At 47.8% G+C, this 57,671-nt stretch carries 45 protein-coding genes (2 of these 45 cut by a window edge); 14 read left to right on the top strand and 31 right to left on the bottom strand.

Annotated features, from left to right (window positions below; all coding sequences use genetic code 11):
• Window positions 1-694 carry the 5' portion of an iron-containing alcohol dehydrogenase gene (locus ABD744_RS10305; RefSeq protein WP_344798187.1) on the bottom strand. It extends 518 nt beyond the left edge of the window, so only the first 694 of its 1,212 coding nucleotides appear in the window; the start codon lies at window positions 692-694; its stop codon lies beyond the left edge, outside the window.
• A 329-nt stretch (window positions 695-1,023) separates the two neighbouring features.
• Here ABD744_RS10305 and ABD744_RS10300 point away from each other — a divergent pair, with 329 nt between their 5' ends.
• The gene (locus ABD744_RS10300) at window positions 1,024-1,779 is read left to right on the top strand and encodes a substrate-binding periplasmic protein (RefSeq protein ID WP_344798185.1); all 756 of its coding nucleotides are present in this window, start codon (window positions 1,024-1,026) and stop codon (window positions 1,777-1,779) included.
• A gap of 91 nt (window positions 1,780-1,870) precedes the next feature.
• On the opposite strand, the gene aceF is transcribed toward ABD744_RS10300, so the two are convergent.
• From aceF to cuyB, 5 genes are all read right to left on the bottom strand, one after another.
• Window positions 1,871-3,541, bottom strand: coding sequence for a dihydrolipoyllysine-residue acetyltransferase (gene aceF, locus ABD744_RS10295; protein ID WP_344798183.1), 1,671 nt, complete (start codon window positions 3,539-3,541; stop codon window positions 1,871-1,873).
• A gap of 30 nt (window positions 3,542-3,571) precedes the next feature.
• The gene (aceE, locus tag ABD744_RS10290; protein WP_344798181.1) at window positions 3,572-6,241 is read right to left on the bottom strand and encodes a pyruvate dehydrogenase (acetyl-transferring), homodimeric type; all 2,670 of its coding nucleotides are present in this window, start codon (window positions 6,239-6,241) and stop codon (window positions 3,572-3,574) included.
• Window positions 6,242-6,464: 223 nt separating this feature from the next.
• Window positions 6,465-7,784 (bottom strand): dicarboxylate/amino acid:cation symporter, encoded by a 1,320-nt coding sequence (locus ABD744_RS10285; RefSeq protein ID WP_344798179.1) that lies wholly within the window; start codon window positions 7,782-7,784, stop codon window positions 6,465-6,467.
• 146 nt (window positions 7,785-7,930) lie between these two features.
• Window positions 7,931-9,364, bottom strand: coding sequence for an aspartate ammonia-lyase (locus ABD744_RS10280; protein ID WP_344798177.1), 1,434 nt, complete (start codon window positions 9,362-9,364; stop codon window positions 7,931-7,933).
• 469 nt (window positions 9,365-9,833) lie between these two features.
• Complete coding sequence (gene cuyB, locus ABD744_RS10275; protein WP_344798175.1) at window positions 9,834-10,547, bottom strand: cysteate racemase; 714 nt, start codon at window positions 10,545-10,547, stop codon at window positions 9,834-9,836.
• A gap of 289 nt (window positions 10,548-10,836) precedes the next feature.
• On the opposite strand from cuyB, the gene ABD744_RS10270 reads away from it, so the two are divergent.
• From ABD744_RS10270 to ABD744_RS10260, 3 genes are read left to right on the top strand one after another with little or no spacing between them, the layout of a single operon-like run.
• Window positions 10,837-11,784, top strand: coding sequence for a LysR substrate-binding domain-containing protein (locus ABD744_RS10270; RefSeq protein WP_344798173.1), 948 nt, complete (start codon window positions 10,837-10,839; stop codon window positions 11,782-11,784).
• Window positions 11,771-13,444, top strand: coding sequence for a transporter substrate-binding domain-containing protein (locus tag ABD744_RS10265; protein ID WP_344798171.1), 1,674 nt, complete (start codon window positions 11,771-11,773; stop codon window positions 13,442-13,444). Before ABD744_RS10270 ends, ABD744_RS10265 begins: the two co-directional genes overlap by 14 nt.
• A 43-nt stretch (window positions 13,445-13,487) precedes the next feature.
• Window positions 13,488-14,921: a sigma-54-dependent transcriptional regulator gene (locus ABD744_RS10260; RefSeq protein WP_344798169.1), complete on the top strand. Its 1,434-nt coding sequence runs from the start codon at window positions 13,488-13,490 to the stop codon at window positions 14,919-14,921.
• Between the two features lie 25 nt (window positions 14,922-14,946).
• Here ABD744_RS10260 and ABD744_RS10255 read toward each other — a convergent pair whose 3' ends face one another.
• The 15 genes from ABD744_RS10255 to ABD744_RS10185 form a co-directional block, all read right to left on the bottom strand.
• Window positions 14,947-15,108, bottom strand: a complete 162-nt coding sequence (locus ABD744_RS10255; protein ID WP_344798167.1) for a hypothetical protein — start codon at window positions 15,106-15,108, stop codon at window positions 14,947-14,949.
• A 71-nt stretch (window positions 15,109-15,179) separates the two neighbouring features.
• Window positions 15,180-15,875 carry a hypothetical protein gene (locus ABD744_RS10250; protein WP_344798165.1) on the bottom strand — a complete coding sequence of 232 codons (696 nt, stop codon included), beginning with the start codon at window positions 15,873-15,875 and terminating at the stop codon, window positions 15,180-15,182.
• Window positions 15,872-16,801 carry a hypothetical protein gene (locus tag ABD744_RS10245; protein WP_344798163.1) on the bottom strand — a complete coding sequence of 310 codons (930 nt, stop codon included), beginning with the start codon at window positions 16,799-16,801 and terminating at the stop codon, window positions 15,872-15,874. The genes ABD744_RS10250 and ABD744_RS10245 overlap by 4 nt, the downstream gene beginning before the upstream one ends.
• 136 nt (window positions 16,802-16,937) lie before the next feature.
• A complete protein-coding gene (gene speB, locus ABD744_RS10240; protein WP_344798161.1) occupies window positions 16,938-17,810 on the bottom strand; it encodes an agmatinase in 873 nt (290 codons plus the stop codon).
• 33 nt (window positions 17,811-17,843) lie between these two features.
• Complete coding sequence (locus ABD744_RS10235; RefSeq protein ID WP_344798159.1) at window positions 17,844-18,218, bottom strand: DUF4440 domain-containing protein; 375 nt, start codon at window positions 18,216-18,218, stop codon at window positions 17,844-17,846.
• A 29-nt stretch (window positions 18,219-18,247) separates the two neighbouring features.
• Window positions 18,248-19,438 carry a carboxynorspermidine decarboxylase gene (gene nspC / locus ABD744_RS10230; RefSeq protein WP_344798157.1) on the bottom strand — a complete coding sequence of 397 codons (1,191 nt, stop codon included), beginning with the start codon at window positions 19,436-19,438 and terminating at the stop codon, window positions 18,248-18,250.
• Window positions 19,439-19,649: 211 nt separating this feature from the next.
• A complete protein-coding gene (locus tag ABD744_RS10225) occupies window positions 19,650-20,861 on the bottom strand; it encodes a saccharopine dehydrogenase family protein (RefSeq protein WP_344798155.1) in 1,212 nt (403 codons plus the stop codon).
• Window positions 20,862-20,945: 84 nt separating this feature from the next.
• The gene (gene speA / locus ABD744_RS10220) at window positions 20,946-22,856 is read right to left on the bottom strand and encodes a biosynthetic arginine decarboxylase (protein ID WP_344798153.1); all 1,911 of its coding nucleotides are present in this window, start codon (window positions 22,854-22,856) and stop codon (window positions 20,946-20,948) included.
• 181 nt (window positions 22,857-23,037) lie between these two features.
• A complete protein-coding gene (locus ABD744_RS10215; RefSeq protein ID WP_344798151.1) occupies window positions 23,038-23,421 on the bottom strand; it encodes a DUF2218 domain-containing protein in 384 nt (127 codons plus the stop codon).
• A gap of 50 nt (window positions 23,422-23,471) precedes the next feature.
• Entirely contained in the window at window positions 23,472-24,245 is a 774-nt protein-coding gene (locus ABD744_RS10210; protein WP_344798149.1) for an ABC transporter ATP-binding protein, read from the bottom strand.
• Complete coding sequence (locus tag ABD744_RS10205) at window positions 24,245-25,345, bottom strand: FecCD family ABC transporter permease (protein WP_344798147.1); 1,101 nt, start codon at window positions 25,343-25,345, stop codon at window positions 24,245-24,247. The genes ABD744_RS10210 and ABD744_RS10205 overlap by 1 nt, the downstream gene beginning before the upstream one ends.
• Before the next feature lie 19 nt (window positions 25,346-25,364).
• On the bottom strand, window positions 25,365-26,546 hold the full coding sequence (locus ABD744_RS10200) for an ABC transporter substrate-binding protein (RefSeq protein WP_344798145.1): 1,182 nt from the start codon (window positions 26,544-26,546) through the stop codon (window positions 25,365-25,367).
• A 256-nt stretch (window positions 26,547-26,802) separates the two neighbouring features.
• Window positions 26,803-28,833: a TonB-dependent receptor domain-containing protein gene (locus tag ABD744_RS10195; protein ID WP_344798143.1), complete on the bottom strand. Its 2,031-nt coding sequence runs from the start codon at window positions 28,831-28,833 to the stop codon at window positions 26,803-26,805.
• Window positions 28,834-28,955: 122 nt separating this feature from the next.
• A complete protein-coding gene (locus tag ABD744_RS10190) occupies window positions 28,956-30,359 on the bottom strand; it encodes a histidine kinase sensor domain-containing protein (protein ID WP_344798141.1) in 1,404 nt (467 codons plus the stop codon).
• Entirely contained in the window at window positions 30,356-31,054 is a 699-nt protein-coding gene (locus ABD744_RS10185) for a response regulator transcription factor (protein WP_344798139.1), read from the bottom strand. Before ABD744_RS10185 ends, ABD744_RS10190 begins: the two co-directional genes overlap by 4 nt.
• A gap of 245 nt (window positions 31,055-31,299) precedes the next feature.
• On the opposite strand from ABD744_RS10185, the gene ABD744_RS10180 reads away from it, so the two are divergent.
• From ABD744_RS10180 to ABD744_RS10155, 6 genes are all read left to right on the top strand, one after another.
• Window positions 31,300-32,661: an MATE family efflux transporter gene (locus ABD744_RS10180; protein ID WP_344798137.1), complete on the top strand. Its 1,362-nt coding sequence runs from the start codon at window positions 31,300-31,302 to the stop codon at window positions 32,659-32,661.
• Between the two features lie 305 nt (window positions 32,662-32,966).
• Window positions 32,967-34,832 carry an IucA/IucC family protein gene (locus tag ABD744_RS10175; protein WP_344798135.1) on the top strand — a complete coding sequence of 622 codons (1,866 nt, stop codon included), beginning with the start codon at window positions 32,967-32,969 and terminating at the stop codon, window positions 34,830-34,832.
• Window positions 34,819-36,678 carry an IucA/IucC family protein gene (locus ABD744_RS10170; protein WP_344798133.1) on the top strand — a complete coding sequence of 620 codons (1,860 nt, stop codon included), beginning with the start codon at window positions 34,819-34,821 and terminating at the stop codon, window positions 36,676-36,678. Before ABD744_RS10175 ends, ABD744_RS10170 begins: the two co-directional genes overlap by 14 nt.
• 110 nt (window positions 36,679-36,788) lie before the next feature.
• Complete coding sequence (locus tag ABD744_RS10165) at window positions 36,789-38,189, top strand: AMP-binding protein (RefSeq protein WP_344798131.1); 1,401 nt, start codon at window positions 36,789-36,791, stop codon at window positions 38,187-38,189.
• Window positions 38,190-38,204: 15 nt separating this feature from the next.
• Window positions 38,205-39,548 (top strand): DUF6005 family protein, encoded by a 1,344-nt coding sequence (locus ABD744_RS10160; protein ID WP_344798129.1) that lies wholly within the window; start codon window positions 38,205-38,207, stop codon window positions 39,546-39,548.
• A complete protein-coding gene (locus tag ABD744_RS10155; protein WP_344798127.1) occupies window positions 39,545-40,414 on the top strand; it encodes a sugar phosphate isomerase/epimerase family protein in 870 nt (289 codons plus the stop codon). Before ABD744_RS10160 ends, ABD744_RS10155 begins: the two co-directional genes overlap by 4 nt.
• Window positions 40,415-40,635: 221 nt before the next feature.
• On the opposite strand, the gene ABD744_RS10150 is transcribed toward ABD744_RS10155, so the two are convergent.
• Genes ABD744_RS10150 through ABD744_RS10140 form a run of 3 tightly spaced genes read right to left on the bottom strand, consistent with a single transcriptional unit; the run spans window position 40,636 to window position 42,063 of the window.
• Window positions 40,636-41,127 carry an exonuclease domain-containing protein gene (locus ABD744_RS10150; protein WP_344798125.1) on the bottom strand — a complete coding sequence of 164 codons (492 nt, stop codon included), beginning with the start codon at window positions 41,125-41,127 and terminating at the stop codon, window positions 40,636-40,638.
• Window positions 41,124-41,501 carry a hypothetical protein gene (locus ABD744_RS10145; protein WP_344798123.1) on the bottom strand — a complete coding sequence of 126 codons (378 nt, stop codon included), beginning with the start codon at window positions 41,499-41,501 and terminating at the stop codon, window positions 41,124-41,126. The genes ABD744_RS10150 and ABD744_RS10145 overlap by 4 nt, the downstream gene beginning before the upstream one ends.
• On the bottom strand, window positions 41,488-42,063 hold the full coding sequence (locus ABD744_RS10140; protein WP_344798121.1) for a hypothetical protein: 576 nt from the start codon (window positions 42,061-42,063) through the stop codon (window positions 41,488-41,490). The genes ABD744_RS10145 and ABD744_RS10140 overlap by 14 nt, the downstream gene beginning before the upstream one ends.
• Before the next feature lie 375 nt (window positions 42,064-42,438).
• Between ABD744_RS10140 and ABD744_RS10135 the strand changes: the two genes are divergently transcribed.
• From ABD744_RS10135 to ABD744_RS10120, 4 genes are all read left to right on the top strand, one after another.
• Window positions 42,439-43,518, top strand: a complete 1,080-nt coding sequence (locus tag ABD744_RS10135) for a sensor domain-containing diguanylate cyclase (RefSeq protein ID WP_344798119.1) — start codon at window positions 42,439-42,441, stop codon at window positions 43,516-43,518.
• Between the two features lie 139 nt (window positions 43,519-43,657).
• Window positions 43,658-45,700 (top strand): type VI secretion system Vgr family protein, encoded by a 2,043-nt coding sequence (locus tag ABD744_RS10130; RefSeq protein WP_344798116.1) that lies wholly within the window; start codon window positions 43,658-43,660, stop codon window positions 45,698-45,700.
• Window positions 45,701-45,771: 71 nt separating this feature from the next.
• Window positions 45,772-46,341 (top strand): DUF6931 family protein, encoded by a 570-nt coding sequence (locus ABD744_RS10125; RefSeq protein ID WP_344798114.1) that lies wholly within the window; start codon window positions 45,772-45,774, stop codon window positions 46,339-46,341.
• 34 nt (window positions 46,342-46,375) lie between these two features.
• The gene (locus ABD744_RS10120; RefSeq protein ID WP_344798112.1) at window positions 46,376-46,678 is read left to right on the top strand and encodes a PAAR domain-containing protein; all 303 of its coding nucleotides are present in this window, start codon (window positions 46,376-46,378) and stop codon (window positions 46,676-46,678) included.
• 88 nt (window positions 46,679-46,766) lie between these two features.
• Here ABD744_RS10120 and ABD744_RS10115 read toward each other — a convergent pair whose 3' ends face one another.
• From ABD744_RS10115 to tssK, 7 genes are all read right to left on the bottom strand, one after another.
• Complete coding sequence (locus ABD744_RS10115; RefSeq protein ID WP_344798110.1) at window positions 46,767-48,041, bottom strand: hypothetical protein; 1,275 nt, start codon at window positions 48,039-48,041, stop codon at window positions 46,767-46,769.
• Between the two features lie 105 nt (window positions 48,042-48,146).
• Window positions 48,147-50,690 (bottom strand): MFS transporter, encoded by a 2,544-nt coding sequence (locus ABD744_RS10110; protein ID WP_344798108.1) that lies wholly within the window; start codon window positions 50,688-50,690, stop codon window positions 48,147-48,149.
• A gap of 79 nt (window positions 50,691-50,769) precedes the next feature.
• Window positions 50,770-51,981 carry an ABC transporter substrate binding protein gene (locus ABD744_RS10105; protein ID WP_344798106.1) on the bottom strand — a complete coding sequence of 404 codons (1,212 nt, stop codon included), beginning with the start codon at window positions 51,979-51,981 and terminating at the stop codon, window positions 50,770-50,772.
• Window positions 51,982-51,985: 4 nt separating this feature from the next.
• On the bottom strand, window positions 51,986-52,801 hold the full coding sequence (locus ABD744_RS10100; RefSeq protein ID WP_344798104.1) for a protein kinase family protein: 816 nt from the start codon (window positions 52,799-52,801) through the stop codon (window positions 51,986-51,988).
• A 1-nt stretch (window position 52,802) separates the two neighbouring features.
• Window positions 52,803-56,273: a type VI secretion system membrane subunit TssM gene (gene tssM, locus ABD744_RS10095; protein WP_344798102.1), complete on the bottom strand. Its 3,471-nt coding sequence runs from the start codon at window positions 56,271-56,273 to the stop codon at window positions 52,803-52,805.
• Between the two features lie 43 nt (window positions 56,274-56,316).
• Window positions 56,317-57,414, bottom strand: a complete 1,098-nt coding sequence (gene icmH, locus ABD744_RS10090; RefSeq protein ID WP_344798099.1) for a type IVB secretion system protein IcmH/DotU — start codon at window positions 57,412-57,414, stop codon at window positions 56,317-56,319.
• 4 nt (window positions 57,415-57,418) lie between these two features.
• Window positions 57,419-57,671 carry the final stretch of a type VI secretion system baseplate subunit TssK gene (tssK, locus tag ABD744_RS10085; protein WP_344798097.1) on the bottom strand. It continues 1,073 nt past the right edge of the window, so only the last 253 of its 1,326 coding nucleotides appear in the window; its start codon lies off the right edge, out of view; the stop codon is at window positions 57,419-57,421.

The following is a 57,671-nucleotide window of genomic DNA, read 5'->3' as shown; positions in this document are numbered from 1 at the left end:
CGGTATCTGCGCTGGCATTTTTCGAAATAAAGGCTTCTACCGCATGAGTTAATGCATCCATACCGGTTGCAGAAGTCACATGAGCAGGAAGGCCTGTCATCAGCGATGCATCCAGCGCGGCCATCATAGGCACCAACTTAGGGTCCATCAACGGTGTTTTCTGGTGTGTCACCGGATCAGAGACCACCGCAGCGATGGTCACTTCGGAACCCGTGCCCGCCGTCGTTGGAATAGCAAAGAATGGCGCTGGTGCTTTCCACACTTTAAAGAAACCGGAAAGCTTTTTAATTGGACGATTATTGGTGACACGTGCGGCAATGACTTTTGCAGCATCTATCGGTGAACCACCACCTACGGCCAAGATCGCTTCACAGCCATTTTCTTTGTACATCGCCAGACCCGCTTCCACCTGGTCGTAAGTAGGGTCAGGCAAAACGCCATCATAAATCACATAACGAATGCCATTTTCTTCCAAAGATTTTTTGATGTTATCCAGGATGCCCAGCTTGTTCAGCACTTCGTCCGTTACGATCAGGACGTTCTGAGTCCCCATTTGAGCAATGGCTTCGCACATTTCTATCGAAGAACCAGGACCACTGAACAAAGTTGGCTTTGGCATCGGAATAACCTTCGCAGCCACCTTAAGTGCGTTCATAACGCCTTTGTAACCTTTTACCTGAAGAGAAAATAGCATGTTTTTAAACCCTTTTAGCATTCCTGAAAACCTGTGAAACTGCGCTAGCATTGATGTTTTGTTAAATTAGAGCAATTACTCTAACATGAGTTTCACATGATGAAAAGTAACCAATTATACTTGAGTAAATAATTAGGCGTTTCACCCTAATTTTGTGTCCGTTATAAACAAAAACACGTTAATACTCCAACCAAGAATCCAATGCTTAGTCAGGTTCAGTCCTGAACTCATGCTAAAAATAAAAACCAAGCATCCACATCAACCCTCATCCAGCGTCTAAACTAAAAGTGATCTCTATACCATTTTCAACAAGGACGTAAACAAACCGAATGAACATACTGAATCAAATCTTATTGTGCAGTGCCCTGATAACAGCGACTTTATCCGTCCAGGCAACCGAGTTCACCGTCCACACCGAAGAATTCCCTCCCTTCAACTACACCGAAAACAGAACCTTCAAAGGCGTATCCACCGAGGTGGTTGAAGCCGTTCTAAAACAAGCAGGCATTGACTACAAAATCGAAAGCTACCCTTGGGCACGAACACTCAGTAACACCAGAAACAATAAACACTCACTTGTTTATTCCATCAGTCGAAATGAAAAACGTGAAAAGGATTACCGCTGGATTGGGGTCATAGTGCCAGCAGTGCATTCGGTGTTCACGCTTCAAAATAAAGACATATACCTAGGTTCTTTGAAAGACATGAAGAACTATCAGATCGGCACCATCATTGACGATTCCCGAGAGTCCTACCTACTGAGTAAAGGCTTTGCGCTTTCTGATTTTCAACGCACCAGCGGCGACACCGCAGCCCTCAAAAATTACCGAAAATTAAAGGCGGGTCGAATTCAACTCTGGCCAATGCCTGATGCCGTCGCTGCCCACATCGTGAAACAGGCAGGTGACAATCCCTTCTATACCATCAAAAAAGTCTACGAGTTCAGTGAAATATCGAAAGGAGGCTATTATCTGGCAGCCAATGTGGACGCGCCAGAAGCAGAAATCCAAAAAATCAGTGCGGCCTTAGAAGCTTTCAAGAAAACCGAGGAGTATAAAAATATTCTGAAGAATTGGGGATTATGAAACGATGAGCGAACAAGAAATGCACTATGAGCCAGAGCTTTGTTCTCTGACTCATAAGTTTACAACGTTAAAGAGTTACAACCTCAAAGTGTTACAAAACCAAGTTTCGAATGTCCCCCAGCAGCTCACTCAAGAGCGAGGTGAACCTGGCGCCATCGGCACCGTTTACGGCTCGGTGGTCGTAAGACAGTGACAACGGCAACATTAAGCGAGGAACAAAACCTTCGCCATCGTAAACCGGCTTCATCGCGGCTTTAGATACCCCTAAAATTGCGACTTCAGGTGCGTTTACGATGGGGGTGAAGGCTGTTCCTCCAACACTGCCCAAACTGGAAATGGTAAAACAACCGCCTTGCATATCAGACGGTAGCAGTTTCTTATCTTTGGCTTTCTTGGCTAACGCCATGCACTCTTCCGCTAACTGCCAGATGCCCTTTTGATCCACATCCCGGATCACTGGCACCACCAGTCCGTCTGGCGTATCCACTGCAAAACCAATATGGATGTAGGATTTCTGAATCAGTTCCTCTTTGTCCATATCGAGCGAGACATTGAACTGAGGGTATTGCGCCAAAGCATACGCACAGGCTTTCAGAATGAACGGCAACGGCGTCAGTTTGACGTTGCGTAATTCCGCCACTTTCTTCTGTTGTTTTCTAAAGGCTTCCAATTCGGTGATGTCCGCCTCATCAAACTGAGTGACATGCGGAATGTTCAACCAATTGGCAGACATGTTCGCAGCGGTGATCTTATGGATACGGCTCATGGGTTGACGTTCGACCGCACCGAACTGACTAAAGTCTGGTAACTTGATCGCAGGGATGCCGGAACCAGAAACCACATTCGAAGCGCCGCTTTGCACTTTCTGCATCTGAGATTTAACAAACGCCTGAACGTCGTCTTTGACAATTCGCTGTTTTGGCCCGGAGCCTTTCACTTGCGTCAGATCCACACCCAGCTCACGCGCGATTTTACGCACCGCAGGTCCTGCATGAGCTTTTCCTGAGGTCTGATTCAGTTCATTTGCGGCTCTCTCGGCAATCGACTGGTCTAATTGCCCGGCTTGGTTTTGAGCTAGAGACGCACGCTTGGCCGTCTCTGATTTTTCAGAAACCACCTCCGTGTTCAGTGATCTAGCATCTGGCTTTGGCGACACCGAAGGGGTTACTGAAGCAATGGTAATGCTTAACTCCGCAATCGGATCGCCTTCTTTCAGCTCATCGCCAACCTTGGTCAACAGTTTGGAAACCATGCCTGCCGATGGCGAGGGAATTTCCATCGAAGCCTTGTCGGTTTCCACTACAATCAAGTAATCGTCTTCGCTAACCGAATCCCCTTCTGAAACAGGCACTTCAATGACACTGACCTGAGTCGCACCGCCCAAATCAGGTACACGAACGGTGGTGATCGAAACGGGTAATGGTTCCTCCTCCGCTGTCGACACCAGGCCTTTATTGTCCTCAGGCTCTTCAATATCCGCCTTTGCATCCTTCGGTTCTTCAGACACAGCAGCAACACCGCCCGCTTCCGCTTCCAGCGTTAGAATCAGATCGCCTTCCGAAACCTTATCGCCAACCGCGACCATCATGTTTATCACAACGCCTGCGTCCGTCGCAGGTATTTCCATCGTGGCCTTATCGGTTTCCAGAACAATCACCGAGTCTTCAATTTCAACTCGATCACCCACCGCCACACTAATCTCAATGACCTCAACATCGGTTCCGCCACCAATGTCAGGGACCCTGATTTCAACAACACTCATATCAAGCTCCTTTTATTGATCACAAAACCTTTAACGACTCACCGGATTAGGCAAGTTACGGTCAATGTCGTATTTACGCATGGCATCAAGTACCCGCGACATCTCAATTTCATTACGATTAGCCAACGCTTCAAGCGCTGCAACGGCCACATAATGACGATCCACTTCAAAAAAGCGTCGTAGTTTTTGTCGAGTGTCGCTTCGTCCAAAGCCATCCGTGCCCAACACGGTATAGTCTGTGGGGACATAAGCTCGAATCTGCTCACCGTACAACTTGATGTAATCGCTCGACGCAATCACAGGCCCTTGCTGATCTTTCAGACAAGCAGTGACGTACGCTTCTTTGGAAGGCTCGTCCGGGTGCAACATGTTCCAACGTCGAACATGCTGACCGTCACGCGCCAATTCATTAAAACTGGTTGCGCTCCATACATCGGAGCTGATGCCAAAATCGTCTTTTAATAACTGTGCAGCCGCACGTACTTCATTGAGAATCGCGCCAGACCCCAGCAATTGCACTCTTAAACCAGATTCACCTTTGTCTCCGGCGTCCGCTTCCACAGACTCAAACAGATACATGCCTTTGATAATGCCTTCTTCTGCACCCTCTGGCATTTCAGGTTGGCGATAGTTCTCATTCATGATGGTGAGGTAATAAAACACGTTTTCATTCTCGCCGTACATGCGTCGCAAACCGTCCTGAATAATCACCGCCAGCTCATACGCATACGCAGGATCATAAGCCACGCAATTCGGAACCGTTCCGGCCAGAATGTGACTGTGGCCGTCCTGATGCTGTAACCCTTCACCATTCAGCGTGGTTCGACCAGCCGTTCCCCCCATTAGGAAGCCACGCGCCTGCATGTCACCGGCCGCCCAGGCCAAGTCGCCCACGCGTTGGAAACCAAACATGGAGTAGAAAATGTAAAACGGCACCAGCGGATAATCGTGAGTGCTGTATGAAGTCGCACACGCCGCCCAAGCCGACATGGCTCCGGCTTCGTTGATGCCTTCTTCCAGAATCTGCCCTTGTTTGTCCTCCCGGTAATACATCATCTGATCGCGGTCGTGGGGCACGTACTTTTGGCCTTCTGCGGTATAAATACCCAACTGGCGGAACATGCCTTCCATCCCAAAGGTACGTGCTTCATCCGGCACAATCGGCACAACACGTTTACCAATGCGCTTGTCTTTGGTTAACGACGACAGCAATCGAACGAATGCCATGGTGGTGGAAATTTCACGATCGCCCGAGCCCTTCAGTTGGCCTTCAAACGCACTCAGCTCAGGAACGGTCAACGGCTGACTTTGCGCCCGTCGATTCGGATAAAAGCCGCCCAACTGTTGGCGACGTTTATTCATGTACAACATTTCCGGGCTGTCTTCCGCCGGACGATAATACGGCACCTCTTTTAACTCTTCGTCGCTTAACGGAATACCGAAGCGATTACGGAACGACTTCAACGTGTCCTGATCCAGTTTTTTCAAAGAGTGGGTGGTATTTTGAGCTTCACCGGCCGAGCCAAAGCCATAACCTTTAATGGTGTGCGCCAGAATAACCGTTGGCTGGCCTTTGTGTTTGGTCGCCGCCTGATACGCCGCATACACCTTGTAAGGGTCATGACCGCCACGATTCAATTGCGCGATGTCTTCATCCGTCAGGCCTTCAGTCAACTTGGCCAAATCCGGATCACTGCCAAAGAATTGTTTACGAATGTATTCCGGGCCATTGCTCTTCAGGTTCTGAAGCTCACCATCCACCACGGCGTCCATCGCTTTTTGCATGGCACCGTTTTTGTCTTGTTCGAACAACGGGTCCCAACGACGACCCCAAACCACTTTAATGACGTTCCAGCCCGCGCCACGGAAGACGCCTTCCAGTTCCTGAATGATCTTGCCATTGCCTCGTACCGGGCCATCCAGACGCTGCAAGTTACAGTTCACCACGAAAATCAGGTTGTCGAGTTTTTCCCGGCCGGCCAACGCAATCGAGCCCAGTGTTTCCGGTTCATCGGTTTCGCCATCGCCCACAAAACACCAGACCTTACGGTCCGAGGTATTGGTCAGTTCGCGACTCTCCATGTATTTCATCACGTGCGCCTGATAAATGGCCTGTAACGGCCCCAACCCCATGGAAACCGTCGGGAACTGCCAGTAATCCGGCATCAACCAAGGGTGTGGATAAGACGACAAGCCATTGCCATCCACTTCGCTACGGAAGTTATCCATCTGTTCTTCACTGATGCGGCCTTCAAGGAACGAACGCGCATAGATACCCGGCGCCGTGTGACCCTGGATATAAACCAGGTCGGCATCACGGGTTTCATCCCCCGCATGGAAAAAATAATTGAATCCCACGTCATACAATGTCGCGATCGAAGAAAAAGTAGAGATGTGACCACCCAGATCGCCCGGTCGTTGATTGGCACGAATCACCATCGCCAAGGCATTCCAGCGAATCAAAGAACGAATCCGGCGCTCCATGAACAAGTCGCCCGGCATGGGGGCTTCTTTGCTGACAGGAATGGTATTGCGATACGGGGTAGTAATCGAATAAGGCAACTGAGTGCCTTCGCGCGTTGCGCGTTCGGATAACCGGGTTAACAGATAGCTAGAGCGATTGATGCCCTGGGTTTCCATTACCGACTCTAAGGAATCTAACCACTCGCGTGTTTCGACCGGATCTGAATCATCTAGCATCTACTTCTCCTAATGGATCGTACTTATTGAAATCGTTGCGTATTATTTTTGGACGTAATTTCTTACACGTTCTTAGGTATTGCTGCTTATAGGTGTTATTTAAAAGTACTGCTTGCAGACAGTACTTTTAAATAACACCGCACCCATTGCAGGCGCGGCAGGCGGTGACTTAACTGAATCCAAGCCACCTCAACTTCAAACTCAAGCCAACTTCAAACTCAAATTAACCTGCGTCTGCGTTTGAATAAGACGCCTGACTGCTCTGAGTGCCAAACGCCGTCGTTGCAGGTGCTTCCTTGTTATAAATCGCGGTATCCAGCTCGTTTTCACTCTTGCCAACCAGAACAGACACCATCAAGTCACCACACACGTTGACACTGGTGCGCGCCATATCCAGAATTCGGTCAATACCAGCGATGATCGCCAAACCTTCCATCGGCAAACCAACGGTGGTTAAGACCAAAGACAACATGATCAGACCTGCGCCAGGCACGCCCGCCGTACCAATCGACGCCAAAGTCGCGGTAAGAATGATGGTCACATATTCCGCCATGCCCAAATCCACACCAAACGCCTGAGCCACAAACAATGCCGTCACACCCTGGTACAAAGCCGTGCCATCCATATTGATGGTTGCACCTAAAGGAAGCACAAAACTGGAAATGCCTTTTGAAACGCCCATTTCTTCACGAGCGCATTTGATGGTTGCCGGTAACGTGCCAGAACTGCTTGTTGTAGTGAATGCAACAGCGGCAGGATTAACCAAGGCTTTTAAGTAACGGATTGGATTCAACTGAGCAAACACACTGATGATGCCACTGTAAACCACCACCACATGAATGATGCTGCCGATGTAAGCCACGGCAATCACTTTGATCAACGGCATTAGGATGTCCAGACCGTACTTGCCGGATACCCAGGCCATCAAACCGAAAATACCGTACGGTGCAAATTTCATAACAAGCTCTGTCAGCTTGTACATGGCTTCCGCCAGGCTTTCAAACACAGCCACGGCAGGCCTGGCTTTTTCACCCACCAGATTGAATGAAATACCCAAACCTAAAGCAAATACGATGATTTGCAGAATATTACCTGCAGCCAAAGCATCCACCGGATTCTTAGGCACAAGATTGATGATGGTATCCACCAGCGATGGCGCGCTCTTGCCTTCATCGGCTGCGGCACTGGCCACCATGTTCAAGCCATCGCCCGGCGTTAATAGCGTCGCCAGCACCATACCGATGGTGATTGCCACAGCCGTGGTACCGAGGTAAATGAAGACCGATTTTAAACCGATACGGCCCATTTTCCGGGTGTCCTGCATGGAGGTCACACCCACAATCAACGAACAGAAAACCAAAGGAACAATCAGCATCTTAATCGCGTGAATAAACAAAGTACCAATCGGTTTTAACACTTCCGCATCGGGGCCAAGAATCGCACCGGCAATGATACCGAGCGTCATACCAATCAGGATTTTCTTCCATAAGGCCAGTCGGCCCCAAATTCCCTTGTTACTTTCATTCGTCAATGATGGTTGCATAACATCACCCTATAGTTGTTGTAGTGGGTTGGTGTAATTCATTGAACAAGTTCAAATACTCTCTGAGTTTGCATTGGTCTGAGCCATCTCATCCCGAAGAGCGATTTGAATTTGTTCAACCGTTCTGGTTTCAGAAATAATCAGCCTCAACGCAGCCAGCGCTGAGGTCTGATCATGTTTTCAGGTTTTAAAATTTGATCGAGCACTTCCGGTTTTAATAGTGCTTCTTCACGGATCAGTTCCAGCACGCCCCGACCACTGGCCAAAGCTTCTTTTGCAATACGGGTAGCGTTTTCATAGCCGATGTAAGGACTCACTGCGGTAATACTGCCAATGCTCTGGTCGACCATGTGCTGACAATGTTCCTCATTGGCGGTAATGCCGGTAATACAGCGCGTTTCAAGCATGTGCATTGCTCGGGATAACATGCGGATGGATTCCAGCACGTTGTAGGCAATCAATGGCTCCATGGCATTTAACTGCAACTGACCCGCTTCGGCCGCCATGGTCACCGCCATATCGTTACCAATCACCTGATACGCCACCTGATTGACCGCTTCCGGAATCACCGGATTAATCTTGCCCGGCATGATTGAACTGCCCGGCTGCTGCGCAGGTAAATTAATTTCACTCAGGCCACAACGAGGGCCCATGCTCAGCAAACGTAAATCGTTGGAAATTTTGGAAAGTTTGACCGCTAACCGCTTCAGCATGGAAGAGAACAACACAAACGCGCCCATATCCGAGCTGGCTTCCACCAAGTCAGACGCCGATTTAAATTGAATGCCACTGATTTCAGACAATTGTTCAACGGCCAATTTGGCGTATTCCGGGTCAGTATTGATCCCAGTGCCAATGGCGGTGCCACCCAAATTCACTTCTTTAAGCAACTCTGAAAGACCGGCTACCCGATCAATGTCCTCACCCAACGTGGTCGCAAACGAATTAAATTCCTGCCCTAAGGTCATTGGCACCGCATCCTGCAACTGAGTCCGGCCCATTTTCAAAATATGTTTAAATTCATCCGCTTTTTTCAGGAAGGCTTGCTGCAAAGAAGCCAGGGCATTGACCACATCACCATGACTCAACAAAATCGACAGGCGTACAGCGGTTGGATAGGCATCGTTGGTGGATTGAGACATGTTCACATCGTTATTCGGATGCAGATGTTGGTAGTCTCCTTTTGCGTGGCCCATGTGTTCCAGCGCAACATTAGCGATGACTTCGTTAGCGTTCATATTGGTGGAAGTCCCTGCGCCACCTTGTATCATGTCGACCACAAACTGATCGTGACAATAACCTTCAAGTAACTTAGCTACTGCCGCTTCAATGGCCTTGGTTTTCGGTTCCTCCAACAAACCCAACTGGTTGTTGGCTCTGGCTGCGGCCAGTTTTACCATGGCAAGCGCGCGTACCAATTGCGGAAAATGGCTTAAAGGCACGCCGCTCAAATCGAAGTTCTGCGTCGCTCGATGAGTCTGGATACCGTAATAAGCCTCCCCAGGCACCATAGCGTCACCCAAAAGGTCTTTTTCCTTTCGGAAAGGGGATGTCATGTTCATCGCGTATGTCGTACTCATCACTCGGCACCTAATCTTTATTTTTAATTAACCAAGGGCATTAACCGTTTTCGTTCACCGGTTTGCGGGAACCAAAAGCCGTAAAGAATTCGTCCTTACCAAAAGCCGAATCCCTGAGGAGATATCGCAATTTGGATGCCAAACCGACAAAACAGATATAACCAGCTGATTTAAAAGATATTTAAGCCATTCACATGAAAAACAACGGCATTCAAAGGGGTATAACCTACAGCTTGTTTTTTTGCTTGAGGATCGGCCAAAACCACAACTTTTCTATTCATTTCAATACGTTAAGCTGAAGCCACCAAAGTTATAACCTTTCAACAGGTTATACCCCTTTCTTCAAGTCGTTCTCAGGCATCATTCAGAAAAATAATTCACAGACCTATACCGACGGGCAAAAGGTAAACCAGCTAGGCATAAAAAAGGCGCTCCAAGAGCGCCAAACTAACGAGGGGTCAGTAGAAACTTATGCAGCCAATGGCTGCTTTTGAGCCAAATACCAAGCAACACAGGCTTCAGCAAGCGCGCCAGTGGCGTCTACGCCGAAAGGCAATAACGGTGAGTGAATTTGTTCAAGTGCCAACGGAATTTCGGTACAGCCTAAAATGACGCGTTCAGCCCCCTGTTCCAACAGGTTCTGCACTGCAGCTTCTAAGTAAGCAGCCCCCTCTGTGACCTTGCCGGATTTAACCTGATAGATGCCCTCCATCACCGACTTCTGTACATCATCGGCCGGGAATGCACACGTCAGCCCGTATTGAGCCAACTCCCGTTCATAAAATCCGGCTTTTAAGGTGCCGTCCGTCGCCAACAAACCAACCCGACGAACACCGGAACCCCCTGCTATCTGCTCGGCACACACTCTGGCAATGTGTAATACTTCGGTTTGCGTCGCCTTGGCTAACGCCTCATGCCAGTAATGTGCGGTATTGCAAGGAATCGCAATGCACCCCACACCGCCTTGAACAAGCGTTTCCAAGCCCATTTTTAACGCAGGCAACGGCGAAGCAGAACCATCCATTAAACAGGCCGTCCGATCGGGAATCTGGGGTACGGAATGAATGAGCAGCGGAATATGATCCTGATCACTTTGTGCCGGGGTGTTAGCAATGATTTTTTGGATGAAGTCCACTGTGGCCAACGGCCCCATACCGCCCAATATCCCCACTTTATTGTTCATAGTCTGAATCCTTGTTGCGTTTGCCATTGATTGGTTGCTGTTCGTTAAAGTTGGTTTATCCACAAGATATAAACTGAAAACACACAACACCAATGCCGAATCAACAAGGGCCATGCACAAAATCAATAATCACAATAAAAATGAATAAAATCATAGTAATAGATAACTTATCCACAGTACGCATAAGCCATTCTTTAAATGCATACGTTCAATATTTCATAGGACACGAGCAAATTTGGTTTAGAATTATCCGTGTCATAACAAAAACAACCGAGCTGTACACCAATCCATGAACATAGAAACGAAATGGCTGGAAGATTTTTTATCACTGGCTGCCACTCAAAATTTTTCAAAAGCAGCGGAAGAACGGCACGTCACTCAACCGGCCTTTAGTCGAAGAATTCGGGCACTGGAAACCGCCATCGGCTGTCATTTAGTCGACCGTAATCACACCCCGGTTCAACTCACCGCCGAAGGCCAGTTATTTAAGATCAGCGCCAGCAACACCCTGGACCAGCTCAACGCCAGCATTGACCACATACAAGCGCTCAGTGCCCGTCATCAGGTCGTCGATTTTGCGGTGTCACACACCTTATCTTTGTCTTTTTTTCCCAGCTTTATTCAATCCCTGCAATCGGAATTAAGTAATACCCATACCCGTCAACTGGTTGCCAACGTCGATGACAGTTTCCAGGCACTGAAGAACGGCATATGCGATTTTCTGATTGCCTACGGCGGCCAACATTCAGAATCCCAAAACTTTATCGGGTTTGCTCTGGCTACTGAATCCCTGATCCCGGTTTCTATTCCCAATGACGAGGGGAAGCCTTTATTTTCACTCGAAACGCCACCCAATCAGGGAAACGAGACAACACTTCCTTATTTAGCGTATCCGGAAGACATTTTTCTGGGCCGACAGGTGAAACGTCTGTTGAGCCAACATGCCACGCCCTTGAAAAAGACCGTTGAGTCATCGATGGCCGACAGCCTGAAAATGATGGCCATGCAAGGCTTGGGCATCGCTTGGGTACCGGCATATTCAGTAGAAAGAGAACTGGAACAAGGCAACCTTATGATCTGCGGCGGTGATGCCTGGCACATTCCTCTGGACATCTGGCTGTATCGCTGTAACCGGGATCTGTCTCCGAACACCGAGAAATTATGGCAATCTCTGCAGGCCCGATTTGAGACAAAAGCGGCCGACCAACAAAAACAGAGCGCAAATGCCCATGATTAAGGCCATCGTCTGCAGCCTGGCAGCCAGCTTGTTATTCCTCTCTGAACTCAGCCTGGCTGATATCAAAGACCCGAATAAAGTCATTCAAGTGGGTGGCGATCTCAACTATCCGCCCTATGAGTTTCTGGATGAAGATGGCGCTCCCACCGGCTACAACGTCGAACTGACTCAAGCCATTGCCGAAGTGATGGGCATCAAAGTCAACTTCCAGTTGAGCGATTGGGGCACCATGCGCCAAGCACTGGAAGATGGCGACATCGATATTCTGCAAGGGATCTCCTACACCGAAGAACGAGCGCAAAAATACACCTTTTCGCCAGCCCATGCCTTTGTTCATCAATCCATTTTCACCCGCAAGGGCAACCCGGTCATCAACGATATCTCCGATTTAAAAGGCAAGTCGGTGGTGGTTCAGCGCCAAGGCGTAATGCACGATTACCTGCTGGACAACCACATAGGCGCCAAACTGGTGTTGGTGGACACCCACGCCGACGCCATCCGGTTACTGGCGTCCGGCAAACACGATTATGCCCTGGTTGCCAATTTACCCAGCTTGTACCTCAGCCAAAAACTTGGGATCTCCGACATCGTTCTCTCCGGTAAAGCCTTTGAAGCACAAAAATACGGCTACGCCGTTCAGAAAGGCAACGAGTCATTACTGGCTCAGTTCAGCGAAGGGCTGGCGATCCTCAAAAATACCGGCCGATATCAGGAAATCTACGACAAATGGTTAGGGCCACTGGAAGAGCAAAGGTTTCCGTGGCGTAAATTCGGTACTGCCTTCATCACCCTATCCGTCATTATCCTGGCCATTTTTTTGGTGATCGTATTTTGGAACCGGGCGTTAGCCAAAGAAGTAGAGCGCCGTTCCAAAGAACTGGAACTTCGCCAACAGCAATTAATTCAAGCAGATAAAATGACGTCTCTGGGCATACTGGTATCCGGCGTGGCTCATGAGATTAACAACCCCTGTGGCTTGTTGATGCTCAATATCCCGATATTAAAAGACTCCTATCAGGACGCCTTAACAGTACTGGAAGAACATTACCAAGCCCATGGCGACTTCGACTTAGGCGGCTTAAGCTACTCACGAATGCGCGAAGAAATCCCGGCCATGCTGGATGAAATGTTCGCCGGTGTTGAACGCATCAAGCGCATTGTCGACGACTTGGGCGATTTCTCCCGACAAGACACATCCACCATCAAAGAAGTGATCGACTTAAACGCCATCACCACCACTGCTATACGATTGGTGGATAATACCCTACGTAAATCGACAGAAGACTTCAGCGCCCGACTGGGTAACAAACTGCCAACCTTTAAAGGCAACGCACAACGCATTGAACAAGTTATCATCAACCTGCTGGTCAATGCCTGTCAGGCACTTGAACATAAATCTCAGAAAATTGAATTGAAGACCTATTACCGTGAAAGTTCAAATCAGTTAATCTTAAAAGTGTCCGACCAAGGCTGTGGTATCCCACCAGAAAACATTTCCTCGCTGAGTGACCCGTTTTTCACCACCAAACGAGAAACCGGCGGCACAGGTTTGGGCCTTTCGGTGTCATCAGGGATTGTTCGGGAGCACGGAGGTACGCTAACCTTCGACTCAAAGTGCGGCGAAGGCACCACAGTTACCTTATCCTTACCCATTGAATAATTTAGCCATTAGATAACCAAAGCGAACAGGAATTGAACGCACCATGACCAACAACATTTTCCCTTCCTTTGGCGTATTACTGGTAGACGACGAAGCGCCCTTTCTTCGTAGCCTGAGTATGATGCTGGAACGACGCAGCGGCATAAATAACATTCACCGCTGTGAAGACAGCCTCATGGTGATGGACATACTCAAGCGTGAACACATCGGGCTGGTGATTCTTGACCTCACCATGCCTAATCTGTCTGGCGATCAGCTGCTCGAACAGATTGTCGAAGAACACCCGGAAATCAGCGTCATCATGCTAAGCGGGCTAAATCAGGTGAAAACCGCAGTAGATTGCCTGCACCTTGGTGCATTTGATTACTTCGTCAAAACCACCGAAGAAGATCGTTTGGTCGAAGGCATCAACCGGGCCATCAAAGTATTAGAACTCAGACATGAGAACCAGGAACTCAGTAAACGATTTCTGAATAACACTCTGGAAAACCCGGAGGTTTTTGAAAACATCATCACCGCCGATCAGGGCATGCGCTCGGTTTTCCAGTACCTGGAATCCATCGCCGCCAGCCAACAACCTTTATTAATCACTGGCGAAAGCGGCGTAGGTAAAGAACTGTTTGCCAAAGCGGCTCATGCCCTCAGCAAACAAACCGGCCCACTGATCACCGTCAACGTCGCAGGCCTCGACGATAACGTTTTCTCCGATACCCTATTCGGTCACCAAAAAGGCGCCTTTACCGGCGCCGATCGCGCACGCCCCGGCTTGATTGAACAAGCGGCGGGCGGCACCCTGTTTTTGGATGAAATTGGCGACTTGAGCATGGCCTCTCAAGTGAAGTTATTAAGACTTTTGCAAGAAGGTGATTACTTCCCACTGGGCAGCGATAAACCAAAAACTTTATCAGCCCGAGTAATCGTCGCCACTCATCAAAATCTGACCAACAAGCAAACCAGCGGCGAATTCCGTAAAGATCTTTACTATCGCCTGCGAACCCATCATGTGGAAATTCCGGCACTGCGCCAACGCCAAAACGACATTCCGCTATTGCTGGAGCACTTCCTCAGCGAAGCCGCCAACGAACTGGAAAAAAACAAACCCAGCATTCCTAAAGAATTGCAGGTGTTGTTAAAGAACTACAGCTTCCCGGGCAACGTCCGTGAATTACGAGCCATGGCGTTTGATGCCATGAGCCTGCATAAATCCCGAATGCTCTCGATGAACGCCTTCAAAAAAGCCATCGACGCTACCAGCGATGGAACTGCTCCTGCCGCCTCTTCAGCCGAAAGCGTTCATCAAAATGTATTCAACCCCGATGAACCTTTGCCGCAAATGTCGGAAGTCTCTGATTTACTGGCACAAGAAGCCATGCGTCGTGCCGAAGGCAACCAGTCGATCGCTTGTTCACTGATTGGAATATCCCAGCCAGCATTGAGTAAGCGGCTGAAGAAGATGGAGAGTTCGGGGGAGGAGTAAATTGAGTGGACTTACTATAAAAGCACTACTCAGATTTGTTATCCGGCTTTGCTAAATTTTCAACGTTACCTAACACAACCTCTTTCACAAGTTCCTGTTGAATCTCTATAGGCTTCTTTTTAAAGAGGTCTTCGGCAGATTTTTTTGCCTGTTCGGTAGCGTATTTTAATCTTTCTCCTAAAGCCACATCTTTTCGACTTTTGAAGATTACAAAGAGAATTATTGAATTACTCGATGAGGAAAAACCTCATCGAATACTTAGCAAGATGCGAATATTTTTTGCTGGATTATATTAGGGATAAACGTGTTCTTATCCTGCTGGTTCTTAAAGCCCAACCTCTTATACACATCACCACCAATCCCAGGAAGAACTTCATTATCTGAAGTTCTTTCACTATCTTTCGCCAGAAAAGTGAAGTCCAATAAGTTGGCTATCTTATTAGGAAACTGTAGCTTAAGTTTTTGCTCAGACTGTGTATGCATAACAGGAGCAACAACATGTATCGCCGCAGGTTGAATTTTATCATATAAAGCAGTGATATTTGTTTTAACTACACAAGAGCCCGATATAATCGACTTTATAACAATAAGTTCATCAGCTGAGTCATATCCGTTTTCAAAATACGTATTGTATATTGGAGCAACACTAGACCCATTTACTTCAGATCGTTCATTCCAAAAACAAGTCAAATACAGCGCCTTAGTATAATCCTCTAAAGACTCAACAATTCCTTTTGCAAGAAAATCGGCGTCTTCAGCAGTAACAACTAAACAATACGTCTTATCTCTGTCAAGACTATGCTTTAATTCATTCCCCAAATGACGACCAATATTTAGCATAGACCTTTGATAATCTGGAGCACTTATATCAGAGCCTAATAACTCATCTAACAGTCTTTTTGCATGATGATCATCTGGATTCTTATAGATTCTAGATAGCGCTGGACGTTTCATAGATTTTCTCCAGTACTCATAAGAAGCGTAATAAGTTCAATAGCTTTAGTTGGTTTCTTAATCCTGATTTCATTACAAATAGCTTTAAACTGATTTGTGCCCACTCGAGGCTTAACCTGTCCTTGAAAACTATCTTTATAAGAATAGTGAAGAAATCCCTCACATAATTCATAACTCAAACCTTCAATACTGTCAAGGACTTCTAAAGGTATTTCCTTTGCTTCATCCGGATCAACAACTTCAGATTTAAAAAAGTTTGGTTTAGCAACTTCTCTAGCTTTATTAATAATACTAGAAATTTTGACGTTTTTTTGTCCAAATGCACTCCATGCACCCAACAAGTGTTGAACAATTACCTCTAGTTTATCGATTTGTTCAGAAGAGACACATAATCGACCAACTGCAGCTTTAAAATCTTGATTCTCCATCAACATCTGATTAACAGAATCAGGGTTTTTAAAATTAATACAACGAGTATAGGAAGAAATGCTTGAAGGTATATCTTTACATCTACTTCTATAAACATTGATATCAGCCAAAACCAATACCACTTCTGAATTATCTAAATCATAAAGCTCTTTATCTAACTGATTTTGTTTCCTGAAATATGGAGCGATCCCTTTGCCCCCATTCCAATAAACTCTTTTTGAGTCTTTCAACTGATAACTATGTTTTGAGCTAGTTGTTCGATTCAAAATAACAAGATCATCTACAAAAGCATAACTCTGAGAGCAAACTTCTATATCATCGTTTTTAGCAATCTGGTAGAACTTAGCAATCTTATAAACAGCAAAATATTGCTCATGCTGATTTCCTTTAGCATTATTCGCTCCACCCATAGCCTGCCTTTTTAGGTGAACTAATGCTTCTGAAGATATTTCACTCTCAACAAAGTTTTCAAGCTCTTCATTTGTTACTGTGTTCATTCCCTAACCACACAAACTCGCTCCCTAAGTTGCGTGCGAGTATATCAACTACTAGTCATCCTGCAAAATATTTGTTCAAAAATACACCAAGTATTTCCCTGCTTTATTTATAAAACGAATCTACTAACTTAATAAATCAACGATTCCTTTCAACAATCCCCATCATCTTGTACATCAACAAAGACGCAGCAAAGTCATAAGCGTGGAAACCTGCAATCGGGGCAAATTCCATGATATCGAAGCCGATGACTTCACGTTGTTTCGCCACCGACTCAAACAATCCAAGGGTCTGATACCAGCCTAAGCCACCTGGCACCGGGGTGCCTGTGGATGGGAATACCGAAGGGTCCATGCCATCAATATCCAGAGTGAAGAAGACTTTCTTCGGGAAATCTTCCGGCAATTCAATGCTGCTGATGTTTTGTGGCACTATGTCATCGGCATCGGCGTAATACACACCATGTTTTTTACGAATTTCGATTTCTTCTTCACAGTACGCACGGATGCCTAATTGATACAGGGGAATGCCTTCGTCCACACAGCGCTTCATCACCGAGGCGTGGCTGTACTTGTCGCCTTCGTAGGCTTCACGTAAATCGGCGTGCGCGTCGATTTGGACGATACCAAAATCTTTGATGCCCGCATCCAACATGCCTTTGATGATGCCGTAAGTGACCGTATGCTCACCGCCAATGCCCACCGGCATTTTGCCCATTTCACAAATCGGTTTTACAGCCGCAGCGATGTTTTCGATCACCTGATCTGCATCGGCGTTGCAGTCTACCGGGTCATGGGTGTAAATCCCCAATTCACAAGGTTTGCTCTTGCCATCCCACTCTTCCAACTGCCAAGAGGCTTCCAGAATTGCCGACGGGCCTTCATTGGTGCCGCCACCATAGGAAACCGTGCGCTCAAACGGCACAGGCACAATATGAAACAACGCCTCTTCAGGCTTCGGGTGCTCAATCTCAGAGCCTAGAAAAATGGGGTACGTCAGTTCTTTGGTCATGACTTAAACTCGAAAACAAGATTATGAAAAGGTTCATTGTACTTTATCAACGTTTGAAACATGTAAGCTTTCAACACGCCAGTTATTGCCCGACTTGCTCCACACTTCACTGAAGTAAACAGCACCAAAGCTACACTGTTCGGTATTGGCTTCAGCTATCCCTGTCACCAGACAGCACTTTTCAGATAAGGGCTTAAACTCCAAGCGTTGTTCTTTCTGAAATACCTTGGCTTTAAACCAGGAGCCATTTTCCACCCGAGCCTGAATGTTAACGTACCTGTTTTGGCGTTCTATTCCGGTTCCGGAGATAAACACAAAATTGTCGGTTTCATATTTCTGTAACGCTTCAATATCGCCTTGGTAGAAAGCCTGATACCAAGCCCGTCGGATATCCTTTAATTCATTCATAGGTTCTATTCTTCCCTGAGTTGAACAAATTACGACAAACGCCCTTTGAAGTCCTCATAGCCAAACCGTTTCACCACAGTCAATTGATCGGTCTCGCTGTTCCAAATAGCAATGCTCGGAAGGTTGATGCCATTGAAGGTGGTGGTTTTCACCATGGTGTAATGAGACATGTCATCGAACACCACGCGATCACCCACCTGTAAAGGTTCTGCAAAGCTGTAATCGTTGATCACGTCACCGGCCAAACAGGTCATCCCACCCATGCGATAGGTATGCGGCAGTACGTTAGCTTCATCCGCTCCTAACACGTCCGGTCGATACGGCATTTCCAACGTATCCGGCATGTGGCAGGTGGCTGAGGTATCCAGAATCGCAAGATCCATTACGTTGTGGGTGATGTCCAATACTTCCGTCACCAATACACCGGTATGAATGGCGGCGGCTTCACCGGGTTCCAGGTAAACCTCAACGTTATGATCCTGCTTGAAGCGTTTGATGCGTTCAATCAGACCTTCTACGTTGTAGCCTTCCGCCGTGATGTGATGACCACCGCCAAAGTTGATCCACTGCATTTGAGGTATCAGATGGCCAAAGGTTCTCTCAACGGCCGCTAAAGTGCGCTCCAGGGGTTCATAACCTTGTTCGCACAGGGTGTGAAAGTGCAGGCCGCTGATGCCTTCAAGATAACCATCACCCTGCTCTGCTTTCGCCTTTTCAAACTCAGCGTAGGGGATACCCAAGCGGGAGCAAGGGGCGCATGGGTCATAAATCGCTACCGCGCCTTCCGAATGTTCCGGGTTAATGCGCAAGCCCACCTCCGGCTTGCCATCGCGTTGCTGTTGCGTTTGCTGAACCAAAGGCTTAAACCGTTGCCACTGGCTGAACGAGTTAAACACCAAGTGATCTGCAATCTTTAAAATCTCTTTCAAATCCGCTTCCGTATACGCAGCAGAAAACACATGCACTTCACCGCCATATTCTTCAGCGCCTAAGCGCGCTTCATTCAGACCGCTGGAACAAGTGCCCGACAAATACTTGCTGACCAAAGGCGCAAGGCTCCACATGGAAAACGCTTTCAAGGCAGACAGGACTTTGGCGCCACTTTGCTCTTGCACGTAGTTAAGCAGTTTCAGATTATTTTCCACCGCCACTTCGTCCACAACAAAGCAAGGCGAAGGTACTCGGGAAGCATCAAATTTCTTGAAAGGATTTGTTTTCATAGCGCATCTTTGAGAGGGATGAAGGTAATTTCGAAAATTACATGATTGAAGTTAACACGTCAGAATATAAAAGAATCAAACAGCATTTCTTTGAAGCAGCGACAGGATGTCGCGATAGCCTCGTTGGCACAGGGATGTGCCATTGAGGCAACGTAAAAAGGAACGCTGTTTGATTCAGCCGGAGCTTACATTCTCTCCGGATTTATTCCTGTTACTTATCAAGCGGGTGCTTATCCAGCTCCACTTCATTCCACGGCAAACCGTATTTGTTCAGGTCTTCCATGAATGGGTCCGGGTCCATCTGCTCGATGTTCCAAACACCTTCTTGCATCCACTTGCCTTCAATCATCATCTTGGCGCCAATCATCGCCGGCACACCCGTAGTGTAAGAAATGGCTTGGGAGTTCACTTCTGCGTAGCAGGCTTCGTGATCACAGATGTTGTACACATACATCAGCTTCTCTTTGCCGTCTTTGATGCCACGAACGATACAGCCGATACAAGTACGACCTTTGGTACGAGGACCAAGGCTTGCCGGGTCAGGAAGTACTGACTTCAGGAACTGCAACGGAATCACTTCGGTGCCGTTGTAATCCACCGGTTCAATCGAAGTCATGCCGATGTTTTCCAACACTTCCAAATGCTTCAGGTAGTTCTCAGAGAAGCTCATCCAGAACTGGCCTTTCTTCAACGTCGGGAAGTGCTTAGATAAAGACTCCAGCTCTTCATGATACATACGGTAGATATTGTACGTTCCCACACCTTCAGGACATTCGAAGCTGCTTGAAGTGGACATCGCATCGGTGGTTTGGAAAGCACCGTCTTCCCAGTGTCGGCATTCAGCCGTTACTTCACGGATGTTAATTTCCGGGTTGAAGTTGGTAGCAAACGGGTGGCCGTGATCGCCGCCATTCACATCAATGATGTCCAATTCATGAATTTCATCAAAATGATGCTTGGCCATGTGCGCGGTATAAACATTGGTCACACCCGGATCAAAGCCCGAACCCAACAATGCCATCAAACCTTTTTCACGGAATTTCTCCTGATACGCCCACTGCCACTTGTATTCAAACTTGGCTTCTTCCGGTGGCTCATAGTTGGCAGTATCCGAATAATGAACACCTGCTTCCAGACACGCATCCATGATGTGAAGATCTTGATATGGTAAAGCCACGTTGATCACCATGAATGGCTGTTCTGCTTTCAAAAGAGCCGTCAGCTCGGGCACGTTATCCGCATCCACCTGAGCAGTACGAACGGTCACACCAGTTTTTTCCGCCACTTGTTGGGCAATCAACTTACACTTTTCTTCAGTACGGCTTGCCAAAATAATGTCAGTAAAAACTTCTGGCAGCTGAGCGCACTTATGCACTACCACACCACCAACACCACCGGCACCAATGATCATTACCTTTGCCATGAGCAACTCTCCGTTTAAATTGAGTCCGTTAAAATTATGTTCGTTAAATGTATATCGTTGTTTCTCTAAATCTAAAAATGAAATCTAATTTTCGTAGTAGGTATAGCCACTTAAGCTGGCGGAAAACGCGGCCAGAATTTGCTGTCGTGTCGATACGCTGATCTTGCCCCGACGCACCGCTTTTTCCACCGTATTACGGAATTTGTCGCGTAAGCTCTTAGGGTCGTATTCCACGTAACTCAATACATCAGCAATGCTGTCACCATGCAACTCACGCATAAAGTCGTAACTGCCATCGGCATTAATGCGAATGCTGACCACGTTGGTATCGCCAAACAAATTGTGTAAATCGCTTAATGTTTCCTGATACGCCCCGACCAGAAAAACCCCCATGTAATATTCTTCATCTTTTTTCAACGGATGAAGCGGCAAGGTTTTTCGGCCACCAATGAAATTATCAATCTTGCCATCGCAGTCACAGGTTAAATCCGCAATCATCGCTTCCCGGGTTGGCATTTCATTAAGACGATGTACCGGCATGATCGGAAACACCTGACCAATCGCCCAGGCATCCGGCAACGATTGAAATACACTGAAGTTACCATAGTAAATATCGGCCAAATCTTCCCGTAGATTGGTCAGTTCTTCCGGTAAATGTTCGACAGAAGGTGCAATGGACTGAACCCCTTGAACGATACTCAAAAACACGTTTTCTGCCTGAGCACGAACCCGAAGATTGACCTGACCACGATTGAACAAGTGACGAATCTCATCACGATAGAAAATGGCGTCGTTATAACATTCCTGAACGTTTTTCGGATTCAAACGCTCGGTCACCTCAAACAGGTTCTTCAACGTTTCATCGCTGTCGTCCGAAGGCTTTTCGACTTTAAAAACGGGATCAAAATGGGCCACATCCAAGGTGTTAAACAAAAACAAACTGGAGTAAGCCACGGTGGCCCGGCCGGATTCCGACATCAGCACCGGATGAGGAATGTTCAGCGGGTCCAGGGTCTGCATCACCGCTTCTACGATGTCGACACAATACTCATCCATCGTATAATTTTTACTGTGCGTGCCTCGGTGTTGAGCCCCATCGTAATCCACCGCCAAGCCACCACCGGTATCCAGATACCCCATTGGCGCGCCTTCGTTAATCATGCTGATGTAATAACGACACGCTTCCTGAACGCCCTGACGAATGTTATGAATGCTCGGAATCTGAGACCCCAGATGAAAATGCAGCATTTCAAGGCAGTCAATCATGTCCGCCGCTTTCAACTGATCAATCACTTCCACCAGCTGCAAACTGTTTAAGCCAAAAATACTGCGGTCGCCACTGTCGTTTTCCCAATGGCCTTCGACAGTGGTGGATAACTTGATGCGCGTACCTATCATCGGCTTCACGCCCAGTTCTTTACTGCGGCGAATAATCAGCGGGACTTCACTCGGAGTTTCAACCACAAAGAAACACTTCCACCCCAACTGGATAGCGCGTAAACCTAAATCGATGAACTCTTCGTCTTTATAGCCATTACAAACAATGTAACTTTCATCACTGGGTAAAGATGCCATCGCAATGATCAGTTCAGGCTTACTGCCCGCTTCCAAACCGTGATTGTAACGATTACCAAACTGGGCGATTTCTTCCACCACGTGGCATTGTTGGTTCACTTTAATTGGAAACACGCCACGGTAAATGTTCTGATATTCTGCGGCCTTGATGGCCGAACGGAATGCTTCGTTGATATTACTGATGCTTTGATCGAGCAGATTTTCAATGCGCAGTAAAACAGGCATGTCCAACTCGCGGTCTTTCATGCCCGAAATCACATCCATCAGAGGTACTTTGACTGTGTCCGAGCCGTTCACCGGACAAGTAATCATCACTTCGCCGTCGTCCGAGACATCAAAATAGCCATTACCCCAATGGTCAATACCATAGGTTTCTTTCGCGGTTTCAATATCCCAGTGTTCGAAGGGGCTTGATTTCATAATGTATACACCCTGACTTACAAAAAACAGGCATCAACCGATGCAGACCAAATACTGAGCCACCCCATAACAAATGCTGGCTCCGCTGAATTCTATTTCGATGATCTCGTTCGAGACCCATAAACGAGGGAGCGGATTCTATCCACCTTTTGATGCCCCGTCGACCAGATTTTTGGCTATTTTACATCCAATTCAAAACTAACTGATCTTTAAGCGCGAAACGATCAAAATGGCGCTTGAGCGTTTCCAGAATTTCTTCCAGTTCCGGCTCCGAGTTCGCCTCGCAACGCACGCTCAACGTTTGCTGCGTTGCAGTCATAAAACACCAGCCCATGTCAAAGAACACCTTGCCTTGCACGGTGTTCCAATGGGCCGGTACCCGGTGCGTGAAATGCTTACACATTTTTTGCAAATACACACTGGCTTTGGGTGTATCAATAATAGCTTCTCTGGCACACTCGCCCAGCCCGACTTGCCCATCCTCTGCATCAAACTTATTGCTTGATTTTTGTTCAGCCGTCATCTGATCAATGAAAGATGATTGCATTGCTGTGTCTTGTGCCATGTTCAACGCCTCCGCTTGATTTGTATCTCGATATTTAAATATCAAGGCCTTCAGGCAATCGCCCGATCTGCCAGTACGATGGGATACCCCTGCGAGCATTGTTCCACCCGCCCCTCAATGCCGTACGCCAAACGCAGATTATCAGACGTTAGTACTTCATCCGGCGACCCCATTGCCAGCACCCCTTGTTGACTTAAAATCAGTAACTGATCGCAAAACCTAAGGGCCAAATTCAAATCGTGACTCGCCACTAAGCCAATGGCACCGGTGCTGGTCACCTCTTCACGGATGGTTTCCAGTACGTTCAATTGCCAATGCAAATCCAAAGCGCTGGTAGGCTCATCCAATAACAATAATTTAGGCTGACGAACCAAGACCTGAGCCAACCCCACCATCTGACGCTGACCGCCCGACATTTCCGCTAAGCGGCGTAATGCCAAAGACTCAATGCCTAAACGCCGAAACACGTTATCAATGGAATGCTCAATCTCAGCCTGAGAAAGATCAGTACGAACCGCACGGCAAGCACTGAACACCAACTCATACGCCACCAAAGTCGTCGCTTGCGGCAAAGTTTGTGGTAAATAGCCCAATGTTCGGATGAATTCTGAGCGCGGCAGCCCGGACAACGGCGCTTCATTCAAACGCGCTTCACCCGAGTATTTATTAATGCCCGCCAACGACTTCAAAAAGGTCGATTTACCCACCGCATTTGGCCCCAATACCGCCACCAAAGAACCTGATTTTATGTCAGGCAAATTAATATCGGAGATCACCCGACGCGAACGATAACCTACGTTCATGTGCTTAATGGATAACGTCATTAGGTGTACTCCTTGCCGCGCGTCATAATCAGGCTGATAAACAAAGGAATGCCCACCAGTGCCGTCACAATACCCACCGGCAGGATAACTCCCGGAATCAAGGCTTTACTGGCAATCGACGAAAGGGATAACAAAATAGCCCCTGCCAAAGCACTGCCCGGTAAGAAAAAGCGGTGATCTTCACCCAGCACCATGCGCGCAATGTGCGGCCCAACCAAACCAATGAAACCAATTTCACCCACGAAGGCCAACGCAACAGCGGTCAGTAAACTCACTCGCAGTAACACGACAAGCCGGACACGCTCGACATTGATTCCGATGCTTCTCGCCTGATCCTCACCACTGCGCAACGCCGTTAAAGACCAAAGATGAACCGTTGACCAAATGGCGCAAATCACAAATACCGTAAAAACGATGGTTACCTTTTCCATGCTGGCGCGGGCCAAACTGCCCATGGTCCAAAAAACAATCTGCTGAAGGGCACTGCTGTCGGCCACAAATTGCAATAACCCCACCACCGCATTCAATCCGAACATCAAAGCGATCCCGAACAACACCACCGTATGAACACTTGCGCCCAAACTTCTGGACAACACCAGAATTAATAACGACGCCGCCGTTGCAAACACAAACGCAGACAAAGGCAACAAATAAGTAAAGCTCAGGCCCAGCCAGGTGAAATCCCAAACAATCGTCAACGATGCACCCAGCGTCGCTGCCGCACCCACCCCTAAAGTAAACGGGCTGGCCAACGGGTTGTTCAGCACCGTCTGCATTTCAGCCCCGGCTAACCCCAAACAGGCTCCGACCACCAACGCCATCAGCGCGTAAGGCAAACGTACATCCCAGATGATGACCCGGGTGCTGGCTTCCAGTTGATCAGGCTGAACCAAGCCAGCCAATACATCCCATAATCCCAGCTGAGCTGGCCCGGTAGAGATATCCCATAACAACGAAGTGACGGCCACTAAGGCCATCACTATTAAAAGTACACTTCGTTTCCAGACAAACTGACGATAATCTGCTGCCAATTTCCCGCTGCCTGCAACACAGGTGTTTTTGTCTGCCCGATCCACTGAGGGCTGTGCTACATCCGTCATAACCTTTCCTCCACAGTGTTCATAAGCTGGTCCAGTAAGTGCCATTCAAAGGTACCGGCTGAAAACGATCAAACAAGGTCTGCATGGTTTGTTTTGGGTCCAAATCGGCAAACTCGTTCGGGTACATCCACTTAGCAAAGGCTTGCACCGCTACCACATTCAGCGGCGTATTATAAAAATGATGCCACACTGCGAATGCCCGTTTCGATTGAATCGCTTCCAGCTCCATCACGCCGGAACCTTGCAGTGCTTGTTGAAAAGACGCTTTCGCCATTGCATCATCCACCCCCGCACCCAACACAATGTACAATGGCTGGTTATCATCGTCCGATTCTGCTCTTTCTTTTGCACCCTGCGCGGAACCAATGGCCGTTGCAATGTAGATGTCCGGTTGCATGGTGAGTAAATATTCCAGATTCATCACCCCGGCAGCGCCTGGTACGATTTCTTTGGCCACATTTTTACCTTGTCCGGCCTCCACAAACGACGCCATCATGCCCCGAACCATGGTTTCACAGCATAAATCCTGCAAGCCTACCCGACTGTGTAAAAATACACTCGGTGCAGCCAGGCTTTCATCCTGACGAATTTTTGCCAACTTGGTTTCAACCCTCGCCAGTTGTTCGGTATAAAACTCAACAAATGCCAGAGCCTGTTGCTCACGACCCAATACCTTACCCAGCAACTCAATACTCTTAACCGTATTCACCAAAGGCTTTTGACGAAAATCCACAAAAATAACCGCCACACCAGCACGCTCTAGCTGCTGAATTAACTCTGCGTTCCTGGACGTCGGCCCATGCCCTTCCAAACCGAAAATCGCCACATCGGCTTTCAGCGACAACACTCGCTCAACACTGAAACTGTCTGCGGAAGCGTGTCCCACTTGAGGAATACGCTCAATTTCTGGGAACTTGTGGCGATATTGCTCATAACTTCCTGGATCTGTCTGTTTAAAATCCGCCAGCATCCCCACAATTCGTTTCAGCGGTTGTTCTTTATCCAAAATGGCCAAAGCCGGTATGTATCGGCTCTCACCTAAAATAATTCTGTTTACCTGATTGGCCATTGGGACGGTTCGCCCTGCCAGGTCAGTCACTGTCATCTGGGACGCTTGCGCCATGGCTAAGGTCGAAAACACGCCACCCAGCACAGCTGCGAACCCTAATACCGCAGTTCTTATTCGTTTCATCACACTCATTATTTATCTTCTCATCTGATTCACTGTCAGATTGCACCTCTCACGCGACTGCCGTTTTAAACGATCTTTTTCACGCAATACAAAGGATTAGGAAAGATGCGGTGGTTGAACAATGCCTTGCTCAATGTTTTGAATGTCGGAAAACGCTCTTGAGTCATCGACTGGGAAGCTTACGCTTTGAAATACGACAGAGCCCACTATGAAACCCTGCCGCATCGCCCACCCAAGAGCGTTTAAACTGGAGGCTGTATCAGCCCTAGATTCGCAATGCAGCCGTCAGACGGAAATCACGACCGGCTTCTGGTGAGCCACTGATTGCTTCATAACCCGTACCGGAAGTAAGATCCTCAACACTGGAGTGGTCCAAGTACTGTTTATCAAATAAGTTCTTAACGGTAAACGTTAAAGAAAAATCTTCATTTGATGTTGGCAACCAACGCGCATAAATATCGTGCACGCCATAACCAGGTTTACTTGGTTTGAGAGGCTGAGGAGTAGGTTTTGCGTCATCATTCAGTTCAATATCAATGTCATGAATGCCTTTCACAAACTCAGCCGTCCAGCCCATCATAAAGTCTTGAGTGAACTCATATGAAATATCAGTCACTAAGGTGTCACCTTTGGATGCGGCAGTAGACCCATAGACATAACGAATTGCCGTAACATCATCAACTTCAGTATCTGCACTATTGAAACTGACCATTGCAGTCAAGCGATCCCAAACGTAGTCAGCTTGTACAAAGTAACCAACGGTTTCAATATCCTCATCCAGATTTTCACTGAGTTTCGACCACGGGAACTCACCGCTAATGGCATTTTCAATGACGGACTTATAAACACCTGCTGCAAAACTGAAGCCTCCGCGAGAAAAATCGATGCCAACCTCATAGTTTTTCGAGTTTTCAGCTTGAAGATCAGGGTCATTTGATATTCTTGAGCTATACAGCTTTAAAGCATCCTTAACTTCTGCACCACGTAGCGCTTCGGCATAACCAGCACTGACACTCCACTCTGAAGTAATGTCAAAGTTAGCACTGATATTCGGGCTGAAGCCATCACTGGTGATTTTCTGATCATTAATATCAATCAGTTCGTAGTCATCAAAACGAACACCGGTTGAAACCGTAAACGCATCCGTTACCGCAATGACATCCTGTATATAAACACCTTTTACTTTGCCTGTTTCTTTATTCGCAGTGCTCGTTGTTGCTTCTGTATATGAACTTTCATCATCTCGATAGTTGATACCATAAATTAACTTATGATTAGCAACCAAAGAAGTATTCTGAATCGTCGCACCATGCGTTTCTACTTTACCGTTTGGATATTGAGATCCTTTGACTGAAAAGCGCTCTTGCTCTAAATCGGTTTTATATAAATTAATTGAAAGATCAAGAAGGTCATTGTTTATTGAGTCAAACTCATAATTCAGAATGGCCGTATCTCTCCAGCCTTCTGTTTTTGCTGGCAAATTTCCAGGGGCTGCTATCAACTCAGGTTTATAAAGAATGTCGCCTTCTTCTTTCAACTTTTCATAACTGACAGACAGCTTTTGCTCATCACTAAATTTCGTTACTAATTTTACGTAACTCATTTTTTGACTCGATTCAGAGCCTATAATTTCATCACCGTTGCCATCTTCTGCATCATCATGTTCAGAACGCACAAAGCTGGCCAACACACTTACGATATCTGACTCATCTCGACTGAATACCGAAGTAGAAGATTTATAACCTTCAGTATTGCTGTAATACGTACCTTTAATCAAAGCACCGGCCGTTTCACCCGGTTCTAATAAATCGCTAGGGTCTTTGGTTACAAAGCGCACCGAACCACCCAGAGCACCAGGGCCTACGGTTGCGCTACCTGATCCCGCTTCCACTTCTACCTGCTTCAATAAGTCTGGCTCTACTGCAACACGACCTGAATGGTGAAAAATAGCACCCGCTTGTTCAGCACCATCCACAGAAATATTTAACGCATCTTCACCAATGTTACGAAGATAGATTTTCTGGCCCATACCCACAGAACCACTCGCATTAATCTGAGGATCAAGGCGGAAAATATCAGCTAAGTCATTAGCCTGAATTTTCTCTAGTTCTTCAGTCGTGATCAATCTATCTATACCACCCGTAGCCTGGCCTTTAATTTCGATCATGTTCAGATCGCGATGCTCTTCGGTTTCTGCTTCCGCTGCAAAAGTCGTATTGGTAGAAATCGCCGCCGCAATCGCAACAGCAAGTAACTTATAGTTATTTTGTTTTTGTGGGTGTGCCAGCTTGGTCATATCATACCTCGTTAATGATAATAATTATCAATTGCGAGGAATTATCGATAATTTGACTGAAATGTGAACCATTTTTACAACTGTTACCATTAGGTACTGATGCAGCGCAAACCTCGCAGCACTCAGGCAGGCAAAGTGACTCGCATTTCCAAGCCGGCGTCAGGTTGGTTCCTAGCCTGAATATGGCCTCCAACGGCTTCCAGTTGTCGCCTGGCAAGTGCCAGCCCAAGACCACAGCCACCTTTCCAGGTTTGTTTGGTCGAGACGCCTACATCCGAACACGCACCCGAAGTACGAATGTCTTTGGTGGCCACATCCATGCGGGATTTTTCAACACGGAAAAACGGATTAAAAATGTCACAGATGTATTCTTCAGGAACGCCGGGGCCTTCATCCAGTACTTTAACGATAAGTCCGCGCTCAGCTTCTTCAATCGTAACCATCACCGAGCCTCCTTCCGGGGTGTACCTTAGAGCATTGCGAATGATATTTTCAAAGGCCTGCCCCAACGCTCTGTGACTGCTGTGAGAAAGCACCGCTTGCGATGGGAAGGCGGTATGAAGTTCGCGATCCGGGTATTCAAAACGCGCATCTTCGGTGATGATTTCAAGCAGCTCAACCAAATCCACCTCTTCTTCATTGAGCTTGGGCTTTTCATTTTCAAGCCAGGCCAACGTCAAAGTATCATCCACCAAACCGCGCATATTTTCCGATTCACGCTTTAAGCGCTGTATTGATTCTTCCGGCTTAATATCGTGTTCCAAACAATCCACCGCCATATCAATTCTGGCCAACGGCGTTCTTAATTCATGGGAAAGGTCGGCAATCAGTTGGCGCTGAGTGATAATCAGTTTTCCGGTGCGAGCGGCCATGCGGTCAAAGGTTTCGGCCAGCGCAGCCAGTTCATCGTTGCGACTGCCCAGACAGGATTTAACCCGAACATCATATTGGCCTTCACTGAACTGACGCGTGGCCTTTTCAAGCTGCCTTAATGGCATCATCACATGTCGGTAAAGGACAACACTCATAAAGATCAACAACACCAAAGGCAAGCCGAATTGCAGCAGGTTTTGGGTGTATTGCAGATATTCACCCGGTCGCATCCGCTGAGGTAATCGAATCAGGAAGTGCGTATTTCCATCGGAAAAGGTCACATCCATGATGGGGTTTTCTTTGAAATAGAGATGAATTTTCCACTTAACACTGCGACCCAAACGAAACCCTTCTACAAACTGATCGGACAATTGCCCGTTGGCCAACGGCGTAATCCGGGAAGTCACCACCGCCGCCCAGGTCTGTTCTCTTGCCTGCAGGTTTTCCAGCCACGTCGCAAGTGCGGCTTCATCTTCCTCGGTGTATATCCGCTCGGCTTCTGCCCCCAGCGCCACCAGTTCTTGCTGATACTCTTCAGCAATAAAACTCATTCGTTGTTCAGTACGCTGAGTCAGAATATCAATGGCCCAGAACAACAAAACAGTGCCTGCGGCAATGGTATAGCAAAGCTTCCAAAGCAACCGCTTATTCATGCAAAGCAATAACCTTTGCCATGAACAGTGGATAACCGATCCGCCGCCATACCAGCATCGATCAATTTACGCCGTACCCGGCTCAGATGCATATCCAGGCTACGGTCGTATTTACTGAACTCTCGTTCCAGCACCAACTGATACAGATACGGTTTGGTTAACACATCGTTCTGGCTATCCACCAACACCCACAGCAATTTAAACTGAATCGGGGTCAGCGTGATAGGCTGCCCCTCAAACGTTACTGTTTGTTTTTGTCGATTCAGTTGCAAACCATCAACCACCATCTCAGCAGATTGATTACGGCGATCCGCTAAGCCGAAAGAGCGGCGCAATAGCGCATCGATGCGCAATCCTAATTCAGTAAAGTTAAAGGGTTTAGGTAAATAATCGTCTGCTCCCCTTCTGTAACCTTTAATCCGCTCTTCTTCGGCTCCGCAGGCGGTGAGCATCATGACCGGTGTTTGACGGGATTTACGCAAATTCTTTAATACCGAAAAGCCGTCCATCGTTGGTAATAATACGTCCAGCAAAATCAGGTCGAATCTTTCGCTGATGGCAGCCATCAACCCTTGCTCGCCGTCTTTACATTGGGAGATATTAAAACCACGGCCCCGCAATAAATCCGCCAGCTGATCATTTAACGTCGTGTCGTCTTCTATGATTAATATGCGAGCAGATTCCAGGGTGGTCATGTGAAAGCCTTTTAAATGGGTTATTTCTATAGGTGTACGATGTCAAAAAAAGTCAGAATAAACTCTCAGACGGGCACAAGTTAATACGAATGATTGTTGTTTTCAAACAATATAATAATGTTATTACCATTTTCGGACAAGCAACCAAGAATCTGTCACAAATGTAAATGATTATTGATTGAGAAAACAGCAACGGCTACTATCCCCGCTTTCTGTTCCCCAAACCAGCCCGGAAACACACCTTTATGAATGATAAAGCCAAAACCAACCCTGTCTTGAGTGGTTCCATCATTCCTACTTTTTTTTATTACGTCGTGCCTTCCATCATTGGTTTAGTGGCCATCACCACCGCCAACCTGGTTGACGGTGCTTTCGTAGGTAACTTCGTGGGTTCCGATGCCCTGGCTTCAATTACCCTGTTGATCCCCTATTTCACGTTATTGTTTGGTATCGCCTTAATGATCGCCATCGGCGGTTCAGTACGCGCGGGAACCTACATTGGTGAGAATAACGTCGCCGCCGCATCTTCGATTTTTAGTAAATCATTGATCACCACATTTGCCTTTTCATCCATTGCTGCGGTATTGGGGTTTGTGTTCGATGATTATTTGTATTGGGCTCTGGGGGCACCCGAAGACCTCTATCCTTTGATGGCCGATTATTTCCAAATCATTACCTTTGTGCTGATTATCCAGCTGATCACCATGGTGCTTTATTACTTTGTCCGAGCCGATGGCCACCCCGTCATCGCGACCATCGCATTGGTGACAGGGGCATTAATCAACATTGCCCTTGATGCACTTTTCATCGGTTATCTGGATATGGGTCTAAAAGGCGCGGCATATGCCACTGGCATAGCCCAAATTATTCAGCTGCTGATCTTGTTACGCTACTTTTTAAGCCCGGACAAGACGCTCAGCTTTTCCATTCAGCAAACCAACTGGTTAGAAATGGCAAAAGCCTCGTTTAATGGCTTATCCGAGTTCGTAAATGAAATTTCCGGCGGCCTGATCATCTTTCTATTGAACTGGTTGTTGATCTCCCGCCTGGGCGTCGACGGCGTTGCGGCCTTTACCGTCGTTAACTTCTTAATTTTTCTGAGCCTGATGTTATCTTACGGTGTGGCCGATGCCCTGCATTTGCTGGTCAGCCAAAACTTCGGTGCCAAGAACAGTGTGCGCATCCGACAATTTTTTCTGACGTCCATCGTGTCTGTGTCAGCCATTGGTTTGGTGCTGATCAGCATTTTATTGTTCTGGCAGGATGCCATTATTCAGCTGTTTCTGGACGAAGAAGCAAAACACGTGGCCAGCATTTCCTCGGGTTTAATTACGGTCATCTGGCCGTTGTTTCTGGTCAATGGCGTCAATGTCCTATTGTCCTGCTACCTGACGGCCATGCACCAACCGATTCCTTCCACAGCTGTGGCACTGTCTCGCAGCTTGTTTCTGCCCGCAGGTTTACTGACCGCTTTTTACATGTTTTTCCCCGAACAACCTTTCCTGATGGCTCTGCCCTTGGCTGAGTGGCTGACCTTCTTTCTGGCAGTGGCGCTTTGCATATACAACCGCCCGACCAAGTTAGTTCAACAAGCCAAACAGAAGTGAGTGCATTCCGTAAATGAACATTCGGAAGCCGTTAACTTTTTTAAGTAACAAATGTAAATTAGATTGATAGTGATAACCATTCTCATTAAGATCCAATCCATATTATAAATAGCATCCTCCGTACCAAAACACCTGAAAAACCGAAATTCAGTAAATGAGCAGGCAAGACATAAATTCGTCAGCGTGCTCGTTACCGCCTTTGCATGTCACTCGGTCGACATAAAAGCGCATGCACTGATGTTGTACTCGGTTGAACGGTGGTTTAGTGCTTCGGGCGCACAGGGCAAATTATAAATAGGAATGGTATGAATCGGTCTGCACAGCAAATTGCTGACAACGCTTCTTTTCAGGCGTTCATGAACTGTTATCTCCGCGAAGTGGATTCAGGCGTTTGGCATTCAGCACAGAATTGGTCCAACCTCACCGGGCTTTCCTTCAACGAAGGCGAAGCCCATGTCATTGAAGTACAGCTTCCTTCTCAACAAATCACCTTAGCCGTAGGCGTCGGATACCGGTCTTTGGTGGGTCGCCATACATTAACCCGCGTCTATCAACAGCAAACCCATCAACTTCACTGGCAGTCGGTGGAATACTTCTCGGCACTAATGCTGCTGGTCAATGAAATCTACGGTGGCACCCAATACCGGGGTCAACAAAGCCGCCAACAGGAAGCCTTAAAAACCAACCAGTTGGAATTAATGGCCCGCATGATTGAAAGCCACCAGGTGATGACCCGTTACCTGGAAACCCGCGCCGACGATGACTCACTGAACAGCCAGCGCTTCATCGACTCTGAGCAGTCGTTGTTGTTCGGTCACTGGTTACATCCGACACCCAAAAGTCGTCAGGGCATTCATGAATGGCAACATCAGGATTACGCGCCTGAGTTATGCGGTCAGTTTCAGTTGCATTATTTTGCGGCCGACCGTTCGCTGGTGAAGCAACGATCCATCTTGGAACAAAGTGCCGAAAGTATCGTATTAGACAACCTGCATGAAGCGGCCCCCGAACTAACAGATCAACAAGTATTAATTCCGGTTCACCCGCTGCAAGCCCAATGGTTGCTCCATCAGGATTACATTCTGAAGCTAATGGAAGAAAACCTGCTTTCAGACATAGGCCCGCTTGGCCCGCTTTATACACCGACCTCTTCGGTCAGAACGGTATACAGTGAAGACAGTGATCAGATGTTCAAGCTGTCGATTCCGGTCAAAGTCACTAACTCGCTTCGCATTAATATGCATCATGAGCTGGAAGCCGGCGTTGTGGTGGCGAACCTGTTCCGACTGACCGAATTTTCCAAGCGTTATCCGAAATTCCAAACCATCAACGACCCGGCCTACATTTCACTGGAACTGCCCAACGTAGAAGAAACCGGTTTTGAAGTCATCATCCGGGATAATCCGTTCAAAATTAATCAAAATGACCCGTCCACAGAGCGAAGTGTTCACTCCATCGCGGCGATCACCCAAAGCCCGATTGACGAACAAACGTCGTCCCGGCTGGCCAGCTTAATTCAACGATTGGCTCACGACGAACAACGTTCCACCGAGGCCGTCAGTTTAGATTGGTTTGACCACTATTGGGACTGCGCCATTGAGCCGGCCATTCGCTTATACGACCAACATGGCATTGCACTGGAAGCCCACCAGCAAAACAGCCTGCTCGATATCACCGACGGTTATCCAAGCCAATATTATTACCGGGACAATCAAGGGTTTTATCTGTCCGAAAGTCACCGCCAGCCCCTCATTGCCCTTGAACCCAAAGTGCAATTCACCGAAGACCTGTTCTACACCGATGCCATGATTTGTGACCGTTTCACCTACTATCTGGTGGTGAACCAACTGTTTTCACTCATTAACCGGTTTGGCATCGACGGTCTGGTCAGTGAAGACCAGCTACTGAAAGTCACCAGCCAGAAATTACAGCAACTGCAATTCAAGCTGACTGGCGTTGGTATTTCCCTGATTCAATCGATGCTGAATCGCCGGGAAATCCCCTGTAAAGGCAACCTGCTGACACGTATTGATGACGTTGATGAACTTCAGGCGGAGCTTGAACTGGCCGTCTATACCCGCATTCGTAATCCATTAATAGGCTTTATTCCGGCGCCGGTGATAGACACCACGGCCCCCATAACACGGGAGGCCTGCCTTGAAACCGCATAATACAGACCTGAACATCACAGCAGCGCAGCCAGACGCTTTCGAGCAGCGAGTCTGTCGTCAGTTGGTGGAAGCGCTCTTATTCGAGCAAGTGATTGATTACCAATTCGAACACGGCACCTTCCGGTTTGTGATGAACCGGACCTTGTATCAGGCGCAAGGCCGCGTTGCCAGCTTCGGCCGTATCCGCCTCGAAACCGGTAGCATTTACTACCAACAAGACACGCAAAAAAACGAAGCAACGCTGCAACAATTGGTCGCAGATTTGCCCACCCACGATGCGATGAAACAAAAGCTCAGTAACGAGCTGCAACAAACCATAAAACTCTGCCAGTGGAATTTACAGCACTTGGTCAAGCGATCTTCCAGAAGAGCACTGTCTTATCTTGAGCTGGAATCGGCTTTGGACGAAGGCCACCCTTACCACCCTTGTTTTAAAGCCAGAACCGGATTCAGCATTGAAGATCACGCCCGTTACGGGCCGGAAACGGGCAATCCTTTTCAGCTTCACTGGTTGGCCATTGATCAAAATTTATTACAACAGGCGCTGCCTCAAACCAACCGGGATTTCTGGCTGACCGAGCTGGGCGCGGCAACCTTAATCGAACTCGAACAACGGTTGTTGTATGAAGTGGCGAAGACCTCCAACCAATCCGATCGCTTCAGTTTCATGCCCATTCATCCTTGGCAATGGCAATCGATTGGTCAAACGTTGCTGGGCGAACTCATCGAAAAAGAAAAGATTATTCACCTGGGTGCAGCGGGTGATTTTTACCAGGCCACGATTTCTGTGCGCTCTTTGGTTAACGTGACTCACCCGGAGAAACCCAATATTAAACTGCCGATGAACATGGTGAACACCTCTTCATTAAGAACCATCGAGCCGCATTCGGTATGCACCGCCCCTGTGATCAGCCAATGGCTGAACACTCTGATTGCCAAAGACAGCTTTATTCAAAGCGACCAGCGTCTGGGCTTACTGGATGAGTATGCAGGGATCGTATTGGATGAACACAAAGCCAGTGCGCTGGTATCCGACCCGGATTGGTCCGCCAACATTGAAGGCCAACTGGCGGTCATCTTCCGCAAAAGCCTGACCCACGAAACACCGGAAACCTTATCCGCCATCCCTTTTCCGGCATTGATGACCAAAGAGCAAGACGGCAAAACCTTTGTTGACCCTTGGCTCAAACAATACGGCATTGAGGCCTGGGTTCGCCGCTTGATCGACGTGGCAGTTATTCCGGTGTGGCACCTGTTAGTACACCACGGCATCGGGCTGGAAGCCCACGGCCAAAACATGGTGTTGTTACACAAGGAGGGCTGGCCTGAAAAAGTGGTCTTACGTGATTTCCACGAAAGCCTGGAATACCAAAAAGACTACCTTGCCCAACCGACGCTGGCTCCGGATTTTGGCCAACTGCACCCCAATTACACCACCGACGCTGGCCAACCGGCACCAGACAACCAGTATTTTTGGATGGACTCGGTGGAAGCTCTCCGGGAACTGGTGGTCGATACCCTGTTTGTGTTTAACCTCACCGAAGTCAGTCATTTATTGAGCGAAGCACACGGGTTTGCTGAAGCCGAGTTTTGGCACATTGTGGATGCGCAACTCACCGCTTACGCACAAGAAGGCCACACCGCACCGGAGCGTATAGCGGCGATTCCTCTGGATGCGCCACACATCCAAACCGAATCACTGATTAAGAAAAAACTGAGTGGGCAACGTGCCGCTGAGTTCCATCATACGATCCCGAACCCGTTGCGTTACTCAGTCCATCATTCAATACCGGCGATCCATAAAAAGGAATTCAACCATCCAGCGGAACCGTGTCTCAGTGCTTAAACATCGAAAACCTTGTTAACACCCCAGGCTGAAACTCGGGCAGTTAAGAGGTCATGCACTGCATTACGATTTCAATGAACGAAACACCAGGAAAAGCATTCGGAAACACTATGTTTTACATTAATGACGATCACTATACCGAAGATTACGTTGCTCAAAGGCATCTGGAATTCAAACGCTCGGAAGCACTGGCAAGCACCAAACGCCTGGCGGTTTGCCTGGAAGACGCAGCCCAGTGGCTGGCCCTGTGCCTGTTCATCAAAGAACAAGGTGGCTCGGTGATGCCCATTCACCCCAGTACCCCACTGGAAGCCGCCAAGCGACTGGCCACCAAAGCGGGTTGTGACCAGCTTCATTTCAAAGAAATCTCCAACATCATTCCACTGGACAAACCGGCCTCTCCATCAGAAGGCTGTGATTTAGAAGAGAGTGATTCAGAAGGCGTTCTCATTCAGATGAGCTCAGGCACCACCGGTGATCCAAAATGCATTGAACGCAGCTGGGCCACCATCGAGGAAGAAGTCCAAAGCTATTGCTCAGCATTCACCTTACCCAATGCCATGACGCCGATCATCGCCTGCCCGGTCACTCACTCTTATGGGCTGATATGCGGGGTATTAGTGGCTTTAGCGCGAGGTCTTGAGCCCATCGTGATTACCAACATCAACCCCAAGTATTTGGCAAAGCGAGTGCTTAACAGCAAACAACCGCTGCTGTACACCTCACCGACCATGCTGCACGGCCTGATTCGTTTGCTGCCGAAAGACCAGAACATTCACGCCGCAATGACTTCCGGCACCATCATGCCAAAACAACGCTTTGAACAACTGGCACCGCGCATCGACCACTTCTTCCAACAATACGGCTGTTCTGAAGCGGGCTGCATTGCGGTGAACCCGAACATGACATCCGCTGTGGACGTGGGCATTCCCCTGCCCCATTTGAAAGTGATCGCGGGCGACGATGCTGACAATCCGGCAGAAATTATTGTCACTACCCAGCGAGGCCATCAAATCCATACTCAGGATCTTGGTCACTTCCATCATGACGAGGCTACCAACGCCAACATGCTTTCGTTTTTATCCCGCATGGATGACACCATCATCGTCGCCGGACTGAATGTCTACCCGCAGGAAGTGGAAGACGTCATTCTGGCCATGCCTGAAATCAAGGACGCCGTAGTATTCAAAATGGAAGACCCTTACGCCGGCCAACGCGTTTGTCTCCAGTATTCTGCCGACACCCAAGTCGAACCAACGTCTATTCGTCAATGGTGTACTGACCGCCTGGCCCCCTATCAATTGCCTCAACAACTCATTCAAGTTGAACAGGTTGAACGTTTGGCCAACGGCAAAGTGAACCGTAAACAACTGGCGATGAATTTTGCCAATCAGTCCTCAGCCGCCAAACCGACGGATCAAGCAGCCACCAAAGCAGACATCAACACAGAGACCAAAGCTGACATCGAAAAAGCAGCTGCGCCCCAGCAAACAGAAACAACAGCGGTATAAACACAGAGATTGACCATGAAACACGCAGACATAGTGAACGCCATCCATCAGGTATTACGCGATACCATGTTCATTCCGCAAATAGACGCCTTCCATGCGGATGCCCGTCTCAATGAAGACTTATATCTGGATTCCGTGCTGGTATTGGAACTGATCCTGAACCTGGAAACCGAGCTGGGTTTTGATATTCCCGACGATGCCCTGACCAAAGACGATTTTGACACCGTCGCCAGCTTAGCGACGTTTTTAGACCGTCGCATCTCAGGCGGCTCATCGCCGGAAACAGACTCAACACCAGCCGCTATTGATGCAGCTGCCCCGGAAGAATTTGAAGACATCAAAGTCCATTGCTTCATCAGCTGCGTCTGTGAAATGATCAAAGCCGATCCTCGCGTAGATCATCGCCCTTTCTACTTCGGGGTGTGGGATGCCGAAGTGGTGGTGGATGATCAATTCCGCCTCTCTTATCACTCAGAGGACATCAATCACGATTTCTTTAAGCGCTGGTATCAAACACTGTATGGCGTTGAAATGCACCCCTGGTATCAGGATCAGGCAGACAAAGCCAAGAACATCAACACCCTGCTTTCATTACTGAACAACAAGTCCGGGCAGCGTCAGGTAATGGTTATGCTGGACATGTACCGCTTGCCGGAACGGGAAAACAAGTTCAATCAAAACCCTTTTCCTCATTACGTCTTGTTGGAAGAAACGGACGATCCGACCACCTGGTTCATGACCGATCCGGACTTCCGCTGGGAAGGTCCGTTACCCAAAGATAAAATATTGAACGCCATCGAATCACCCGCCGTCTCCGGAGGGTATTATTTTGACAGCAGTGACATTCGGGAAACGGCCCGCCAAGACATTCACGACTACTTCTTAGCCTGCATCAACCCGGATCACAACCCAATGACGGACGCTGTCCGGGCCATCATTGATGCGCACTTAAACCCGAACAACAACCTGCCTTTAAGTGCCCTGTCGGATGCGCTCAAGCAAATTCCGGTATTGGCCATTCGTAAATACGCTTACGAACACGGGTTTGCTTATTTCTGGCGAGAAATGGACTTAGACGACGATGCGTTTGAAGACTGGTGTGTTGTCATCGAAGCCTTGGTTGAAACCTACAAACTGATTCAATTCCGGGCGATGAAAATCGCTAAGTTTGATGCCATCGAAGCCGTTGATCCGCAACTGTTAAGTGAAGTGTACGGCTTGCTCGACCAACAAGATGAACGCGAATTCCATATCAAGAAACACCTGATTGAGGTGTTCCAACAATGGACGATGCAACACATCACTCCCGCCCTGGCTTCCTCAGTAAACACACGCATTGCGGAAGAGGTTGAACCATGAAACTGTCGATTTGCACCATTTCCTTCCGCCACCAACTGGTCTCCATCGACCAGCTGGTGAACTGGGCCAGAAGCAATCACTTTCAAGGCATCGAGCTTTGGGGGGTGCACGCTAAAAACCTGGCGGAACAACCCAGCTACAATAAAGAGTGGCTGGCCAGCTATGGGCTTCACACCTCCATGATCAGCGACTATCTGCCGCTGCAAGGCTCTGAGCAAGAGGCATTCAATAAGGTTCAGCAACTGTGTATGTTGGCCAAACACTGGGGTGCAAAAAAACTACGAACCTTCGCTGGCGGCCAGGGCAGCGACGAAGTCACTCGGGAAGAACGGGCGGACATGACCGCCCGTCTCCGAAATATTTGCCACTGGGTCGAGCAACACGGCATTACCCTGATCATAGAGATTCATCCGAAAACATTGGCCGATAACATTGAATCCACTCTACAACTGATCGACGAAGTATCTCACCCAAGCCTGAAAATTAACTTTGATGTGCTACACGTGTGGGAATCCGGTGCCAATACCATAGACGCCTTCGAAACGCTGAAACCCTTCATTCAACACTTCCATTTAAAGAACATACAATCTGCCGAGCAGCTGCATGTCTTTTCCCCCCCGAACGTTTATTCCGCGTCGGGATCACGTGAAGGCATGGTCTCTATCTTTGAGGGCGCAGTGGATTATCAGGAATTTCTGGAATATCTAATCTACAACCAAACAGCGGCCGATGGCCTGGACGTCCGCAATATGGACGCCTCTCTGGAGTGGTTTGGCAACCAATGCAAAGAAACCCTGAGCCAGGATCGTTATAAAATCCAACGACTGGAACAACAATGCGATTTGCCAATGAGCATCGTGAGTTAAATGATAAGCACGGTGAATTAAATTATGCGAAGAAGGCGAAGTAGCAAAGCAATCTTACCTCAGGCCGGATATATGTCAGCATTACCTTACTTCATCTGACAAGAATGGATTCCTGACAACTAAGACTCGAAGGCTTTGGGAGTTGAGAGCTGGGAGTTCAAGGTATTACTAGTCTGTACCTTGACTCCGCAGGGGCGTCCATATATGTCCATTTACTCATATCACAAACCAGAACTGGCCTCGTAATACGCATCAAGGATCAATCTCACATCCTCTTTTGCTCGATGTTGGCGATATTTACCGGATAAAGCGAGCTGGCGCTTTAGATGATCAAAGCTTTTACATTCATCTTCGTTCATTAATTCATAAAGAGAGCTGATATGAAATAAACGCGATTGCTTTACAGAATGAAAGAGCGTGTCTATCCAATCAGAATCCCAATACACCGCATCGCTGCATAATGGGGCATCTGAATGTTTTAGTAAATTATTCAGTTCTTCAGCGACTTGGGCTGCATTCAAACCTTCACTTAGAAGCCTTTCCCGAGTAATTCCATGCATACTCTCTGCGGCAGAGCACCAATGAAGCCAGTTCGGTTCAGGCTTAATTAACCATGAATAAACTTTCTCGTTGATAAGAACGGCAACTTCTATGGGGTAAGCATCAAAGTGCAATCCGCTCGCCTCGATATCTATAACATTTATATGTTTCATAAAAAGAACATAAATTCTTTTGGTGCAAAGATATTACGTTTTTCGAACACTTTAGATGGCGGCTCATTTTCCCAGAACTTGTGATTTTCGGGTTTAATAACTGAAAATCTATCCGCCACTGCAGGAATAGATTGACACCAATCAGGGACTTGCTCGTTGCTATTTTTTGGCGGTGAATTCCAAATTTCAACCAAACGTTCTACCAAGCAAGCCTTCAGTGCAAGCCTTAAAGGAGATGTATCCGTTGGTTTCGAAGCTGAGACTAGAGGCCAACCCCGACGCCAGATAAACTGAACAACATCCAAAAAGGGAATTTCATCATAGTCTTCGATAAGATCGACCATTTTGTCTAACGCATGATCAAGGTTTTCCATGTGTCTTTTCCCAGACTTGATTGAAACGTTTTTCAAAAAGCTCATCTGCAACATGCGGGACAAAAGGTCTGTATTCAGTTACTTTCTTAAGAATAGCTGAATGGTCATTTGGAGTAATTTCTTTAAGAAAATGTACAGCATCATTTATGTCTCGATCGCCACGAAATGCAGTTAGTTTGTGAGCAAGCATTTCATGCCAATCGGCAGCTTTTAAAACGAGATGTGAATGACGAAATACTACAGTATTAGATCTTGATTGTAAGCCAATAAAGCTCACACTATCATTAAACCACTTATCTCTTGGGCCATGCTCTAGCCCGAATTCCGCGCCTACTTGATCGACCAGCGTTTTAAGTAATTCAGTGATCCTTGGATTATTTGGGAAAAGTACATCTACATCATGAGTTACATGCCTTGAGCCGTGATAAAGAACACTTACTATTCCTCCACAACAGACTAAATCTAATTTTTGATTATTCTGTCTCAGTAAATCTCCTAATTTATTTAAAGCTTTAAGCATTTTATCTTTAGTGATTTGGCTTCCTGAGCTTCCGTAATACATAAACATATCCTTTGTTTGTAAAGTTTGAGTCATATTACAGAGATAAATTTTTTAAAACGGGGTCTGCTTCACGAATAACAAGAGCCCCAAATAGAAAATTTAAAGGGCATTACTCTACTGAATCTGGCAGTAGGAACGACCTCCAAGGGTATAGGAGGTTTGCTTAAGTCGAAACTAAGCCAAACTAACCTACCAGATTAGATATTGCTGATTAATCCTTTGGGCTGACCCTTCAGCCCAAGCACAACAGCTCTCTTGCTCAACCATTGCCAATTTGCGCGTTCAAAAAAACCCCGTCTTCCCCACCATTTGCTGCTAATCTTTACATACATCGTCGGCAGTAAGTCAGTTTTAACTTCGTTTGGACTATTGTTCATGCCAAGCAGTCACCCAGCCAAAGCGCAGAGTATTGGGAAGCGCTTTTATGTTCCCAGAACCATTGCTTCGTTATTCGGTTTGATTACGGTCGCGACTACTTTTTACCAATTTGGCGCGCCCGCCTGGTATTACCTCGGCCCAATCCTTCAAGGGTTATTCTGGCCCCATTTGGCCTACCAATTAGCACGTAGATTTGCACACAAAGGGTATACCGAAAAGCACAGCTTATTAATGGATTCCTTCCTGGGCGGGCTTTGGGTGCCGATGATGATGTTTAATATCTTACCGCTAGTCGTTCTCAGCACCACCCTGTGGCTGAACAACATCAGCGCATTTGGGCCAAAGTTTTGTTTAAAAGGGTTGCTGGCGCAAGCAGCCGGGGTGTTGCTGGGGCTTCTGTTGGTAGGTCTTGAATTCAACCTCATGCCGAACTTGGCCATTCTCTTATCTTGCATCCCCATTTTATTAATTTACCCCATTGCCATTGCGACCATTAGTTACAAACTGTCCAAAACCCTCAGCAAGCAAAAACGGGTGTTGGTGCACCTGAGCAAGCACGATGCGTTGACCGGTTTATACAACCGGGGCCACTGGGAACAACAGTTGGTTCAGGAATTCAAGAACAACCAAACCTTCGATGAGCCTTGCTGTTTGATCTTCCTGGACATTGATCATTTCAAGCGCATCAACGACACCTACGGCCATAGCATTGGCGATAACGTTCTGAGAAAAATAGGAAAAATCATACGGGACAACATCCGCCCTTTGGATGTGCCCGGTCGATACGGCGGAGAGGAGTTCGGCATTATTTTACCTGAAACAAGCAAAGAGCCCGCCATCGCCATTGCGGAGCGATTACGAGTCACCATTGAAGAAAGTCTCATCTACATCAACACCGGCCAATACTTGGAAGTGACCGCCAGTTTAGGCGTAGCCATGCTGGACAACACCGTCGAAAGCTACGACCAATGGCTATGCAACGCCGATAAAGCCCTTTATCAAGCCAAAAATTCAGGCAGAAACCGCACTGTCTTATACGAATGTGAAAACAATCGTCAAACGCCCGGGTTTGCTTGACCGACCTGCCAAATTGAACTAGAAATAGAGGGGTTCATTCAGTTTTTTAAACACTGATTTTTATACAGTTTCTGACGTTTTTCCCCTATCAATATGCTCAACAGAAAACGTCTTCGTTGCCTTTAAATGGATATTAGCAATGACCGATTTTTTAAAACCGGAAGGTAGTAACCTTGTCGCAAAAAGTAAAGGCACAGAATACGTAGTAAACCGCTTAATCTACCGTGGCGCCCTGTCTGAACCCTATACTTTGGAAGTCGATTTATACGCACAGGAAACCGATGCATCTTCCTGGTTAGGCCAGGAATTCAGTTGCAGTTATTATGATACTTTAGGCACTTCCAGAGACGCAGAAAAAGAGTTTCACGGCCTGGTCACAGAAGCGCAAATCCTGTCGGCAGGCGAGTCTCAACGTTATTTACTGCATCGGTTAACCCTGAAGCCCTGGTTTGCCTTGCTCGAATTCAATCATGGCAACCGGGTGTTTCAGGAGAAATCCACCGAAGACATAGTCACCAGCATTTTCAGTGAGCTTGGCTTCAAAGGGAAATACGCTACCGGCTCATTACCTTCCACCAAACGTGCTTATTGCCTGCAATTTGAAGAAAGTGACCAAAACTACGTCGAGCGATTGTTGGCCGAAGAAGGCATTCATTATTATTTTGAGCAAGACAGCAGCAGCCACAAACTGGTGTTGCACGATGCATCCCTGCCGTTTGATACCTCCGGCAAAATCAGTCTGGATCACAAACTCACGGCCACACAAAGCAATGAAATATTGCTTAACTGGCAGCCAAAATTTCAGTTCCATACCTCAGGTGTAGAATTATCTAATTACGATTACAGTAAAACCAAACTCACCACCAGCAAAACCAAAACCAGTAAACACAGCATTGCCAACAGCTCCAAGTTAACCCAGGCCCACTTTCCAACGCCCAGTGTCTCCGGCCTGATGGATGACCTGGCCGATCGTCTAGTAAAGTCCCGATTGGCTCAGGCCGAGCGTAATTACAACCAAATTGACGCAGAAACCAACAGTGTCGAGCTTGTTCCTGGCCGTTACGTGTCGGTGAACTCGCATCCGGATAAAAGCCAGCAAGGTGACTATCTGATTACCGAGGTAGAACAAACCTTTGCCGTGGATGCCGCCAGTGCATTTACTTATCAGGGACGTTTTACCTGCGTCCCCAAAGACAATGGCCACTACCCGGCCCCCATCGAAAAGCCCAAAGTCCAAGGCATGCAAAGCGCGGTGGTGGCAGGTAAAAAAGAAGAAGAACCGGCCAGTGACGATCAAGGCAGAATACGCATCAAATTCCACTGGGATACCGACGCCGAAGGCGACAAAACCAGTTGCTGGGTACGGGTGGCCCAGTCCATGGCCGGTAACGGTTACGGGGTTCAGTTTATTCCCCGGGCGGAACAAGAAGTGCTGGTCAGCTTCATCGACGGCGACCCAGACCAGCCGGTTGTGACCGGCACCGTCTACAACAGCAAACATTCGCCGCCGTACAAAACCACCGACACCACCCAGTCCGGGATCAAAACCCAGTTAGCCGGTAAGTCCAACGAGATACGGTTTGACGATAAGAAAGACAACGAGCAACTGTATTTTCATGCCGCCAAAGACATGCTCACAGAAGTTGAAAACGACGCCACCGCTACCATTCTTGGCGAACAGAAAATCACCGTCACCAAAGACACCAGCCTGACCACAGAAAAAAATTACAACCTGACCACCACTGAAAACATCAATCAAACCAGTAAAAAGAATTTCACGCTGACGGCCACCGACGACATCAGTGAAAAAGGCAAAAACATCACTCTCGAAGCCGACACTCAAATTCAACTGAAAGTAGGCAGCAGTAAAATTACCATCACCAGTTCAGAGATCAAGATTGAAAGCACCAACATTACCGTGGATGCCAGCAGTGCCATTAAAAACTCGGCCACCAACATTTCCAGCAGTGCCAAATCCGCCTTCAAGGCCGATGGCTCAACACTGGCCCTGGCCGGAACCGGCAGTGCAGAACTGACCAGTAAAGGCACCTTAAAGCTCGACGCCAAAGCATCGTTAACCGCTCAGGGAGCCATGAGTGCCGAGCTGAAATCGAGTCTCAAAGCCTCGGTCTCTGGCAGTGTCATGTCAGAAGTAAAAGGGGCTATCATCAAGATCAATTAACAAGGGAACCTTAAAATCAAAACGACGATCACGCTAAGGAACAGGCAATAGCCACCATTTGAGACTCAGTCATGTACAAAAAAATACCTTTAGAACAGTCACTGACCATATTGCAGCGCTACGAGGTCGGTGAAGAATGCCTGGCCCTCATTGATGGCTCTATGCCGCCAAATGAGGTAGTCAGCCAATTGCAAAGCGCCAAACTGGACAATGACCTGGTTCAGTTTCTGTGTCATGCGTTGCCGGTCAGAGAAGTGATTTGGTGGGCTTGTCTGGCTCTGGAATTACGTCAGCAGGACTGGACACCACAACAAACCAACGCCATTGTCTGTGCAAAAAACTGGGTCAAAGAACCGGACGAAGCCAATCGTCGTCAGGCCGAACACTTTGTCAAAAATATTGGTCACGATTGCGCTCCCGGCTGGCTGGCCCAAGCTGTTTTCTGGAACGGCAGTGGCAGCATCACCGACGTCGGTGAATCTGTGGTGATGCCGCCCGAAAACCTCTACGCCAAAGCAGCAGCGGGAGCAATTAACATGGCCTCTATTATGCCGGAATGGGACAACAGTGAAGCCTATTATCAGAAAGTCATCGAAATGGGATTAGACCTGGCCAATGGCGGTTCGGGCAACGTGCGCTAAGATCAACTTAACCAAACGAAAAAGGAAACGAACTATGGGCACTCCGGCATCACGCGTCGGTGACATGCATGTATGCAGTATGCAAACACCGGGCACGCCCCCCATTCCCCACGTTGGCGGCCCCATTTCAGGGCCTGGTATACCAACGGTATTAATCGGCAATATGCCTGCCTCCGTAGTGGGCGATATGTGCGTTTGTGTCGGCCCGCCCGATGCAACCGCCAAAGGCAGCGCCACCGTTCTCATTGGCAATCGTCCTTGCGTTCGAATGGGAGACACCAGTGCCCACGGCGGGTCTGTCGTATTAGGCATGCCCACCGTTTTGGTGGGTGGTTAGAATCCGGGCGACAGTATTAGGGGGAAGAGGTTAAAAAACTGTCACAGGTTGCACGGGTAAAACCTGTGCACCCTGTGATGGCATATGACTACTTAATGCGCGCCACCAATTTCTCAAGCTTTTCATATTCAAGCTGAAGCGCTTTACTATTGCGCTTCCTATAATTGTTTTGTTGATGCTGAGTATCCAGGTTAGCCTTACGGCAAACATCACATATAGCTCGTCTCGAACCACTGACTTTCTTAACACCATCAACATGGTCAGACGTACTGAAGTGAGCAATCACTGCCAACTGATCCTCAATTTTCTTCATTTTATCTTTCAGTCGACCCAGCACGCCATTGTTGTATTTAGCTGCGATCTTGCTCTTATGATGACTGACGTCGTCGCCACCCACCTTCTTCTCTTCTTTCTCAATTTTTTCGAGCATTTTGGCGCCAGTATAGGCCGTTTTACAGCCATGATAATTCACTTTGTAACTCGTCGGATCAACGCCACACAAAGTCAACGCATTGATCACATTCAGCAAATACCCCTTGGCCGGGCCATAGTGACCACTGCCGGTGTTCAGGTGCTTGATCTTGCCCTCCACCACTTCAATTTCACCCGCACACAACACGGGTTTGCCGCCCATATAACTGGAGTGATATTGACCGGTTTCCTTATAGGTGGTGCCCGACAAATGGGGGCCACTGTAAAAGTCCCCCACCACCGACAATGCGTAACCACAATGTTTGTTCGAGATAGTGTTTTTACTGCCGGTACTTTGGGTAAATTCCGAATTCATTTTGACCCAGGTCGTGGACTCTTTAGAGACCCACCACTGCTTTTGATACACCACACCATTGGTAATTTTTAAACGATACATTTCCCGGTCTTTGGGTTTGTAATACAGGGCTGACTTTTTTTGATAATCCACTTCATAACCGTGATCGGTCATTCCCACCGTAAAATTGTCCTGCAACCAGTTTGGCAGGCGATTGATCGGCGTTTCTAACTGATAACTTAACAACTTAACCACTTGTGCAAACAAGCCATTAACGCCCTTCGAACGTCGGCTATTCACTGAACTGTCATTACGGCCAGCCAACACCAACCAACGATCCAGCGCATAATACAGTTCGGCCAAAACCAGCAACGCATCAGGGCCTAACTTAGCATTCACATCCTTTTCTTGAACCTTATTAATGTAAGTCAGTTTGGCATCAATGAACTTCAGCAGCTTCTCATTCGAGCGGCTTTTACCGGTTAATGTCATGGTTAATTTTGTGCTGTTTTTAAAACTGGTCGCTGACATCAAGACCTTACAGGACGAGTTCACCGTTTCTTTATTCTGAATTTTCGGGGCTTGGTTTTCTGGCATAATTAAATTCCTGTATTCATTCCGTAGTTACGCCACCGCTCATCATAAGCAATGGCTCTTTAATGAAAGTTCTTACCCTGTTTTTTTCTTCTTTTCAGATCGAACTCATGCCTCTTTAGCAGCCAAAGCCACCGTATTTTTAGTATGTGAAGAGAACATGTACACCACACCGAGCACCACTGACAAAATGCCGAACAGCGACATTGCCAATGGCGAGTTATTATTTAAAAACAATAATTGAGCAATGAAGGCCGGCCCGGCAACGTGACCAAATCGCTCAAGAAAGACATACGTCGCGGCAATCTTTTTCACACCTTCGCGTTGTGACACGTCCGTATTATTAATGTGAGTCATCACTGGTGCGGCCAAAAGTCCGTTTGAAATGCCCAAAAAGACAATGGCGATATACAACACCAAAGAATTGCCTGCGATGCCCAACCCATGAGCGTGGTTCGACAACCACAACAAAAACTCCATGCCCGGCATCAGCCCCGTTGGATGTGCCCCCTGCTGGCTGACAAAACCAACAAACACGGTGGCAACCCCACCCACCACAGCACTGCAAATCAACGCTCTGCGAGACATGCCAGGGCCATCCACTAACCGAGTAACGTATTTGGTCATCATCATGCTGGACACGTAATAAATCATCAGCATCAGACCCACATCATCCGCTTTATAACCCTGGCCCAACATCACCAGAGGCACCGCAAACATCACCACACCGGCAATCGACATCTTGCCCATGATGCCGACTAACGTCAGAGTCCGCATGAATTCCGCATCTCTGACCACCGCCACGATATTTCTGCGCAGCGCTTCCCAGGGATGCTCGCTATCCTCTGACATTTCTTTCATGACTTTGCCGGTAATGGACTCCGCCCGTGGCACCAAATTCCATAGGTAAGCAATGGACAGCAGGCTGACTAAAGAAGCCATCAGGAAGATCATTCGATAGTCGATGTAGGCATACAGCAAAGCACCAATGGCGGTGCCGGCAATCAACGCAGAGTTTCGACCCACCACTTTCACGGCATGTCCCCGGCTGCGTTGATTTTTCGGTGTTATGACCATCACATAAGACTGCAAACCAATCAGAAACAACCCCTGACCAATGCCTGAGAAAATTCGCGCCAATGCCACAATCCAATAGTCATCGCTTAGGAAAATCAGCATCATGCCAATGAATTCCGCCAGGAAGCCCACAGTCATCAACTTTTTCAGATTACCCCGCTCAGCGTATTGACCGGCAGGAATCAGCACCAACGCAAAAAACAGGTAATACAAGGTGAATGGCATGGATGCAGTGGCAAAGCTAGAGCCGCTGCTGGCCGCCATGTCAGCAATCAGCTTTGGTAAAAACGGGACAAACAGGGCGTTCACCAACACCACCATAAAATACGCAGGCTGAACCAGATTTAAACCTATTTCAAAACTGATGCTACCCGCTTGCGTTCCAACGCCTGCTTCACCGCCCATCTCTTTTTTATCGGCCGACGCCGACTCGGTGTTTTGAGCCCGTTTATCCAGCAATTCAATCAACGAAGTGCCTGCATTTAGGAAAATCCAGGCCAATAGCGCACACGCGATGAATAAGACAAAAAAGGCTTTGGTACTCGACAAAATAGTACGAATCAACACATCGGTCGGGATATTCACCGCTACCCGAAAGTTAATGGTTTCGCCTTGCTCCTGCCCCAGGTCGTTCACGTACTCGTAACAGTCTTCCAATACCTGATAAGGCTTACCCACCTGAGTTGGATCAGTGTGAGCCAGATTGGTGTCACCTTTGATCAGCGCGATGGCCTCAATAGTGCGATTGCCGGATTTGTATTTCTCCAGCATCCGGTCAATGCCGGCTAAGTCTTCCAAATGAACGCCCACGTCCCTGACCGACGTAAGTCGCTGAACCATAGAATCCGTCATCGCACGGGTGGTCGCATTGGCCCCGTATTCATAAACGTTATAAACGGTTTTACTGATCACCACAGACAGAGCGATGTAACAAAAGACGTAGGTAATCTTCAGAACCCGTAACCGGCTTGAAGAAGCGGAAGTACGAAGTTCATAAATAGAAACCACCACCAAATAAAGCAGCGTCAGGCCAATCACAGCCTGAAAAGGCAGAGCAAACTGCCGATCCAGCTCAGACACCAACAGCGTTTTATCCGCCTCAATCTGGACTTCGCCCACTGGCCCGAATTTACTGGTGAGTTGCTGCGATATCAGATAGCTGTGTTCAGACTCAAGACTGGTAAACGCCGGAAAATCAAACTCAATCGGATTCGGCCGGTATTCTCTCAGGCTTTGATCGAAATCCTCCTGCTTCGTGCCATCTCCTGATTCAAAAAAAATGATGGCGCCATTCTGGTCAATGACGCGAATATTATGGATGCTGTCATCGGATTTCATCAGTGTTGATGCGATGGTTCGAAAACCGGAAAACTGACTCACCGGCAGCCCGGCATTCAAATAACTGTCAAAGCCGTTTTTGACAATTTCACTTTGCGCCGACAGCTTGTTCAGCTGAAACGGCAGATATTTCAGCTTGGCTTCGTTATACCCGATGTATGTGAGTAACATCAGAGTACTGAAGACAATCACCAACATCGGAATACAATATCGGATGTTTCTTAAACGTTTGATCATAAGTTGAACTCATTACTCACAATATTTGTACTCCCCAGCTCAAATGAACCACCGGCCACGCTCGAACAACTGATGTTTCTCACAGATTCCGACCAAAGGAGCGCACCAACTCCCCCCGGTAGCCATACACAAAATCCGCACCTTCCAAAAAGGTAAAAGGCACTTTTAAACCCAGTTCCCTGGCGACTAAAAAATTCAGAGCGATGTCCGGTGGGGTCACCACCCCCACTTCAAGGCTTCCCGGATCAACCCCATCCCTTAATATTCTGAGCGCATACACAGCCGCCAAATGGGCGTTATTCCGACGGTCAATACCAATCGCCACAGCGGCGCTTTGTCGGCCTTCACGCACGGCATTTGGATTGGTCGAAACAATAGGAATGCCGTTGGATAACTCACTGACCATATCCAGGTTGGAAAAAATGGCGGTGCTGCTGGTCATCCACATCAGACTGTGTCTCAAAGACGGGTCCAGATCCTCAAGTGCTTTTACGGCCTCTGGCAGCCCACGCGTCAATTGCGCCCGGGCTTCCTCCCGGCTGTTAACCGTCACATCAATCACCCGAATGCCTTGTGCTTCCATCGCTTTACGAAACGGACGCACCTCCGTTTTCACCACCTGTTTGTGGTTCTGGTTATAAAGCAAAGCGACGTGTTTTAAACCGGGGTTCAGCTCAAATAAGTAATTCAACTGAATATCAATGGGCACATTCAGTGTTGTGGTTGCGATGTTGGTGCCAGTGCCTTCTTTATACGAGCTGACCTGACCTAAGGTCACCGGATCTTTATTAATGGACGTTACGACTGGCAAGGGGCCGTTTTTATAATAACGATGCACCAGCGCCGCCGCTTCCGACCCCATGGTAAAGACCAGATCAAAACCATTTTGTTTGGCGCTGTTCAATAGCTGACGACCCACCGCTTCATCACGATTGATGTTAATGACTTCAAATTCAGACAAAAATTGTTCTTGCTGAAACACTTCCAAAAGCCGATTCATGGCCAGTTGATAACTGCCTGACTTTTTAGCCACAATCACCAGAATTTTATGTAACTGATCAGCCGCCGGAAGTGTCTTGGGCGCCACAATGAGTTTGGAACTGTCGTTCTCGTCATAACTGGGCACCCAGTGTTTATGGTTGACCTCTGAAAACACCAGCCAACCAATATCCCGGTTAGACGCCTGTGCGGTGAATGTTATGCCGCACAACAGCAAACTGATCAGCACAGCCCGCAAAGTTCCACGCAAACCTGTGCTGCTCCTATTCGTTTGAACGAACCAATCACTCACAACGTCAGTTCCTATGTTTATTTTCATCTGCTTCATTCTTTGTCGTCAGCTTCTGGCTCAGTCTCAGATCCAAATCCGCAAGTTGTTGGGTAAGGTAACGTTGATACAGCTTTGGAAGCCCGCTGCGTTGAATCATTGACTCAAAAACCCCCATCAACGGCGTTGACGGAGCCCGATTTAGGGCCGGTAATTTGCCATAGAAGGACACGTGCATAACCACAAAAAACGCATACCAATCAAAGTCGGGGGTGACGGCGGTCTTGCCGTCTTTAAGCGCCGGATGCGAATAGGAAGGACTGAACCCCCGATACGGAAGTTTGGTGATGTCCCGGCCTATGTCCATCGAATGCCCAAAGTCGATCAGCTGAATGGTACTGCCTGATAAAATCAGGTTATTTGGCTTAAGATCGCAATGGACAATACGAGACCTGTGACACTCCACCAAAGCATCCACCAGCTGCATCATCACCTGTGAACAACCTTCAAAACCGGCACCTTGTTGACGAATGACCGACGCCAGTGTGGGGCCATTTGCGTAACTGGACACCATCATGGTTTGATCCGGGGTAGTGACTTTTTCAATCAAACGAGGCACATACCTCGATTGAATACCTGCCAACAGCTGACATTCGTTGTCTAATAAATAACGGCCGCTTTTATGGCTGCGCACCTTGATGCAATGCCACTGTTCAGACGGCCAATGCCACCAACGCCACACACCTTTGCCAATCGGCAACGGCAGCGACTGATACTCCGTATAAACATCTCGATCCACCAAACCAGGGTTGAGACCTTCATGAGTATTAAACAAGGCTGCCATCTTAGATGGACTCCGGCAGTCGGAAGTGACTGAAAAAGCCCTTCACAAACGGATTCACTTCACCTTCCACCTGCAACTGTAACTCTATGTACTGCCCGTCTTCTTTGGTGGTCAGCGCGCTGATGTTTTTCTCACGAGTCAGCTTGCCATCCATCGCCTCGGCCAAACGGAACCAGCTCCAGTCCCCTTGATAAGAGTGGCGGCTTAACGTGCTTTCATTGTTTTTCAGCCACACCTCTAAATCCCGACTTTGGGTTTCAGCCAACGGCCAGGACATGCTGGTCCAGAACGCAGGGCCATGCCGATACACAAACAAAGGCGTATCGCTGCGGATCGAAAATTCCGTCAGCCCTGAACTCATGTTCTGGGTTTTCAAGGTGAAGTCGACATTGAAGCTGTCAGCTTCAAACAAGGCTTTTTGAATGCGTAACGCCTTGCGCTTTGCTTGCCAGTACTCGTTACTCAAATGAAACGATACCCCAGGCAAAAAGGACTTCTGAGCCGGCAGACCGTTCTCTCTCGCCTCAAAACCACTCAGATAGGTGTTGGAAAAGTTTTCCAAGATGCCTTGCGGCCCGAAGAACGATTTAAAATCGTTCAGGTTAACACCCGATTTTTCCTGAGTTTTGAAGGGGTACAGCGCACGAATGTTTCGGCTGTAATAACGAACCACCTTATCTTGCCACCGCTTATTCAGGTACGCTTTCACGTCCTGAATGGCCAGCTGATTGGCACGCTCTGCCACAGATAAAGTCACTTGCTGCAAGAGCACATCGTAATCGTAATCCGACATGCTCTGTAACTGAGTCAACGGGCTTTTATTGTTGGTTTCTGACAGTTGATTAAAAAAGAACTGGCCTCGATCATCGCTGTACATGGCCCGTTTAACCCAGTCCGCCGAATTGGCCAAATGCTGAATCAGTTTGTCCAGCGCGGTCTGGCCGGCCTTATCTTCTTCCACCAGTTGATGATAGTACTTAAACGGCTGACTGATGGTGTTGGCAACCTTGATTTTGTCCTGTTGCTTCTGCGCCAGTATGGATTCACTTTTATCCAGTACCGCATCGGGGAGGTTGTCAGACAAACTGGCCACGGCCATATTTTCAGAAGCCAATTCGGTGGCTAATTTTTTATTCCCTTCCGCACGCTCAAATACGGTTGTCAGCTCGGTATTAAAGGTGATCATTTCATAGACACTGCGCAACGGCGACGACACGGGATCAACCGTTGCAGTCAGCTGCTCAGACAAGGCATTCCAGCCATTGGCCTTCACCCCTTCCATGTTGTCTGCAAAGTTTTTCCAGTAGGCAATGTACTCTTCAATGTAACGACGTTTCAGCTGACGGGTAATTCGGCTTAATTCCGCCTTACTGACGGAACTGCCCGCCATATTCTCATAGGCCTTCAACGCTTTCTCAACCAACAGGAAATCGGTATCCAACATCAAAGACTCAAACCCCTCTCGTGTGAAAATATACGGCGCCAGGTAACCGCTGAAGCCTTCTTTAAAGCGGAACACTTCGTTAAAGCTACTGCCCAGTTGAGGCCGTAAGTCGACACGACGGTTGAACGGTGGCTGTTCCAAAATGTGCTGGTACATAAGATCACTGACGTTTTCATTCGACAGCGAGTCTTTCACCACCTGAATCAAGGCTTGGTCACCTTCCGGCGGCACCACGCCGGTTTTCAGCAAGTCTTCAATCAGTTCTTTAAAGCGTAATAAGGTCGAACCATCACTTTCACCTTCTTCGCGAAGCGAGCCAAGGTAATAATTCACCAAAGGTTCAATCGTCGCCCGTTGATAATCGTTCAATAGCTGATGCAGGTTAAACAGCACCAAAGTTTCTACTTTGTTGCCCAGCTTGTTGTAGATGTAGAGGTCTTTGCGCAGATAATCCCGCAGAGAGATCAATAAGATATTTTGCAGCTCGGTGCGATACGCTTTATCGACCGCTTGCGCGATGCTTGGATCTGGCAGCCAGGACACCACATACCAGGGCTTCGGCTGATCATAAACGTGTGCGATGTCCCGCAACTCAGACAGACTGAAAATCGTGGTTTGCAACTCTTCACGGTTGAACTTGCCTTCGGTGATCGAGCTTTTGTAGCTATCAAGCCGACTCAAAGCCTGCGAGTCGAGGGCTTGATAATACTCAAAGTTGGCCCATAACAACCACGCAAACCCGGCTAAGATCATGGCCAGGCTGCCACTGACCCCAAGCCGCATTAAGGTGTATAAGTTCTCTCGTCGGCCGTTCACCCCAACCAAACCGGCTTCACGGACAATGTCCTGACTGAACAATTTCTTCGCAAACATGCTGCCATGAGACACCACACTGCTGCTGGCAGAAATGGTTTGATTCCCCAAGCGGGATGCCAACAACATGGCCAGGCGATCCACCGGCACCCCTTCACGGCTGGCATTTACGAAGAAATAGCCTCGGAAGTTAAGCGCGGTTGAAAAGTGCTCTTCCAAAAACAGCTGTTGAAAATAGTACTCTATTTCAGTTTTCAGCAAGCCAAACTGATAAGGTGCCACTAAAATGGATTTGCGGTAATCGGTATTTAATTGCAATCGTAAAAACGAATAGACCTGAGAAGACAAGGTGTCTTGTAACTGATCAAATGAATGACCAAACCATTCCTGCTGATAACCGGCCAAATCCTCAACGGGCATCATGGCACCAAAAGGTTGCTCCAGCTTTTGCTCATCAATCACCGAAAAGAACTGACAAAAGTCCGCCAGCTCCACCATGTCGGTGAAAAGGCTGTACACAGGCAGATTCAAACCGAACGCTTTATTCAACCGGTTGAGAATCGTTCGCTGTTCTTTGGCTTTGGCGCTGACTTCTTCGTTATTCAGATTCAGCAAATGAGCCGCTGGCAAGGTAAACAGCACGCCGTTAGCGGCTTGTCTTGGCCGGAAGCGATTCAACAGCTTTATCACCGTCTCTAAGCAGGCTTCCAGTTCAACCTGAGCACAGGCCCGGCTGTGGACACCCACCACGATCGCAAAATCACTGACCCAAAGCGTAATGGGCAAATTCAGTTTGTCCTGCTGAACGATCTGAAAGCCCATTTGGTTCAATAACACTTCGTCTTGCTGTGGCTGCTCATTCAGCAAGAAATACCAGGGGATCAGCCCATATTTACTTTTGCCTTTCTGCCGCTGGCTTTGTTGCCACAATTGATGAAAGTCACTGTCGATCGCCCTCAGCATTTGATCCAGCTTGTCTTTATCCCGTTTCACCTGTTCATCCATGGTGGTTTTTCGAGCCGTCTTCGCCACAACCCAGGCGAGACTCCAGGACACCAAACCACCCGACAACAGGCTGACTAAGCCACTGAGGACCGTTTCCGAGATATCCGCCCATTGCCACCAACCCAGCAGGAAAGACGCCCACCAAAACAACCCGGACAACACCAGAGCCAGCAAGACATACATTAAAATTTCACTTTTTGAACGCTTCATCAATCAGAACCCGGCCTTCCATTGGGAGTTACATTTTTTATGCTTATTCATTGGCTTCTTCGTGTTGTTCAGTCGGTTTGCCGTAGAGCTTTATGGCCCGTTCCATTTCTTCTTCGGTACTGTCATATACGAATTCCGTGTCGTGACCGACATTAAAATAATTCCAGCTGAATTCCGGTAAGGTTATGAAACTGCGTGCCCGCTGCTCCAAGGTATTTTGATACCAAAAAGACGCGCCCCCCCAAATCAACACGATGGCCATCAAGAACACCACCAGCTGACCGCCAAACCTGGCTCTGCGATGCGGCTTACGCACAGATGGCAGTTCCACAGGAGGTAAAGGCGTCATGGAAGCCGCTTTGCGGTGTGGGTTCAGCAGCAACTCCAACTGATGCATCAATGCATCCAGTTTTTCCCGGCCACGCAGCCGATATTGACCCCGAAAGCCCATTTTCAAAAAGATGTAAACCAGCTCCAGCCAATCCATCAACTGATTGGGCTGACGCAAGGCTTTTTCCGTCACCTGGAAAAACTGCTCACCGCCATTACGCATACCAAATAATTCGCTCAGTAAGGTATGGTTTTCCCAGCCACAGTCTTCACCCCAGTCGCAATGCATGATGAATTCGTCCAACACCACACAAAACAGAAAGCAGGTTTTATCGGCCACCGACGGTGGATAATCTAACGCCGCGATGCGGTGTTTGAGGTCACTGATCGCGTCTTTGAGCACTTGTTGATGCTGATGTAAATCGTCCGGTTTCGGAATACGGGTCACCACCACACACATCGACAACATTTCAGCACAAGCATTCAGCAGCTTGTTTTTACTGTGCACATAACTCTGAAGCGCTTGCGAGTTACTGATCTGATTTTTCAGCGCATCATTGCCTTCCAGCAAAATTCGAATGCCTTCGGTCGGCCGGTAATGAGACGGGCCGAAAGGGTTTTCTGAATCCTGACTGAAATCATCCGGCGCTGCCTGTGTTTGCGATGTACTTTGACCTGCGGCCTGTCGGCCCGAACCCTGTCGGCTCGAACCCTGCCAAACCGTAGAGCGGTCTTGCGGAGAGGATTGCCCCACAGGTTCACCGTTCTGGTCATAAACAATGGTATCTTCATCCAGAAAATCCGAATTCATATCCCTACCCCAGTGCGTACAGCGTTAGTTCAAGATCAGGAATACTCAGATCAACGTGCAAGGCAATGGCTTCGCGTCGATCAACAATTTCTTTCCAATACGGGTGATGCGTATCAATCTCAAAATAGGTGACATCGGATTTCGGCTTCAACTCGCTTGGTGCCACGGATAAAGGCGTGAGCGTCACCCCAGATAAACTGTTTCGAACCACTTCCGCGATTTGGCTGTTGGCACTTAATTTACATGCCTCCGGGAAG

Source organism: Litoribacillus peritrichatus, assembly GCF_039537985.1.
Taxonomy (GTDB): Bacteria; Pseudomonadota; Gammaproteobacteria; order Pseudomonadales; family Litoribrevibacteraceae; genus Litoribacillus; species Litoribacillus peritrichatus.
The sequence above is the reverse complement of the archived record's forward strand: the minus strand, read 5'-3'. Positions and strand labels throughout refer to the sequence as shown.

Excerpts from the sequence above, each read along its gene's own strand:
- ABD744_RS10300 (WP_344798185.1), top strand. The coding sequence starts at position 1,024 with ATGAACATACTGAATCAAATCTTATTGTGCAGTGCCCTGATAACAGCG.
- aceF (WP_344798183.1), bottom strand. The coding sequence starts at position 3,541 with ATGAGTGTTGTTGAAATCAGGGTCCCTGACATTGGTGGCGGAACCGAT.
- aceE (WP_344798181.1), bottom strand. The coding sequence starts at position 6,241 with ATGCTAGATGATTCAGATCCGGTCGAAACACGCGAGTGGTTAGATTCC.
- ABD744_RS10285 (WP_344798179.1), bottom strand. The coding sequence starts at position 7,784 with ATGCAACCATCATTGACGAATGAAAGTAACAAGGGAATTTGGGGCCGA.
- ABD744_RS10280 (WP_344798177.1), bottom strand. The coding sequence starts at position 9,364 with ATGAGTACGACATACGCGATGAACATGACATCCCCTTTCCGAAAGGAA.
- cuyB (WP_344798175.1), bottom strand. The coding sequence starts at position 10,547 with ATGAACAATAAAGTGGGGATATTGGGCGGTATGGGGCCGTTGGCCACA.
- ABD744_RS10270 (WP_344798173.1), top strand. The coding sequence starts at position 10,837 with ATGAACATAGAAACGAAATGGCTGGAAGATTTTTTATCACTGGCTGCC.
- ABD744_RS10265 (WP_344798171.1), top strand. The coding sequence starts at position 11,771 with ATGCCCATGATTAAGGCCATCGTCTGCAGCCTGGCAGCCAGCTTGTTA.
- ABD744_RS10260 (WP_344798169.1), top strand. The coding sequence starts at position 13,488 with ATGACCAACAACATTTTCCCTTCCTTTGGCGTATTACTGGTAGACGAC.
- ABD744_RS10250 (WP_344798165.1), bottom strand. The coding sequence starts at position 15,875 with ATGAAACGTCCAGCGCTATCTAGAATCTATAAGAATCCAGATGATCAT.
- ABD744_RS10245 (WP_344798163.1), bottom strand. The coding sequence starts at position 16,801 with ATGAACACAGTAACAAATGAAGAGCTTGAAAACTTTGTTGAGAGTGAA.
- speB (WP_344798161.1), bottom strand. The coding sequence starts at position 17,810 with ATGACCAAAGAACTGACGTACCCCATTTTTCTAGGCTCTGAGATTGAG.
- ABD744_RS10235 (WP_344798159.1), bottom strand. The coding sequence starts at position 18,218 with ATGAATGAATTAAAGGATATCCGACGGGCTTGGTATCAGGCTTTCTAC.
- nspC (WP_344798157.1), bottom strand. The coding sequence starts at position 19,438 with ATGAAAACAAATCCTTTCAAGAAATTTGATGCTTCCCGAGTACCTTCG.
- ABD744_RS10225 (WP_344798155.1), bottom strand. The coding sequence starts at position 20,861 with ATGGCAAAGGTAATGATCATTGGTGCCGGTGGTGTTGGTGGTGTGGTA.
- speA (WP_344798153.1), bottom strand. The coding sequence starts at position 22,856 with ATGAAATCAAGCCCCTTCGAACACTGGGATATTGAAACCGCGAAAGAA.
- ABD744_RS10215 (WP_344798151.1), bottom strand. The coding sequence starts at position 23,421 with ATGGCACAAGACACAGCAATGCAATCATCTTTCATTGATCAGATGACG.
- ABD744_RS10210 (WP_344798149.1), bottom strand. The coding sequence starts at position 24,245 with ATGACGTTATCCATTAAGCACATGAACGTAGGTTATCGTTCGCGTCGG.
- ABD744_RS10205 (WP_344798147.1), bottom strand. The coding sequence starts at position 25,345 with ATGACGGATGTAGCACAGCCCTCAGTGGATCGGGCAGACAAAAACACC.
- ABD744_RS10200 (WP_344798145.1), bottom strand. The coding sequence starts at position 26,546 with ATGAGTGTGATGAAACGAATAAGAACTGCGGTATTAGGGTTCGCAGCT.
- ABD744_RS10195 (WP_344798143.1), bottom strand. The coding sequence starts at position 28,833 with ATGACCAAGCTGGCACACCCACAAAAACAAAATAACTATAAGTTACTT.
- ABD744_RS10190 (WP_344798141.1), bottom strand. The coding sequence starts at position 30,359 with ATGAATAAGCGGTTGCTTTGGAAGCTTTGCTATACCATTGCCGCAGGC.
- ABD744_RS10185 (WP_344798139.1), bottom strand. The coding sequence starts at position 31,054 with ATGACCACCCTGGAATCTGCTCGCATATTAATCATAGAAGACGACACG.
- ABD744_RS10180 (WP_344798137.1), top strand. The coding sequence starts at position 31,300 with ATGAATGATAAAGCCAAAACCAACCCTGTCTTGAGTGGTTCCATCATT.
- ABD744_RS10175 (WP_344798135.1), top strand. The coding sequence starts at position 32,967 with ATGAATCGGTCTGCACAGCAAATTGCTGACAACGCTTCTTTTCAGGCG.
- ABD744_RS10165 (WP_344798131.1), top strand. The coding sequence starts at position 36,789 with ATGTTTTACATTAATGACGATCACTATACCGAAGATTACGTTGCTCAA.
- ABD744_RS10160 (WP_344798129.1), top strand. The coding sequence starts at position 38,205 with ATGAAACACGCAGACATAGTGAACGCCATCCATCAGGTATTACGCGAT.
- ABD744_RS10155 (WP_344798127.1), top strand. The coding sequence starts at position 39,545 with ATGAAACTGTCGATTTGCACCATTTCCTTCCGCCACCAACTGGTCTCC.
- ABD744_RS10150 (WP_344798125.1), bottom strand. The coding sequence starts at position 41,127 with ATGAAACATATAAATGTTATAGATATCGAGGCGAGCGGATTGCACTTT.
- ABD744_RS10145 (WP_344798123.1), bottom strand. The coding sequence starts at position 41,501 with ATGGAAAACCTTGATCATGCGTTAGACAAAATGGTCGATCTTATCGAA.
- ABD744_RS10140 (WP_344798121.1), bottom strand. The coding sequence starts at position 42,063 with ATGTATTACGGAAGCTCAGGAAGCCAAATCACTAAAGATAAAATGCTT.
- ABD744_RS10135 (WP_344798119.1), top strand. The coding sequence starts at position 42,439 with ATGCCAAGCAGTCACCCAGCCAAAGCGCAGAGTATTGGGAAGCGCTTT.
- ABD744_RS10130 (WP_344798116.1), top strand. The coding sequence starts at position 43,658 with ATGACCGATTTTTTAAAACCGGAAGGTAGTAACCTTGTCGCAAAAAGT.
- ABD744_RS10125 (WP_344798114.1), top strand. The coding sequence starts at position 45,772 with ATGTACAAAAAAATACCTTTAGAACAGTCACTGACCATATTGCAGCGC.
- ABD744_RS10120 (WP_344798112.1), top strand. The coding sequence starts at position 46,376 with ATGGGCACTCCGGCATCACGCGTCGGTGACATGCATGTATGCAGTATG.
- ABD744_RS10115 (WP_344798110.1), bottom strand. The coding sequence starts at position 48,041 with ATGCCAGAAAACCAAGCCCCGAAAATTCAGAATAAAGAAACGGTGAAC.
- ABD744_RS10110 (WP_344798108.1), bottom strand. The coding sequence starts at position 50,690 with ATGATCAAACGTTTAAGAAACATCCGATATTGTATTCCGATGTTGGTG.
- ABD744_RS10100 (WP_344798104.1), bottom strand. The coding sequence starts at position 52,801 with ATGGCAGCCTTGTTTAATACTCATGAAGGTCTCAACCCTGGTTTGGTG.
- tssM (WP_344798102.1), bottom strand. The coding sequence starts at position 56,273 with ATGAAGCGTTCAAAAAGTGAAATTTTAATGTATGTCTTGCTGGCTCTG.
- icmH (WP_344798099.1), bottom strand. The coding sequence starts at position 57,414 with ATGAATTCGGATTTTCTGGATGAAGATACCATTGTTTATGACCAGAAC.